43 protein-coding genes (1 of these 43 cut by a window edge) are annotated in these 57,671 nt (G+C 56.5%); 20 read left to right on the top strand and 23 right to left on the bottom strand.

Annotation, left to right across the window (positions count from 1 at the left end):
* Positions 1 to 1,364, bottom strand: the 5' portion of a protein-coding gene (locus FZF01_RS05295; RefSeq protein ID WP_150277084.1) for a NosR/NirI family protein. It extends 790 nt beyond the left edge of the window; the window shows 1,364 of its 2,154 coding nt (coding positions 1–1,364); its start codon is at positions 1,362 to 1,364; its stop codon lies off the left edge, out of view.
* A 215-nt stretch (positions 1,365 to 1,579) separates the two neighbouring features.
* Between FZF01_RS05295 and ercA the strand changes: the two genes are divergently transcribed.
* The 6 genes from ercA (at position 1,580) to FZF01_RS05265 (ending at position 12,495) form a co-directional block, all read left to right on the top strand.
* Positions 1,580 to 2,743: an alcohol dehydrogenase-like regulatory protein ErcA gene (gene ercA / locus FZF01_RS05290; RefSeq protein WP_150277083.1), complete on the top strand. Its 1,164-nt coding sequence runs from the start codon at positions 1,580 to 1,582 to the stop codon at positions 2,741 to 2,743.
* The gene (locus FZF01_RS05285) at positions 2,727 to 4,484 is read left to right on the top strand and encodes a PAS domain-containing hybrid sensor histidine kinase/response regulator (RefSeq protein WP_150277082.1); all 1,758 of its coding nucleotides are present in this window, start codon (positions 2,727 to 2,729) and stop codon (positions 4,482 to 4,484) included. Before ercA ends, FZF01_RS05285 begins: the two co-directional genes overlap by 17 nt.
* A gap of 109 nt (positions 4,485 to 4,593) precedes the next feature.
* Complete coding sequence (locus tag FZF01_RS05280; protein ID WP_188434416.1) at positions 4,594 to 7,287, top strand: insulinase family protein; 2,694 nt, start codon at positions 4,594 to 4,596, stop codon at positions 7,285 to 7,287.
* A gap of 117 nt (positions 7,288 to 7,404) precedes the next feature.
* Positions 7,405 to 8,571 carry a porin gene (locus FZF01_RS05275; RefSeq protein WP_150277080.1) on the top strand — a complete coding sequence of 389 codons (1,167 nt, stop codon included), beginning with the start codon at positions 7,405 to 7,407 and terminating at the stop codon, positions 8,569 to 8,571.
* 155 nt (positions 8,572 to 8,726) lie between these two features.
* Entirely contained in the window at positions 8,727 to 9,875 is a 1,149-nt protein-coding gene (nosP, locus tag FZF01_RS05270) for a nitric oxide-sensing protein NosP (protein ID WP_150277079.1), read from the top strand.
* Complete coding sequence (locus tag FZF01_RS05265; protein ID WP_373286443.1) at positions 9,859 to 12,495, top strand: hybrid sensor histidine kinase/response regulator; 2,637 nt, start codon at positions 9,859 to 9,861, stop codon at positions 12,493 to 12,495. The genes nosP and FZF01_RS05265 overlap by 17 nt, the downstream gene beginning before the upstream one ends.
* Here the strand turns inward: FZF01_RS05265 and FZF01_RS05260 are convergent.
* The 5 genes from FZF01_RS05260 to FZF01_RS05240 form a co-directional block, all read right to left on the bottom strand.
* On the bottom strand, positions 12,480 to 13,142 hold the full coding sequence (locus FZF01_RS05260; protein WP_150277078.1) for a response regulator: 663 nt from the start codon (positions 13,140 to 13,142) through the stop codon (positions 12,480 to 12,482). The genes FZF01_RS05265 and FZF01_RS05260 overlap by 16 nt on opposite strands.
* 174 nt (positions 13,143 to 13,316) lie before the next feature.
* Positions 13,317 to 14,123: an ABC transporter permease gene (locus tag FZF01_RS05255; protein ID WP_150277077.1), complete on the bottom strand. Its 807-nt coding sequence runs from the start codon at positions 14,121 to 14,123 to the stop codon at positions 13,317 to 13,319.
* On the bottom strand, positions 14,120 to 14,857 hold the full coding sequence (locus FZF01_RS05250) for an ABC transporter ATP-binding protein (protein WP_150277076.1): 738 nt from the start codon (positions 14,855 to 14,857) through the stop codon (positions 14,120 to 14,122). Before FZF01_RS05250 ends, FZF01_RS05255 begins: the two co-directional genes overlap by 4 nt.
* Positions 14,854 to 15,879, bottom strand: coding sequence for a YVTN family beta-propeller repeat protein (locus FZF01_RS05245; RefSeq protein ID WP_150277075.1), 1,026 nt, complete (start codon positions 15,877 to 15,879; stop codon positions 14,854 to 14,856). The genes FZF01_RS05250 and FZF01_RS05245 overlap by 4 nt, the downstream gene beginning before the upstream one ends.
* Positions 15,880 to 15,927: 48 nt before the next feature.
* A complete protein-coding gene (locus FZF01_RS05240; protein ID WP_150277074.1) occupies positions 15,928 to 17,109 on the bottom strand; it encodes an ABC transporter substrate-binding protein in 1,182 nt (393 codons plus the stop codon).
* 156 nt (positions 17,110 to 17,265) lie between these two features.
* Between FZF01_RS05240 and FZF01_RS05235 the strand changes: the two genes are divergently transcribed.
* Both FZF01_RS05235 and FZF01_RS05230 read left to right on the top strand, forming a co-directional pair.
* A complete protein-coding gene (locus FZF01_RS05235) occupies positions 17,266 to 18,555 on the top strand; it encodes a sensor histidine kinase (RefSeq protein ID WP_150277073.1) in 1,290 nt (429 codons plus the stop codon).
* On the top strand, positions 18,552 to 19,193 hold the full coding sequence (locus FZF01_RS05230; protein WP_150277072.1) for a response regulator: 642 nt from the start codon (positions 18,552 to 18,554) through the stop codon (positions 19,191 to 19,193). Before FZF01_RS05235 ends, FZF01_RS05230 begins: the two co-directional genes overlap by 4 nt.
* A gap of 15 nt (positions 19,194 to 19,208) precedes the next feature.
* On the opposite strand, the gene FZF01_RS05225 is transcribed toward FZF01_RS05230, so the two are convergent.
* On the bottom strand, positions 19,209 to 19,880 hold the full coding sequence (locus tag FZF01_RS05225) for a pentapeptide repeat-containing protein (RefSeq protein WP_150277071.1): 672 nt from the start codon (positions 19,878 to 19,880) through the stop codon (positions 19,209 to 19,211).
* A 67-nt stretch (positions 19,881 to 19,947) separates the two neighbouring features.
* Positions 19,948 to 21,819: a quinoprotein ethanol dehydrogenase gene (exaA, locus tag FZF01_RS05220; protein ID WP_150277070.1), complete on the bottom strand. Its 1,872-nt coding sequence runs from the start codon at positions 21,817 to 21,819 to the stop codon at positions 19,948 to 19,950.
* Between the two features lie 373 nt (positions 21,820 to 22,192).
* On the opposite strand from exaA, the gene pedF reads away from it, so the two are divergent.
* The 4 genes from pedF (at position 22,193) to FZF01_RS05200 (ending at position 26,788) form a co-directional block, all read left to right on the top strand.
* Entirely contained in the window at positions 22,193 to 22,624 is a 432-nt protein-coding gene (gene pedF / locus FZF01_RS05215; RefSeq protein ID WP_150277131.1) for a cytochrome c-550 PedF, read from the top strand.
* 45 nt (positions 22,625 to 22,669) lie between these two features.
* A complete protein-coding gene (locus FZF01_RS05210; RefSeq protein ID WP_308420813.1) occupies positions 22,670 to 23,524 on the top strand; it encodes a substrate-binding periplasmic protein in 855 nt (284 codons plus the stop codon).
* Between the two features lie 219 nt (positions 23,525 to 23,743).
* Positions 23,744 to 25,516 carry a PQQ-dependent methanol/ethanol family dehydrogenase gene (locus tag FZF01_RS05205; protein WP_150277068.1) on the top strand — a complete coding sequence of 591 codons (1,773 nt, stop codon included), beginning with the start codon at positions 23,744 to 23,746 and terminating at the stop codon, positions 25,514 to 25,516.
* A 282-nt stretch (positions 25,517 to 25,798) separates the two neighbouring features.
* Positions 25,799 to 26,788 carry an alpha/beta hydrolase gene (locus FZF01_RS05200; RefSeq protein WP_150277067.1) on the top strand — a complete coding sequence of 330 codons (990 nt, stop codon included), beginning with the start codon at positions 25,799 to 25,801 and terminating at the stop codon, positions 26,786 to 26,788.
* 80 nt (positions 26,789 to 26,868) lie between these two features.
* On the opposite strand, the gene FZF01_RS05195 is transcribed toward FZF01_RS05200, so the two are convergent.
* The 5 genes from FZF01_RS05195 to FZF01_RS19535 all read right to left on the bottom strand — a co-directional run bounded on the left by FZF01_RS05195 (position 26,869) and on the right by FZF01_RS19535 (position 35,296).
* Positions 26,869 to 28,947 carry a tetratricopeptide repeat protein gene (locus FZF01_RS05195; protein ID WP_223825404.1) on the bottom strand — a complete coding sequence of 693 codons (2,079 nt, stop codon included), beginning with the start codon at positions 28,945 to 28,947 and terminating at the stop codon, positions 26,869 to 26,871.
* A gap of 254 nt (positions 28,948 to 29,201) precedes the next feature.
* Complete coding sequence (locus FZF01_RS05190; protein ID WP_150277065.1) at positions 29,202 to 31,376, bottom strand: sulfatase-like hydrolase/transferase; 2,175 nt, start codon at positions 31,374 to 31,376, stop codon at positions 29,202 to 29,204.
* 79 nt (positions 31,377 to 31,455) lie between these two features.
* On the bottom strand, positions 31,456 to 33,606 hold the full coding sequence (locus tag FZF01_RS05185; RefSeq protein WP_223825403.1) for a sulfatase-like hydrolase/transferase: 2,151 nt from the start codon (positions 33,604 to 33,606) through the stop codon (positions 31,456 to 31,458).
* A 161-nt stretch (positions 33,607 to 33,767) separates the two neighbouring features.
* Positions 33,768 to 35,111 (bottom strand): metal-dependent hydrolase family protein, encoded by a 1,344-nt coding sequence (locus FZF01_RS05180; RefSeq protein ID WP_223825402.1) that lies wholly within the window; start codon positions 35,109 to 35,111, stop codon positions 33,768 to 33,770.
* 23 nt (positions 35,112 to 35,134) lie between these two features.
* Entirely contained in the window at positions 35,135 to 35,296 is a 162-nt protein-coding gene (locus FZF01_RS19535) for a hypothetical protein (RefSeq protein WP_223825401.1), read from the bottom strand.
* 152 nt (positions 35,297 to 35,448) lie between these two features.
* Between FZF01_RS19535 and FZF01_RS05170 the strand changes: the two genes are divergently transcribed.
* The 4 genes from FZF01_RS05170 (at position 35,449) to FZF01_RS05155 (ending at position 38,263) form a co-directional block, all read left to right on the top strand.
* Positions 35,449 to 35,859 carry a PH domain-containing protein gene (locus FZF01_RS05170; protein WP_150277064.1) on the top strand — a complete coding sequence of 137 codons (411 nt, stop codon included), beginning with the start codon at positions 35,449 to 35,451 and terminating at the stop codon, positions 35,857 to 35,859.
* Entirely contained in the window at positions 35,856 to 36,347 is a 492-nt protein-coding gene (locus FZF01_RS05165) for a M48 metallopeptidase family protein (protein WP_150277063.1), read from the top strand. The genes FZF01_RS05170 and FZF01_RS05165 overlap by 4 nt, the downstream gene beginning before the upstream one ends.
* An 84-nt stretch (positions 36,348 to 36,431) precedes the next feature.
* Entirely contained in the window at positions 36,432 to 37,325 is an 894-nt protein-coding gene (locus FZF01_RS05160) for a cation transporter (protein ID WP_373286444.1), read from the top strand.
* Positions 37,322 to 38,263, top strand: a complete 942-nt coding sequence (locus FZF01_RS05155; protein ID WP_150277062.1) for a cation diffusion facilitator family transporter — start codon at positions 37,322 to 37,324, stop codon at positions 38,261 to 38,263. Before FZF01_RS05160 ends, FZF01_RS05155 begins: the two co-directional genes overlap by 4 nt.
* Positions 38,264 to 38,431: 168 nt before the next feature.
* On the opposite strand, the gene FZF01_RS05150 is transcribed toward FZF01_RS05155, so the two are convergent.
* Complete coding sequence (locus FZF01_RS05150) at positions 38,432 to 39,124, bottom strand: DUF433 domain-containing protein (RefSeq protein WP_150277127.1); 693 nt, start codon at positions 39,122 to 39,124, stop codon at positions 38,432 to 38,434.
* 349 nt (positions 39,125 to 39,473) lie between these two features.
* Between FZF01_RS05150 and hsdR the strand changes: the two genes are divergently transcribed.
* The 4 genes from hsdR to FZF01_RS19390 all read left to right on the top strand — a co-directional run bounded on the left by hsdR (position 39,474) and on the right by FZF01_RS19390 (position 47,196).
* Positions 39,474 to 42,992, top strand: coding sequence for a type I restriction-modification system endonuclease (gene hsdR / locus FZF01_RS05145; RefSeq protein WP_150277061.1), 3,519 nt, complete (start codon positions 39,474 to 39,476; stop codon positions 42,990 to 42,992).
* Positions 42,993 to 43,149: 157 nt separating this feature from the next.
* Positions 43,150 to 44,247: a Fic family protein gene (locus tag FZF01_RS05140; protein ID WP_150277060.1), complete on the top strand. Its 1,098-nt coding sequence runs from the start codon at positions 43,150 to 43,152 to the stop codon at positions 44,245 to 44,247.
* Positions 44,248 to 44,254: 7 nt separating this feature from the next.
* Positions 44,255 to 45,865: a class I SAM-dependent DNA methyltransferase gene (locus tag FZF01_RS05135; RefSeq protein ID WP_150277059.1), complete on the top strand. Its 1,611-nt coding sequence runs from the start codon at positions 44,255 to 44,257 to the stop codon at positions 45,863 to 45,865.
* Positions 45,862 to 47,196 (top strand): restriction endonuclease subunit S, encoded by a 1,335-nt coding sequence (locus tag FZF01_RS19390; protein ID WP_150279362.1) that lies wholly within the window; start codon positions 45,862 to 45,864, stop codon positions 47,194 to 47,196. The genes FZF01_RS05135 and FZF01_RS19390 overlap by 4 nt, the downstream gene beginning before the upstream one ends.
* A 737-nt stretch (positions 47,197 to 47,933) precedes the next feature.
* Here the strand turns inward: FZF01_RS19390 and FZF01_RS05120 are convergent.
* The 9 genes from FZF01_RS05120 to FZF01_RS19530 all read right to left on the bottom strand — a co-directional run.
* Positions 47,934 to 48,893: a viperin family antiviral radical SAM protein gene (locus FZF01_RS05120; protein ID WP_150277058.1), complete on the bottom strand. Its 960-nt coding sequence runs from the start codon at positions 48,891 to 48,893 to the stop codon at positions 47,934 to 47,936.
* Positions 48,894 to 49,013: 120 nt separating this feature from the next.
* A complete protein-coding gene (locus FZF01_RS05115) occupies positions 49,014 to 51,176 on the bottom strand; it encodes a hypothetical protein (RefSeq protein ID WP_150277057.1) in 2,163 nt (720 codons plus the stop codon).
* 537 nt (positions 51,177 to 51,713) lie between these two features.
* Complete coding sequence (locus FZF01_RS05110; protein WP_150277056.1) at positions 51,714 to 53,144, bottom strand: IS1182 family transposase; 1,431 nt, start codon at positions 53,142 to 53,144, stop codon at positions 51,714 to 51,716.
* Positions 53,145 to 53,284: 140 nt separating this feature from the next.
* The gene (locus FZF01_RS05105; RefSeq protein WP_150277055.1) at positions 53,285 to 54,127 is read right to left on the bottom strand and encodes a DUF3883 domain-containing protein; all 843 of its coding nucleotides are present in this window, start codon (positions 54,125 to 54,127) and stop codon (positions 53,285 to 53,287) included.
* A 113-nt stretch (positions 54,128 to 54,240) separates the two neighbouring features.
* Complete coding sequence (locus FZF01_RS05100; RefSeq protein WP_150277054.1) at positions 54,241 to 54,510, bottom strand: hypothetical protein; 270 nt, start codon at positions 54,508 to 54,510, stop codon at positions 54,241 to 54,243.
* Between the two features lie 16 nt (positions 54,511 to 54,526).
* The gene (locus FZF01_RS05095) at positions 54,527 to 55,945 is read right to left on the bottom strand and encodes a class I SAM-dependent methyltransferase (protein ID WP_150277053.1); all 1,419 of its coding nucleotides are present in this window, start codon (positions 55,943 to 55,945) and stop codon (positions 54,527 to 54,529) included.
* Positions 55,946 to 56,216: 271 nt separating this feature from the next.
* The gene (locus tag FZF01_RS05090; RefSeq protein ID WP_150277052.1) at positions 56,217 to 56,552 is read right to left on the bottom strand and encodes a hypothetical protein; all 336 of its coding nucleotides are present in this window, start codon (positions 56,550 to 56,552) and stop codon (positions 56,217 to 56,219) included.
* Between the two features lie 189 nt (positions 56,553 to 56,741).
* On the bottom strand, positions 56,742 to 57,302 hold the full coding sequence (locus FZF01_RS05085; RefSeq protein ID WP_150277051.1) for a hypothetical protein: 561 nt from the start codon (positions 57,300 to 57,302) through the stop codon (positions 56,742 to 56,744).
* Between the two features lie 16 nt (positions 57,303 to 57,318).
* Positions 57,319 to 57,671: galactose oxidase early set domain-containing protein (locus FZF01_RS19530; RefSeq protein WP_223825400.1), on the bottom strand; the 353-nt coding region annotated here is incomplete at its 5' end.

The raw sequence follows: 57,671 nt of genomic DNA, 5'->3' as shown, positions 1-57,671 counted from the left end.
CCCAGAAATAACAGGGTAAAGAGCAAGAAACCTGCGCGGAATACATGAAAGGCCTGGCCGTGGCGGCTGATACGATGCTGGAACATGAAGACCATACTCAACAGGACCAAAGCCAGCAGCGTTAACCCGACCTGCCAGCCGCGTTCCTGCCACATGCGCAACCAGACAGGCACTGGTTTGTGTACGGCAGGCGCAGCCTGGATATCGAATAGCGTGGAATCCAGCGTTAGGGGATGGGTGAAGGGTGCGCTGCTCTCAACCAGCGGATTGCGCCTTAGACTGACATTCAACTGCAGGCTGGCCGGTTCTGCCGGGTTGAAACCGGCATGGGGTTTGATCCGGAAAATATGGGCTACACCTTCGCTGATGGGCGTATTCAGCGATCCCAGGATGTCGCCGTTGTTGTAGTTCATATCGTGCAGTTCGATCGCCTTGTCATTTTGCGTCAGCACCAGGCGGCTCGGCGCGCTGGCGGGAATGAAGTCGTCGGGGACATGGGGGTATAGCCCACTGGAAATCACCAGCAATGCCTGTTCGTTTGCTTTCAGTTCGCTGGTAAGGCGTGCGAAACCAGCTTCACCAAGCAGGTTGCGGCCGGTGTTGGGGGTGTTCAGGTAGGCGAAGTACAACTCGCTGAAAGGTTGCTCGGGGCTTTCAATATCCAGGTCGGGAAAATAGGCGATGTGCTGATTGAGGGACTGTTCCACCTCAGCCTGTGAAATTTCCCAGTGCTGCAGGTAACTCCGATCCAGTAGCTGTTGCCAATCCAGGGGTTCGAAAAGATCAGATCGTGGGGTGGCCAGCGGGCTGCCGGCAAAGTCGTCGAGCAATTGGCGAGCGACGCTTAACGCTGAGACCAGTACTGTCTCGTTCAGAATCACCACCGATACAGTGGCCTTGCTTACTCCGTCGAATTGAGTGATGGAGGTACCATCCACTGTTGTGGCCTGGCGGCCGCCAACCACGATCGGCGTACGGATGTCCTGCTGGCGGTATTGCTCGACGAAGTCAAAGAGTGCCTGCTCCCCGAGGCCATGCAGAAATACCGGCTCATGATGCTCGAGCACTTTTACGCCAACCAGAATGCCCTGTGGCTCCAGCCCGATAAGCAGACGAATCGGCTTGCCTGAAAAGCCCTGGAGACTTGAATAGTCCTGGGACTCGAAAGCGTAGCCAAGCAAGTCATCCAGTTGATAGACACTGTAGACAGGAGGGTTGTCCTGTTTTGGTTCGATACGCGTGGCTTTGGGAAACAGTGCCTGAATCTCGCTGTTATCAACTGATGCGTAGAGTGTCTGGCTGAAAAAGAGCCAAAGCAGACACGCTGCCCGCAGAGCAACTGACAGAACTGAATGCGCTTGCATGGCTGATCCCGGATTTATGGTTTTTTTCAATGTTGCGGGGCAGGGCGTTTGACGACCATGCGACTTGCAGGTAACCCGGCAGATACTTAGGTCTTAGTACGCCTGCCAAGCGGCTTCCAGATGGGTAGGAAGAGGCCGATTCAAGGGCAATATGCTTATGGTGCGGCGGTTAATCAGGTACTCTTGCCCCACAATAACAAGCCAGTCGAATCGCCATGTCCTACGATATAAGTCAGTTACGCAAGTTCGTTACGCCGGAGATTATCTTTGGTGCCGGCGCGCGCAAGACCGTCGCCAACTACGCCTCCACCTTTGGCGCTAAAAAGGTCTTGCTGGTCTCCGATCCTGGCGTACAGGCTGCCGGGTGGCTCGCGGATGTCGAGCAGAGCCTGCAGGAGCAGAGTATTGATTACGTGCTCTTCACCCAGGTATCCGCCAATCCACGTGTCGAAGAGATCATGCTCGGCGCCGAGGTGTATCGAGCCGCCGGTTGCAACGTGATTGTTGCCGTAGGCGGCGGCAGCCCCATGGATTGTGCCAAGGCAATCGGCATCGTGGTGGCGCATGATCGGCACATTCTCACCTTCGAGGGCGTCGACACCATACGCGCGCCCATCCCGCCGCTGATCATGGTGCCGACCACGGCCGGAACCTCGGCCGACGTGTCGCAGTTCGTGATCATTTCCAACCAGCAGGAGAAGGTAAAGTTTTCCATCATCAGTAAGGCCGTGGTCCCGGATGTGTCGCTGATCGATCCGGAAACCACCTCGACCATGGACCCGTTTCTGTCCGCCTGTACCGGAGTCGATGCACTGGTTCATGCGATTGAGGCATTCGTATCAACCGGCAGTGGTCCGATGACGGACGCCCACGCCCTGGAAGCCATGCGTCTGATCAATGGCAATCTGGTGGCGATGATCCAGAGCCCCCAGGATATTGCCCTGCGCGAAAAGATCATGCTTGGCAGCTTGCAGGCCGGACTGGCATTTTCCAACGCGATCCTTGGCGCAGTGCATGCAATGTCGCACAGTCTCGGGGGGTTTCTCGATTTGCCCCACGGACTGTGTAATGCCATCCTGGTCGAGCACGTGGTCGCATTCAACTATGCCTCGGCACCCGACCGATTCAAGGTCGTGGCTCAAACCCTGGGTATCGATACTCGCGGCCTCACAACGCCACAGATCCGGCAACGGCTGGTACAACACCTGATCGATCTGAAGAAGGCTGTGGGCTTCGAGCAGAGCCTGGCCATGCATGGCGTCAGCATGTCGGATCTTCCCATGTTATCAATGCACGCAATGCATGACCCCTGCATCCTGACCAATCCCCGTGAGTCCAGCCTCAAGGACGTCGAGGTTGTGTATGCAGAAGCCCTCTGACCCACGCCGGGAAGTACTGACGGGGTTGCTGGGGCTGGGCTCCCAGTCGTCGCGCAAGAGTTATTATCCCGAATTGCTGGCGCGACTGGAGGACCTGGAAGCCGAGCGCAATCGCTACAAATGGCTGTTCGAGAATGCGCTTCACGGTATCTTTCAGGCGGGGCTCGACCAGGGATTTCTGTCGGTCAACCGGGCCCTGGCCCGCATGCTCGGCTATCCCGATGCACAAGCCGTGATTGCTGGCCACGACAAGGGTTGGGCAGCTGTTTTTGTTGATGGCGACCAGGAGCTCCAGGCCATCACCCGCGCGTTGTTGAGCCAGGGTGAGCTGGCCGGATACGAAACGCGCCTGGTTCGCGCCGATGGACGGCACCTGGATGTACGCATCAATATGCTGCTTCGCCCCGATGCGCAGGGGCCTGTGGTCGAGGGGTTTGTCGCCGACATCACCGAGCGCAAGAACGCCCAGGCAAGCATGCAGCGGCTGAACGAGGATCTGGAGCGGCGAGTGCAGGCGCGCACTCAGGAACTGGAAGCGTTGAATACGGATTTACGCCACCAGATTATCGAGCGTGAGAGGGTTCAACGGGCGCTGCGCGAAGCCAGGGATGCCGCTGAGCAGGCCAATACGAGCAAGGATCGTTACCTCGCTGCGGCCAGTCACGACCTGCTCCAACCGATGAATGCAGCGCGTTTGTTGATGTCGACCCTGCGTGAGCGGACATTGCCGGCAGACGAGGCGCAACTGGTCGAGCGTTCCCATTGCGCGCTGGAAAGCGCCGAGGACATGCTCACCGACCTGCTCGATATCGCCCGTCTGGATCAGAGCAACGTCAAGCCGGAGCTCGGCAACTATAGTCTTGCGGAGTTGATCGAGCCGCTGGTTGCCGAGTTTCAGGGGTTGGCCGACCTCAATGGCATCCGCTTGCGCATGCATCCCTCGGACTGCGCGGTGCATACCGATTACCGGCTGTTCAGCCGGATTTTGCGTAACCTCCTGAGTAATGCCATCCGTTATACGGATCGGGGAGGGGTGCTGATCGGGGCTCGCAGGCAGGGCGGTCGGTTGGAAATACAGGTCTGGGATACCGGGCGCGGCATACCTGTCGAGCAGTTTCGCGCGATTTTCAAGGAGTTCAATCAGCTCTCCCAGTCGGCAAATCTTCCGCAGTCAGACCTGCAGGGAAAGCGCAAAGGCGTGGGGTTGGGGCTAGCGATTGTCGAACGTATCGCCACGCTTCTGGAGGCCGGCGTGACGGTGCGCTCCAGAGTTGGCCGGGGTTCGGTATTTTCGGTCAGTGTCCCGTTGGCTACCATGGCGCCAGCCGCGCCGCTGCCCTCCGCCAGGGTTCTGGAGCAGCTTGTTGCACCGCTGCAGGGACGGCTTTTGCTGGTAATAGATAATGAACAGATCATTCTCGATAGCATGCGCGACCTGCTGGAACAGTGGGGCGCCAATGTGCGGGTGGCGGTTCACCATGAAGCCGCGCTGGAACAACTTGGCGGATCCGTCCCGGATGCGGTTCTGGTCGACTATCACCTGGATGAGGGCCGCAACGGCTGCGACGCGGTAAGTAGCTTGCGCGAGCATTGGCAGCAGGTGGTACCGGCGATCATGATCACAGCCGATCGCAGTGAGCACTGTCAGCAGACCCTCCGTGAGCTGGGTATTCCGGTGCTTGGCAAGCCATTGAAGGCAGCCAAGCTACGCGCGATGCTCGGGCAGATGCTCAAGGAGTAACCGCACCTAGTGCTTTAGTGTCACTCATTACTACTTTGGTGGCATTTGGGAATAAAAGCCCGGCTTGCGGGGTTACTCTGGGCTGCCAAGATCCGCCCAGGAGCGCTCAGTGCATTGTATTCCTCTGGCTGCCACTCCCCGCGATGGTCGTGATTATCGGCTTTATCAGCATGCCAATGGTTTGCGCTGCCTGCTGATCAGCGACCCTGAGGCCAGTCTTGCAACCTGTGTAGCCCAGGTAGACGTGGGCAGTGAAGACGAGCTAGGCGGCCATTCCGGCTTGGCCCATCTGCTGGAACACATGTTGTTCATGGGCTCCGAGGGTTATCCGCATCCCGGCTCTTTCCCCGCACTTGTGAATCGCTATGCGGGCCGTTTCAATGCCAGCACCGCGGCACAAATTACCCGCTTCTTTTTCAGCGTTGGCCCCGATGGGCTATCACCCTGTATTGAGCAGCTGGGCGACATGCTCTGCGCACCGTTGTTTGAACCCTCCCTGGTGGGTACCGAGCGTCAGGTCATAGACGCGGAATTTCATACGCGTTTGGCAGATGATGCCTTGCATCAGCAGGCAGCCATGGCTGCAGCTCTTGATCCGGCACACCCGATGAGCCGTTTCAGCGCCGGAAACGCAGTAAGCCTCACCGGCACTGACGCTGATCTGGTGCAGCACTTGCGGGGCTTTCATCAGCAGTATTATCGCGCGGCAGACATGCTTCTGGTGCTTCATGCCAAGCAAACGCCCGCAGCGTTACTCAGTTTGGCCATTGCATTTGCAGACCGGCAAATACCGGGCGGGCGACCGAAACGTTGTCGACCGCCGTTATTTGACCCCAAAAGATTGCCCTGCCGCCTTCAGCGTGAGACAGCACAGGGGTCGCCCAGATGGCAATTGGTCTATCCGCTGACCGGACTCGACTGGCTGGAGCACGACAGCAGTGGCGCGTGGTTGTGTGAGTGGATCGCCAGTCCTGGTCCCGCGGGTGCCCTGGGTTGGCTGCGTGAGTGTGGCCTGATTGCCGAACTGCATGTCCGGATTGAGGTGATGGCGGACAACCAGGCGTTGCTCTACGTCGAACTTGAACCACTACTCAAGCTGGAGAATTACCAGCAATTGCTGGATGCATGGCAGAGCTGGCTGAACTGGCTGCTGGAGGTGGACCCGCAATGCTGGCCGTTTGCAGCCAGAACCTGCCTGCTGGATCAGGCCTTTGCCCGGGGGCGCCAGGGTGACCCGGTCGAGTGGCTCAAGGATCTTGCACACCGGTTGATGCGCTTACCGGTTGACCATCTGCTTGAACCAACGGCAAACCGGCAACCCGTCAATGCCCAGCGTTGGCGGCGCCTGCTGGACCAGCTGCAGCCGACCAGACTGCTGCTTGTACAGCCGCGCCGCAATGCCACATGGACTGAGAGAACACCATGGACCGGCACCGGTTATACGCTTAGTGAACTGACATGGCGTGCGCCGGTTCTGAAAGCGCCATTACAATCTGACCAGGGGCCCGATTTCGACTGTGCGATGGGCAGCAACAACCCGATAGTCTGTATTACGCAATTGCCGGGGTTTCGGCAGCACGACTTGCCTGCTCGAGACGGCCACACCGAACACTCAGGGCAGCAGGTACAAACACGTCTGGCCTGGTGTTGGCCTATGGGGCAGAGCACCCGGGCGCAGCGGTATTTGCTGCAATCGTGCTGGGCTTTGCAGATCGAGCCCATTGCGCGCCGCGCAGAACTGTCAGGCGTCAGGATCGCCTGGCAGCAGGACGCTGGCGTGCTCAGCCTGACGCTATCAGGCCTGGCAGATGGGACGGATAGCTCTGTGCCAGGCATTCTGCGTAGCGTAATCGGTGCTATCACACAGCCCCCTGCGCCCGGCTTGCTGGACCTTGCCTGTCATCGACTTTACTGCTGGCAGGCGGAGCAGGCTGCGCAACTGCCGGCCTATCGCTGCCTGTCGGAGCTGGATGCATGGCTGCTTGCCGACGCTGCAGAGTGTGGCTTCAGTCTGGATGATCAGATGACTGCGACAACGGCATTGAATGTGTGGCGCCATCTAAGCGAGCAGGCACAACTGCTCTGGCTGAAACCCTCTGGCCTGCATGCGAGCACGCTCGACGGCTACCTCATGGCATCAGGGTTTCCGGGCCTGAAGCGGAGCTTTGGCTGGGCTGAACCTCGTCCCAGAGTATTGCAAGCAGGTATCGAGTCACTCTCTATTCCCGTGCTGGCCCCGGATAGATGCCAGTTGCTGTACTGTCAGGCGCCCAGTGGTGGTGTGCTTGAGCGCGCTGGCTGGCGGCTTCTGCAGCAACTGCTGGCCAGCCCCTTCTTTGACGATCTGCGAACCAGACAGCAACTGGGTTACTGGGTTGTAGCTCGCTATCATCCGATTTCGGGAGTACCTGGGTTATTGTTTCTGGTCCAATCTCCCAGTCATGACCACAAGCAGATAACCCGCGCAGTGGACGAGTTTCTCCTCGAGCAGCAAGAGCTGGTAGCGGCTATGCCTTTTGCCCTCATAAAGGCCCAGGCTGAGCGCCTGGCACAGGCCCTCCAGGCTCAGCAAAGCGCCGCTGACCGCATGTTTGAAGAGTGCTGGAGCACACTGCTCGGGCGTGAAGGCCAGAGTCTTGAGGCGGAGTGTGAAGTATTGCGAGGTATGCGAGCGGAGCAATGGCAGGTCGTTCAGTCGCAACTCTGGGAGAGAGCGTTGCGCCTGCGTCTGGCCAGCGAAACCAATACCAAGGTAGCGCACCAGGTACACCTGCAAAAGCACAGTAGTACCGGCGCTTTATAGGCACAACCAAAGCGCACCGGTTTTGCTCCCCAGGCACAATAGGGCCTGGCCCGCAGCTTTCCGATAATCGGCTGGACGTTCTAATCCGTCAGCCATGGATCACATCGGAGAGTAAAAATGAAAAACAAAAAATCGGTCTACCCAGTACTGACTGCCCTCGCAGCAACCATCCTGAGCGCCCCGGCCAGTGCAGCAATCACTCTGTATGACGAAGACGGCACCACCTTTTCCGCAGACGGCTACGTCAACGCCTTCTACGTTCAGACCGACACAGACAATATCAATGACACCCTGGACCGGGACCAATCCCGGGTGAAGATGGGTTTCCTGCCCAACTATATCGGTTTCAACATGGGCAAGAAGATGGACAACCTGACGATGGGTGCACGTTCGTCGTTCTGGGTCACCATCAATGATGGCGAAACCAATGGCACCAGCACCGCAATCGACGTACGGCAATTCTACGGCACCGTCGCGGGTGAATGGGGCGAGGTGTTGGTCGGCAAGGATTTCGGCTTGTTTTCCCGCTCGAACATTTTTGTTGATGAATTTCTTTCCGGTTACGGTCAGGTGAGCGACACCCTGGGCCTGGTCGATGGCGGCGGTGTGTCCTTCGGTAATATCGGTACCGGCTACCCCTATCCGTTTCCCACGGCACAGATCACTTACCGCTCTCCGATCATGAGTGGTTTCCGGGTTGCGGTCGGCATCATGGATCCTGTGGACACAACCGATGATTCCGTTGTGGGCAAGAACTACCAGGACACGCCGCGCTTTGAATCAGAGATTACCTACCAGACGCAACTGGGTGGCGTTGATTTGTTCAGCTGGGTAAACGGTATGCATCAGAAATCCGAAAATACCGACTCCACCGTTGATTCAGTCACTTCCCAGGGTCTGGGTTACGGTCTGCAGGCGAAGATGGGGAACATGTCATTGACAGCTTCGGGTTTTGACGCCGAAGGGGTCAACCCGTTTTTCACCAACAACGCTGGGGAGCCGGTTCTGCGTGAGATCGACAGCACCGGATACCTGCTGCAGGGATCCTACAAATTTGCGGACAAGACACGCGTGGCCCTGTCGTTTGGCAAGACCGAGGATGATGGCAACGGACTGGGTTTCAAGGCGGATTATGAGACTCGTGGTCTGGGTGTATTCCACAGCATCAATGACAACCTGACACTGGTTGCCGAATACAATCAGTTCGAGATAGAAAACACCACCACCAAGCAAACCATTGAGGAGACAGACACCATTGCCCTGGGTGTTGTGCTCAGCTGGTAGGTAATTTGGCAGTTCCATACACAACCGAAGCCTGGCTTCGGTTGTTTTGTTTGCGTCTTAAGGCGTGCTGAGACAGTACTCAAGTAGCATGTTGATCGACTTTACGCCTGACTAGAATCGATGTTATGGCGGATGAACCAGCCACGGAGCCTTTCATGCATCGCACAGTGACGCAGTGTTTTCTCACAGCCAGGACCTGCGTACAGGATCCTGAGCTGGCCGCTGCCGAATTGGCGGATCAGTTACGGCATCCGGGGCTTGGTTGCGTCCTGTTTTTCTGTTCTGCGGAATACTCGCTGGCGCCACTGGCCGAGGCGCTGGAGCGTGTTTTTTCCGGGGTGATGGTCATCGGCTGCACCAGCGCTGGTGAGATAACGTCCGATGGGTATGGGCGAGGTTGTATCAGTGCTGTTGGCTTTGACTCGTCCGCCTTTGCTGTGGATTGCACCCTGATTCAGGCATTGGACAATTTTACGCTGGTCGACGCGCAGTCAGCTGTTGACCAGATGCTCAGCCATTGCCGGGGTATCGGCCTTGCGCCCATCAAGGACCAGACATTTGCCCTGACCTTGCTCGACGGGCTTTCAAGCCGGGAGGAGGTGGTGCTGTCGACCCTGAGTACTGCCCTGGGCAGCATTCCCAATTTTGGTGGCTCTGCGGGTGATGATAATCACCTGAGTCATACCCATGTGTATTACCAGGGCGTCTTCCATACCGGGGCTGCAGTGGTAATCATGTTCAATACCTGGCTGGATTTCGAGGTATTCACCACGCACCACATGCAGCCGATGGAAAACAAGCTGGTTGTTACCGCGGCAGACAGCGATACGCGCACTGTTCTGGAGCTCAATGCAGAGCCTGCGGCCGAGGAATACGCACGTCTGGTCGGGGTGGCAGTAGAGGATCTGAACCTTTCCACCTTTGCTCTCAACGCTCTGGCTGTACGTATTCGTGACCAGTTCTATGTGCGCTCGATTCAAAGGGTCAATGCCGACCTGAGCTTGACCTTTTATTGCGCGGTAGACACCGGAATAGTGTTGACCGCGATGCGTCCTGGACCTCTATTGCCGGGTTTACAGGTTCAATTTGAGATATTACGTCAGCGCCTGGGCGAGCCGGTGCTGATTCTCGGCTGCGATTGCTTTCTGCGCCGCAAGGAAGCCGAGTTGCGCGGCGAAGACCAGGCGCTTTCTGCCTTTCTGGCAAGCAGCAAGGTAGTGGGATTCAATACCTACGGCGAACAATACAACGGTATGCACATCAACCAGACGTTTACCGGGGTGGCCTTTGCCCTACCTGACTGAACCGCTTGCATCCTCTCAGGAGTCTTCTGATAACGCGGAAGTGCGCAGACTGCGGGCCGAGAACAATAAGCTGCGGCGCATCAATGCGGCACTGATCGAGCGCGTGGAATCCAGTTCCAGTCAACGTACCGAAAGCTATGCGGCGTTCCAGCACTCGGTCGAACTGGCCGAGCAGGTACGGGAGCGAACCCATGCCTTGAACGAAACCATGGCTGAACTCCAGGCCAGCAATCGACTGCTGATCGATGCTCGGGCGCACGCTGAGCGCGCACACCATCACCTTTCAGATGCCATAGAAAGCGTTTCTGATGCATTAGTGTTGTTTGACAGGTACGAGCGTATCGTCCTTTTCAACAGCCGTTTTGCCGCGTTCTGGAAAGGCACGCGAGCGGAGGTCACGGCTGGAACGTCCTTGTCCGAGATCAAGCGTCTTGCGGTAAGCACTGGACTGGTAACCGAGGTCGACGCGGCAGCTGACGGTCATGTTCTGTATCAGCTGCGCGGCCAACGCTGGGTACAGGTCAGTGAGCGGCTGACCAGTGAAGGCGGCCTGGTAATAATGTACACGGATATCACCGATCTCAAGCAATCAGAAACTGCGCGACGAGAAAAGGCTCTGGCGCAGAAAACCCGGCTGCTCCAGCGCACAGTCGACAGTCTGTCCCAGGGCGTGGCAGTGATCAACGAGCAAGGCGGTATCGAGGTCTGGAATGGGCGTTTCCTTGAATTGGCCGGGCTGGCGCCAATTGAGCCCCACCGGCCTTTTGCCGAGGTGATGGATGAAAGCGAGCTGGAGTTGTTTGTTCCGGGCCGATACGGCATTTCGGGAAGCGAGCAACTGACCTGCGAGCAGCGTCTGGCCAACGGAAAGGTGCTGGAAGTGCGCACTCACCCGATGCCGACGGGCGGTTACGTCAATACCTATACTGACATTACCGAGCGTGATCTTTACGCCAAGGCCTTGCTGGAGAGCGAGCGCTGGGTCCGGCTGATTACTGATCATGTACCCGCACTGATTGCCTATGTGGGCGAGGATCTGACCTATCAGTTCACCAACAAGGTGTATGACGAGTGGTACGGTTGGCGGCGTGGCGAGAGCCAGAACAAGAGCTTGCGTCGGATTCATAGCCAGGAGCAGTTTGCGCGCTTGCAACCTTATATAGAGCGTGCATTTCAGGGCGAGAGCGTCACCTTTGAATTCGACGAATGCAACGCGGAGAATCTTGAGCGGTATCTGTTGCGATCCTATGTGCCCAACCGCGATGCGCAGGGCAAGGTGATCGGTATCTTTGTATTGATCCGCGATATCACTGAACGACGACATACCGCCGTAGCCCTGCGCGAAGCCTATCAGCACCTGGAGCAGCGTGTCCTCGAACGCACGCAGGAACTGACCGAGCTCAATACCCAACTGCGACAGGAAATCAGTGAAAGGGCCCAGGTTGAGTCACGTCTGCGGGAGGCCAAGCGTGAGGCCGAGCAGGCAAATATGTCGAAAACCAAGTTCCTGGCGGCAGTCAGTCACGACTTGCTGCAACCTCTCAATGCAGCACGTCTGTTTACCGGTGCGCTACTTGAGCATGAGGTGCCTGAGGTAAGTGCCCCGCTGATCAGGCAGGTCAGTCACTCCCTGGAGGATGTGGAAAATCTCCTGGAGACACTGGTGGATATTTCCAAGCTGGACGCCGGCGTTATCAAGCCCGATATCGCCCCTTTCAAGCTCTCTGAGCTGCTTGATAATCTGGCCAACGAGTATCGCCAGATAGCAGGCGTGGAGGGCCTTGAATTGCATTTTGTCGGCAGCGATGCGGTCGTGCGTAGTGATGCACAGTTGCTGGCGCGCATTCTCCGAAACTTTCTCACCAATGCGATTCGCTATACTCAATCCGGAAAATTGCTGCTGGGGTGTCGTCGCCAGGCCCACGGTCTGCGCATTGAAGTATGGGACACCGGTATGGGCATCCCAGAAGATAAGTTGCTCGAGATCTTCCAGGAATTCAAACGGGTAAATCCCAGCGCAAACACCCGAGACCGCGGCTTGGGCCTGGGGCTGGCAATTGTGGACAAGATTGCGCGAATGCTGGGTCACCGCATCCGTGTGCGCTCCTGGGAAGGGCGGGGTTCGGTATTTTCGGTCGATCTACCCTACGGTCAGCTGCAGACAAGGCTCGATCAACCTTCCGCAGCGCCGATGATGCAGGGGCAAAGATTGCAGGATGCCCGCGTCTGGGTGCTGGATAATGATGCATCGATCTGTGCAGCAATGCGTACGCTCCTGGAAGGGTGGGGCTGTCATGTAGTAACGGCACTGTCTGAAGAAGACCTCGCCAGCCAGGTTGACAACTTCCATGCCCACGCTGACCTGCTGATAGCCGACTACCATCTGGATAACGAGGTCAATGGAGTGGATGTGGTCGCCACTATCAACGGTAGACGGGGGCATCCACTGCCAGTGCTACTGATAACGGCAAACTACAGTAACGACCTCAAGCTTCAGGTGCGCGAGTTGGGGCATGTGCTGATGCACAAGCCCGTGAAGCCGCTGAAACTGAAGACCGCAATGGGGCACTTGCTGGCCACTCAGGCGGGCCAGCCAAGGGACGTTCAGCGTCTCAGATAGGAGCTGAAATCGACATCGCTCGCGGACAGGATTGCCTGCACGCGATTGTGTACATTGAGCTTGCGCAAGATCGCCGAGACATGAGCCTTGACGGTGGTTTCCGCAATCTCCAGGTGATAGGCAATCTGTTTGTTGGATTCGCCCTTGGCCATGCGTTCCAGAACCAGCAGTTGCTTGCGCGTCAGGGCATACAGCAGCTCAGGGGATACAGGGTGCTCCTCCGGGTGCCGGCGAGTAATCACACGATTGGAGCGGATGATGTCTGAGGGCAGGTATACATTCCCGGCCATTATCTGCTCGATGGCCCTGGTCATTTCCGCCCGTGGTGAGGACTTGGTAATAAAACCCACGGCGCCATAAGTGATCGCCTGCAACACCACCTGCTTGTCTTCCTCGGCAGAGACAATCACCACCGGAATGGAAGGCGACTCGTTACGCAGCGTGATCAAGCCGTTCAGGCCATGCATGCCAGGCATGTTCAGGTCCAACAGGATCAGATCCAGGTCGTCCTGCTCCTGGGCGATGACCAGTGCACTGTCCAGATCGTTGGTTTCAATAAGCTCCGAACCAGCGAATCCCGTCGTGATGACATTGCAGATGGCTTCACGGAATAATGGATGATCGTCGGCTATCAGTATCTTGTACATGGCCAGTTTCAACCTGTTTGTTGTTGTTTTTTTATGTTTTCGGCTCGCAGTAGAAAGCCTTCTAGTGATTTGGCATTGCTACTTGAGCATTACAACCCGTGCCGACTGTATTGCAAATGATACATTGGCACACTAAAGCAGTACTAAAGTAGTAAATTTCGTTGTCATCCTGCGCTAGTCACCCTGAGGTCGACGCCGCACCGCGGCATGTTGCGGGTTGAAAGTCATGATTGCGGCGCTGGTAATCACCATCAGTAGGACCAGACATACGACCAGCGCCTGACCATTGAGCTGCAGGTACAAGGCAAAGCGCACCAGCTCGACCGCGTGAGTGAAGGGGTTGAGGCTGCATAACCAATAGAGCCATTCACTGGACTCGCGCATTTTCCACAGCGGGTAGAGTGCCGATGAGAGAAAAAACATCGGGAAAATGACAAAGTTCATCACGCCAGCAAAGTTCTCCAGCTGACGTATGCCATTGGACAGCAACAAGCCCAGGGCACTTAGCAGCAGCGCCGCTAGCAGGAGTGCCGGGGCAGCCGCCAGCAAACCCCAGAGCGGTGGCTGAATATCAAACATCCAGGCAATCGCAAGAAACGCATAAACCTGAATCAGAGAGATCAATGCACTGGCAGCCAGTTTGCTGATCAGCAGAAAAGGTCTGGGCAGGGGGCTCATCAGGAGCACCCGCATGCTGCCTATCTCACGGTCGTAAACCATTGAGAGCGAGGCCTGCATGCCATTGAACAGAACGATCATGCAACATAGCCCAGGCAGTATGTAGGTTTCGTAAGTGATGTAGGTGGCGTAAGGCGCCATGATCGAGACACCCAGCGCTGCGCGAAAACCGGCGGCAAAGACCAGTAACCAGAGCAGTGGGCGTACCAGGGCGCTGAGAAAACGCGACCGTTGCTGATAGAAGCGCAACCACTCACGCTTGAGTACGCCGTTAAGGCAAGCCAGATAAGCTGCCGGGCTCATGCTGATGCCCCGGCGGTCTGGGTCATGTACCGGAAAGCGTCATTCAGGTTGGTGTGGCCGGTCTTGGCAATAATGCCTTCAGCGCTGCTCGCCGCCAGGACCCGCCCGCCATGCAGGACTACAACAGGGTCATTCAACGCAATTTCGTCCATAAGGTGGGTCGTCCAGACAACGGTAATCCGCTGCTCGGCGCATAGAGTACGAATATGCTGATTCAGTGCCAGACGGCTCGCAGGATCCAGGCCGGCACTGGCCTCATCAAGAAGCAGAATGCTCGGCTGATGCAACAGTGCTCGGGCAATCTCCACTCGCCTGCGGTGCCCCCCATTAAGCTCGCGTACGCGCTGGTGCTGGTGCGCCAACAATGATTGACGCATTAGCTCCTGCTCTATGAGCGGTGCTGCCGCACGGGCACTCAGGCCATGCAGGGCGGCATGGTAAGCGAGGTTCTGATGTACGCTGAGATCCAGATCCAGCGTGCTCTGCTGGAACACCACCCCGAGCTGCCGCAGTGCCTGGCGGGGCTGCCGCCGAAGTGACACCCCGCCAACCCGGATATCGCCCTGTTGCAGCCGGTATAACCGGCTGAACAAGGCTATCAGGGTACTTTTACCTGCGCCGTTGGGGCCCAGCAGGGCATTCAGCCGGCCCGTCTCGATGCCGAAGCTGACCTGGTCCAGTGCGACCTTGTCGCCAAAACTGAAGCTGACCTGATCAACTTGCAAGGCGTTCAAGGAGTGACCACCACGCCCCATGGATAGCGGCCGACCTTGATGGTATTGACTGCCTTCAACGAATCCACATCGATGACCGAGACATCTCCGCTTACACCGTTGGTGGTCAAGAGTTTGCTTTGGTCGGTATTGAACGACATGTGCCAGACGCGGCGGCCTACCAGAATGTACTCAAGCACCTCATAGGTCTTGGCGTCCACTACAGCCACATGATTGGCAGGGCCCAGAGCAACAAAGGCGTATCGGCCATCGTCACTCAGCTTGACCCCGACCGGCTGGACGCGATCCGGATGAATTCCCTTGATCGCGAACTCAATGGTATGGGTGACCTCCTTGCTGGCTACGTCGACTATCTTGACCGTACCGCCGATCTCGGCCGACGCCCAAAGCAAGCTACTGTCCTTGGTAAACTCCACATGTCGAGGGCGCTGATCTACCAGAGTATTGGCTACCAGTGTATTGGTGCTGGTATCGATCCAGTGCAGCATGTTGCTGGTTTCACTGGTATTGACGGCCCACTTGCCATCAGGACTGACGCCCATGCCCTCGGGCTCGACACCTACATCGATCTGTGCAAGCACTTCGCTGGTTTCAACGTCAACTACCGTCACCAGTGCATCATCTTCATTGGAGATATACAGCCAGCGATCGTTATGATGCAGAGCGAATTGTTCGGGGTCAGCGCCTGAAGGCAGTTCCTTGATTATCTTGCGGGTGGCCAGGTCGATGATCTGTACCCGATCCGAATCGCTGGCGCAGATATACAGCAGTTTGTTATCGCTCGAGAGCAAGACCCCGCGCGGACGCAGTCCCACATCGATGGTTTCCACTACCTGCATGCTGTCCAGGTCGATAACAGAAACGGTATTGTCTTTCTCGTTTGTAACGTAAGCCGTCTCGGCCAGGGCAGTCAGACTGAACGTGCTGGTCAACAAAGCGCCTGCAAGCAGTGACAGACTGAACTTCCTGATCGGCAGACTATGCGCGAGTACAGCAGAGGTGTGACGGCTTTTCTTGTACATGGGTACTCCAGGTTCTTGTTTTTGGGATTTTGGGTGACCGGGCCAGATTCACAGCAGCCGGCATTTGCTCTCGGGTTGGTCAAACCCCAGAGTGTCAAGATCGGTCTCGGGATGCAGAAAGCCTTCCTGTGGTGAGTTGCTTACCAGTGCGCGGGGTTGCACCAAGGGGATGGGCTGACGAAGTTGTCCGCTCCAGTCGCGATAACTCAGCTTTCTGCCTTTGAATCCGTCCAGCGGAAGATCGTCGGACAGACTCAGCGCTTTGATCGCCGCTGGATCGGTGCTATTGAGTGTGGTGACAGCTGCACCAAAGGTACGAATACCCAGCCAGGCGGCGAAGTCCAGGCTATTCATCCAGCGGCCAGCCTGGAGTTCAAAACGTTTTTGCAACTGGGCAGCGCCGAAGGTTTCGACCACTTTATGCCAGCCCAGTGGGGTGAGGCCCTGTGTGCCAGCTACTGGTCTTGGATACCAGGTGTTGTAAGGGATGTATTCACCAAAATCACCGCGCTCGTCAGCCACTACCACAACGTCATACTCGGAGGTCTGGGTAAACAGGGGGACCTCCGCCTGTGCGGTGCGGCGCAGATCGGTATCAAAACTCCAGACTTTTTCAGCCACGACTTTATGGCCGAACCGTTTGGCGGAGCGTTTCAAAGCGGCGGCATAGGCCAGGTCGTCATCCGTGGGGCCACTGATCAGCAGCCAGCGCGTGAGTTTGCGTACGGTCAGAAACTGCGCCAGCGCGTCGGTCAGCATGGCGCGGCTGGGGAGTGTATGCAGTACGTTCGGCAGGCACTGCTCAGTGCGCAGCTTGTCATCGTGACTGCCGGCGTTGATCAGCAAGCTATCAGCGGAAAACTCGTTTGCCAGCTCGGACAGCGCCTGGCTGGGCAAATTGATGACGAACAGCCTTACGCCCTGAGCATGCAGCGCTCTTGCGGCATCCAGAGTAGCCTGCAACTCCGCTTCAGCGGCGACCAGCAACTGATAGTCATGTTTCAGAAAGCGCCCAGTACTGTTGTTGTCTGCCAATGCCAACTGCGCACCCTGCAGGCCCGCATCGGGCGGTTCAGGAATGACGTTAGACATGATCGGGCCTGGGTCTGGAGTCCAGCTGACATAAGCCATATTGACCGTCAGCGTCTGGACCTGACTGCTCGTGGCCACTGCACTGGCGCTGATGACTGTCATAAAACAGAACAGGGAATACAAAACCGTTGAGCGCATGTGGACTCCTTTTATCTTGAGTCCAGCATGGAAGCTGGCAGGTGCCTGGTAAATCCGAAGAAAGTACCAATCGGCCAGTACCAAGGTACTATTCCGAGGTTTTGTTCAAACCGTACGATAGGGCGGACTGTATTAGATTCGTCCAGGAATTAGCCAATGCGCTCTATTTCGACTGCAACTCGCCTGACGGCCTGGGTTTGTGTGGCCTTCAGCATAGTGTTATTGGTCACCATGGGTGTGTTGCTCAGGCAGGCTGAAAAGGATGTCGTGCGTGAGCTGCAGAGCGGCCGGGCAATGGCACTGAGCTTGCTCGAAAACATGGCTCAGCGGCGGGTCTCTCCCGCGGTTGAGGTTCTCGATGATCTCCGCCATGTGCGCATCGCGAAGACTGGCAGTGTCGGCCATGATATTGCTCAACAAACTTCTGGTGCAGTGCCAGGGTGGTTGCTGCGCTGGATGCAGCCGGTGATAGATAAGTCATTTGCACCTGTATCTCTGGACTTTGCCGATGGCCAGCGATGGCTGGTCAGTCCTGATCCAGTCGACGAGCTTGAGGAGGTGTGGGAGTCGTTGCTCCTGCTGCTCGGCGTTTTTGCTGTTGCTCTTGTATTGTCATTGGTAGTCATCCATCTCTCGTTGCGTCGTGGGCTAAGAGCATACCGGCATCTGCTTGAAGCTTTGGAGCTTATCGGGGTTGGTGAATTGCAGGCACGCCTGTCACCTAGCAGCCAGACTGAGTTGAATCAATTGGCCAACCGCTTCAATCTCATGGCCACGGCCCTGGAGCGGGCAGAAGCAAGCAACCAGCAACTGACCCGTGCATTGATGACCCTGCAGGAGAAGGAGCGGATGCACCTGGCTCACGCCCTGCACGATGATCTGGGGCAATACCTGACCGGCATCCGGGCCCAGGCCTATATGCTTGGCGAATCATCTGGTCAGCCCGATCTGATTCGGCAGCACGCGCAACATCTTTTAGAGGCATGCAATGGTTTACAGCGTGGCTTCAGGGCGTTGGTCAAGGATCTGCATCCAGTCGTGCTGGACCGGTTAGGGCTGGAACAGGCTCTACGTCAGTTGACAGGGCAGTGGCAGCAACAACAGGGCATCCAGTGTGTGCTGGAGCTGGATAACCCTTTGCCTGATATGGCAACAGAGCAGCGCACGCATTTATATCGTCTATTGCAGGAAGCTTTGACCAATGTCGCTCGGCATGCCAAAGCCAGCTCGGTATGGGTGCGGCTGGTACTTCAGGGCAACGTGCTGCAAGTCAGTGTGCGGGATAACGGCGACGGTCTGAAAGACCAAAACGAATCCTGCGGAGTGGGCATGCGATCAATGCGCGAACGCGCTCGCTGTCTGCAAAGCGCATTGCAAGTCACCTCAAGCCCAGGCGTGGGTGTATTGGTGTCGCTCACTATTCCACTGAAGGGGCTCGCCGCATGAATATTCTTCTGGTCGATGACCACGCGATTGTGCGTCAAGGCTATACCAGCCTGCTGGGTATGACTTTCACCCAGGCTGACATCCGTGAGGCCGCCAGTGGAGAAGAGGCCATCAGCGCCGCGCAACAAAAGGTGCCTGATCTGGTGGTGCTGGATATCGGATTGCCGGGCATCAGCGGCATCGAAACTGCCCGGCGTCTGCTGCTGCGGTGGCCCTCACTGCGCATTCTGTTTTTCAGTATGCATGATGAGTTACCGCTGGTGCGCCAGGCATTGGCTGCTGGCGCACTGGGGTACATCACCAAAGGCGCAGCACCGGATGTGTTGCTTGAGGCGGTGAGGCGTTGCCTGGGTGGGCAACGCTATATAGAACAGGAACTGGCTACGCAGCTGGCCTGTGCTGGTCCCGACAACACCCTGGACCCGCGGCTGAAATGCATGACTCAGCGGGAGTTCGAGATTTTTGTCATGCTCGCCAAGGGCACGCCACCCAGGCGCATCGCCAGTCATCTGTGCATCAGCAGCAAAACGGTTTCGAATAATCTGACCGTGCTCAAGCAGAAACTGAATGTCAGTTCTCTCACCGAACTGGTCCACCTGGCTATCGATACAGGAGTAATTCGAGTGCAGGTGGCCTGAGCACGTCAGTATATGTCACTTTTCCCAGTCAAAAGGGCAGGCAGTGCAGTTGCTCATGTGCATGTTGAGAAAGGTGCCGTAATGCAGTCGGGCACCGGTCATATCGGCAGATTCCAGATTCGCGTGATTCATCTTTGACTCCTGCAGATTGGCATCGCGCAGATCTGCACCCTTCAGATCCGCCTTGGGCAACCAGGCCATCTCCAGGTTCACAGCACGCAGAGTGGCATCGTGCATGCTGGCACCACTGAAGCGGGCAAACTCAAGGTTGGCTCCGGTAAAGTCAGCATCCTTGAAATGCCCTCCCTGGGCTGTCAGGTTCCAGGCCTGAGCGCCAACAAAGCTTGTACCCACGGCGCTTACACCACGCATTGCGGTTTGTTGCAGGCTCGCCCGGTTGAGATTGGCCCCGTCCAGCCGGGCATTGTCCAGCTTCGCCTGATCCAGTCGGGCATGTCGCAGGTCTGCTCCGCGCAGGTCTGCACCAACAAGGTCGGCCTTGCGCAGGTCCACATGGCGCAGGTCAAGATTACGCAGGTCAACGCCAGGACAGCGTGTGCCTGGCATCAAAGCACAACCGTTGACAGTAACCACATCCTCCTCCGCAAAGTCGGCATCTTGCGCGGCAAGAGGTTGGGCAGCAATGATCCCTAGAACGATAAAGCTTGTGGCAAATAGTGATTTCATTGTCGCAGCTCCTATGGCAACGCCCGGTCTTGCCGGGCGTGCCTCAAGGGTTAAAGGAGTTAGAGGTTCAACGCTTGGCGCTGCTGGTATCCCAGCCAGGCAACTTGAATACCCAGAACGAGCCGCCCTGCGCAACGGGCTTGGTCAACTCAGCCATCTCGCCACCCCAGAGTGGTACCGCGCCGCCGTAGCCGGTGGTAACACCGATGTACTGTTCGCCATCCAATTCCCAGGTAACCGGCGGTGAGATGATTCCGGTGCCGGTCTGGAACTTCCAGACCTCTTCACCAGTTTTGGCGTCGAAGGCCTTGAAATAGCCGTCACCCGTGCCGGTAAAGACCAGATTGCCTGCTGTCGCCAGCACACCAGCCCAGAGGGGCAAGGGTTCTTTGTGTTCCCACTCGACCTTGCCTGTAGTGGGGTTCATTGCACGCAGAATGCCGACGTGATCCTCATACATGCGCTTGATCCGGAAACCCATGCCGAGGTAGGCAGAGCCTTTGTTGTAGCTGACTTCTTCGGTCCAGTAGTCCTCCTTCCAATGGTTCGCTGGCACGTAGAACAGTCCGGTATTCTGGCTGTAGGCCATGGGGTTCCAGTTCTTGCCGCCGAGGAAAGGGGGTGATACCTCTACCGCTTCGCTGCGCTCCTGGCCAGGCTTGAGCCGGGCAGGGCGTTGCCCTTCATTTTCTACCGGTCGGCCGGTCTTCAGATCGATGTGGCTTGCCCAGGTGATGTTGTCCACAAAGGGAAATGCGTTGGCCAACTTGCCGTTATTGCGGTCCACGACATAAAAGAAGCCGTTACGATCAGCATGTGCGGTGGCCTTGAGCGTTTTGCCGTCCTTGTCCTTGTAATCAAACAGCACCAGCTCGTTGTTGCCGGAGAAGTCCCAGGCGTCGTTGGGTGTATGCTGATAGAACCATTTGACCTCGCCGGTGGTGGCGTCAACGCCGACCTGACCTGAGGTGTAGAGACTATCGTAATCGGACGGTTTGCCGTCTTTTGAGGTGCGCGCCCATCCATTCCAGGGCGCGGGATTGCCAGCCCCGATAATAATGGTATTGGTGTCCGGGTCGAAGCTGGCGCTCTGCCAAGGGGCACCTCCACCCTGGCTCCAGGCCTCAACTTTGCCGGTGGGCGAGTTTGTATCATCAGGCCAGGACGGCGCCTTTACGTCGCCAGTAGGGGTGCTCTCTTCGCCATTAAGACGGCCCATGTGGCCCTCAACGAACGGCCGCATCCACAGTTCTTCACCCGTTTCAGGGTCGCGCGCAAAGAGTTTCCCCACTACGCCGAACTCATCACCGGAGGATCCATGAATCAGCATGACCTTGCCGGACTTCTGGTCCTTGATGATGGTTGGGGCGCCAGTCATGGTGTAACCAGCCTTATGGTCCCCGAATTTTTTACGCCAGACCACTTTGCCCGTGTCCTTGTTCAGAGCCACTACCCCAGCGTCGAGGGTACCGAAGAAGACCTTGTCCCCATAGATTGCCGCGCCGCGATTTACCACGTCGCAGCAGGGGCGAATGTCGTCGGGCAACCGATGCGAGTAGCTCCACAAACGGGCACCGCTCTTTGCGTCGAGTGCAAAAATACGTGAATAGGAGCCCGTTACGTAAATAATGCCTTCATGAATAATTGCCTGGGATTCCTGTCCGCGCTGTTTTTCGTCGCCGAAGGAAAAAGACCAAGCCGGCGTCAGTTTGAAAACGTTGTCCCGGTTGACCTGTTTCAGCGGGCTCCAACGCTGGGCGTTGGTCCCCATGCCATATTGCAGCACGTTATGAGTTGAGGTGTGATCGTTGGCAATATCGTCCCAGGTGACAGGTTTGGCGATGGCATAGGGCGCAGCCAGGCTGATACTGGCAGCCATTGTCAGACATTTGATGGCCTGGGCGAGAGGGCTTGGAGCAGTTAACTTTCTTGTTTTCATGGCAGTGTTTCCTTGTTGTTGGATTAGGGCAGCAATGCTGGTCCACGTCCCCATCTTGGTCAGTCGTCTTTTTCGGTGATACGGAAAATGACCCGGGGTTTGCGGGAAAAAACCCCGGGTAGCTGGCGCTTGGGATGCCCTCAATTGGAGCGCTACTTTGGACGGAGCAAATCAATGCTTTTGGCTGTTCTAGCTGTTAAAAGCGGCTTTGCCTGGCTTGAGAATCCGGTGCGGTGGCTGAAGTGTTTAATACCAACGGACTAATTTGCGGCCACCAAAGCAGCATTGGGGTCAGGTCGGTCCGTTCCTACCATGGCCCTCGGATACTCAAATAATGATCCGTGCCTGACACGGCCGAGAGGTGAGCCTAATGATGCATTTCAAACAAGCCCTGAAGATAAGCGCCCTGGGATTACTATTGGCTTCTGGCCAGTCCCTGGCGCACGGCAACGTCACGCCACAGTCAGTGGATACCAAAAACCTGGAGAAACTCGGCGAGGAGTGGCTTGAAACCAACCCCTATCGAGATCATCCGCAACATGACCTAGCAGTAAAAATAGGTGCTTCTGCCTATAACCAGAACTGTGCGTCCTGCCATGGACTGGAAGCCATCTCTGGGGGTATGACGCCCGATTTACGAGAGCTTGAGACCGGTGATTACGGTGATGAGTGGTTCAAGGAGCGGGTCGTCAATGGCGCTGTACGCGACGGCCGGGTGTATATGCCGCGTATGGGCGACGTGCTCAGCCAGGAAGCTCTGTGGGCAATTCGTACCTGGTTGGAAACTGTTGCGGTAGAGCAATAAAGCATGCTTTCCCTGAGGATTGTGGGCTTATGGTGTTGCTTGTTGATGGCCATGCCGGCGCTGGCGTTCAACATCACGCATATCCGCGACCATGATGAAATTATCGATTCCGGTTATCTCAAGGTGGCCGTCTATGAAGACTACCCACCCTATAGCTTTATGCACGATGGTCAGCCTCGAGGCGTTGACGTCGAGCTGGCCAAGGTGCTGGCTGCAGAGCTTGACCTGGAGTTGCGGCTGCAATGGATGAAGCCGGACGAAACCTTTGACGGTGACCTGCGCAATCACCTCTGGAAAGGTCATTACCTGCGCCCTGGTCAGATCGCCGATGTGATGTTGCGGGCACCCAACGACAAAGCGTACAGCACAATGCGTGATGACCTTGGCTTGCCTGCTCACGAGCTGGTTCACATGTTCGGCCCGTATCAACAGGAGCGTTGGCAAGCTGCCTATAACCCGAAGAAGATAGACGCGGTGCCCAGCATTGCGATCTTTCAATATCACCCTGTTGGCGTTGAAGAGGATTCGATTCCCTCGTTCTACCTGGCCAGTGTCATGAATGGTCAATTAAGCAAAATGACCCGCCATTATCGCAACCTGGCTCTCGCCTTCGAGGCTATGAAGACTGGGGAGGTACACGCGGTGATGGGCACGCAGGCCGAGATTGACTGGCTACTTGCCAGAAATGCCGAGGCCGGCATGCAGTTGACCGAAAATGCCTATCCGAATATGGGCAAACAGGTCTGGGATCTGGGGATGGCAGTCCATGACTCCAACCGCCAGCTGGCTTATGCCCTGGGTGATATCACTGAAGCCATGGTGCTGGATGGACGCATGGCAGCGCTCTATGCCGAGTATGGTTTGCGTTACATGTTACCGAGTTATTACGCCGATATCTGAACCGGTTCATGCTTGCCGGCTGGCATGGCAGTCTTGCCATGCCAGCCGGCTTTTTTGTGCCCGCGATCAGGGTATTGCTACCAAGTGATGAGGTAAATCACCCCTGGGTTGCATTGTTGAGAAGATCCTCGCAGCGAACAATCAGGGCCTGAGGCGGGAAAATTTCCCGGTTCTTCGCTGACTCGACCATCACAACAATACATCTTTGAGGTAGCAGCAATGACACACCGCTCATCCTTCGCCTTGACCGCCCTGGTAACCGCCATGAGTTTTTCCGGCTTGGCTGTCGCTGGCGTCACCTATGACGATATCACCAACGACGCGACCACAACCGACTCCATTGTCTCCTACGGCATGGGTACCCAGGGCCAGCGCTACAGCCCACTAACCATGGTAAACGACACCAACGTAAGCCAGCTGCAGCCTGCATGGGCCTTTTCGCTTGGTGGTGAGAAACAGCGCGGCCAGCAAGCACAGCCGATGATCAAGGACGGCGTGATGTATATCACCGGCTCCTATTCTCGTGTGTTTGCAGTCGATGCCCGCACCGGCAAGAAACTCTGGCAATACGACGCCCGCCTGCCAGATGGCATCATGCCCTGTTGTGACGTGATCAACCGCGGGGTTGCCTTGATCGATGATCTGGTGATCTTCGGTACGCTTGACGCCAAACTGGTTGCACTGAACAAGGACACCGGCAAGGTTGTATGGCGCAAGACCGTAGCCGACTACAAGGCAGGCTATGCCATTACCGCAGCGCCGCTGATAGTTAACGGCCGCTTGATTACCGGCGTGTCGGGTGGTGAATTTGGGGTTGTTGGCAAGATTGAAGCCTACGACCCGACCAACGGAGAGCTGCTCTGGACTCGTCCGACCATCGAAGGTCACATGGGTTATACCTACAAGGACGGTAAAGCCATCGAGGCAGGTATTTCCGGTGGCGAAGCCAACAGAACCTGGCCCGGCGATCTTTGGAAGACCGGTGGTGGTGCGCCTTGGCTGGGCGGTTTCTATGACCCTGAAACCAATCTGCTGTTATTCGGTACCGGTAACCCCGCGCCCTGGAACTCGCATATGCGCAAGGGCGACAACCTTTACAGCTCCTCACGACTGGCGCTCAACCCCGACGACGGCACCATCACATGGCATTTTCAGACCACGCCGAATGATGGCTGGGACTACGACGGAGTAAACGAGCTCGTGTCCTTCAACTACAAGGAGGGCGACAAGGAAATCAAGGCTGCCGCGACAGCTGATCGTAATGGTTTCTTCTATGTGCTGGACCGCACTAATGGCAAGTTTATCCGAGGTTTTCCTTTTGTTGACACCATCACCTGGGCCAAAGGGCTAGACAAGAACGGTCGGCCAATCTACAGCGAGGATCACCGTCCAGGTGCGCCCACAGAATCGGGTGATCAGGGGAAAACCGTTTACGCGGCTCCTGCGTTCCTTGGGGGCAAGAACTGGCAGCCCATGGCCTACAGTCAGGATACCGGCCTGTTCTATGTTCCATCCAACGAATGGGGCATGGATATCTGGAACGAAAGCACCGCATACAAAAAGGGTGCCGCCTACCTGGGCGCTGGCTTCACCATCAAACCTATCCACGATGACTACATTGGTGTTCTAAGGGCAATGGACCCCAGAACCGGCAAGGAAGTCTGGCGCGTGAAGAACCCGGCGCCACTCTGGGGTGGGGTACTGAGCACCAAAGGTAACCTGGTCTTTACCGGCAACCCGGAAGGCTACCTGATGGCTTTCAACGCCAAAAATGGAGAAAAGCTGTGGGAGTTCAACACCGGCTCTGGCGTAATCGGCAACCCGGTCACCTGGGACATGGATGGCGAACAATACGTATCCGTGCTCTCAGGTTGGGGCGGCGCGGTGCCGTTGTGGGGCGGCCAGGTAGCCGAGATCGTCAAGGACTTCAACCAGGGCGGCATGCTGTGGACCTTCAAAATTCCGTCATCATCTACGGTGGCCAAGCGTTGAGTACATGGTTTAACCAGCAACAGGTGTGTAGGTAGGAGGTAAGGGCTGGGAGTTCGAATCAATCAGCTCCTGCCAATAGCCAACAAAAGGCCAATCATAAATGATTGGCCTTTTGTTTGGGATCAACTGCAGCGCCGGTGCGGATACCTCGCACTGAGCGGGATAAAAAATAACTATGTATCAGTATATGACTAAATCCTGAATTGCTAACTTGTCTCCAGCCTGTGATAGAGTTCACATCTTGAGCACGGACTAGCTGTTTTTCACATAAAGGAATAAGTCATGAAAAAGCCTCTGCTCGCCACGCTGGCGGTCGTTGTAGTGTCTTTTGTTGGTGCATTGGTATTGTCGGTCGTTTTCGGCGGTCCCTCCGCGCCGTCGGTTATGGCGTCGGCAAACAACCCATTTGATTCAGTGGATTATTCCGGCTTACCCGAGCTAAGCAACTACGCCGCTCGGGACGGCCAGAATCTGGGGTTTCGCCGATATGACGTCGCGAATCCGCAGGGCAGTGCGGTGCTGCTCCACGGCTCATCCGCTGACAGTCGTAGCATGCATCTGATGGCACAGGCTTTGGTAGACGCAGGTTTTGCCGTGCATGCTCTGGATGTGCGCGGGCATGGCGCTTCGGGGGCCAAGGGGCACGTCGCTTATGTGGGCCAGCTCGAGGACGACCTCCAGGACTTCATGGAGCAAGTACAGCCGGCTGCGCCGGTCACTCTGGTGGGCTTTTCTTCCGGTGGCGGCTTCGCCTTACGTGTAGCGGGCGGTGAGCATGCCGCGATTTTTGATCACTATCTGCTTCTCGCTCCGTTCGTCAGTCATGAGGCTCCCACTTATCGCTCGGGCAGCGGCGGCTGGGTGAACGTGGGTCTGCCTCGCTATGTGGCGCTAGCCATTCTGAACCAGATGGGTATTAAGCAATTCAATCACCTGCCTGTAGTGAGTTACGCCCTGAGTGAGCAAGCACGTCAATCGCTGACGCCGGAATACTCTTTCAACCTTGCAGAGAACTATCGACCACAGGCCGATTACGTCGAGGTGATAAAGGGGATTCAGCAGCCTACACAGGTGCTAGTTGGAGCTCAGGACGAGATGTTTTATCCGGCGGAGTTTGTCGATGTGTTTGGTGCAGCTGAAAGGAGAGTGCCGGTTACGCTTGTTGAAGGTGCAAATCACGTGGGGCTGACGCTTATGCAGCCAGCGCTCAACGCCCTGATTGCAGCAATGAGTGAGCTGCGTGATCTGGATAATCTGCGCAGCAAAAGGTGACAGGTTTATTCATGTGCTCAAAAAGGCGAGCTAGAGCGCTTTGTCTGCAGTGGATGCAGAATCTATATTTACGGCCATAGCTACCGCAACTTTTGAACTGCCGGATCATCAGGATTCTGCGCTCGAAGCTCTTCCATCAGTGCCTTCGATTTTGCCGGCGCCTGCACACTCAGGTAGCTGACCAATGCCAGCCGCACCTGGCGGTTGGCAGGATCGGCAGCCAGGTTCTCTTCCAGTAGCCGCAGCGCTTTGTCCCGCTCGCCACTGTCATGCAGAGCGACTGCCAGCACGTATGCGTAGTCGGCGTTATCAGAGCCCAGTTGCTGGGCCAGGGCCAGGGCAAGCGCTGGCAGGGCCTCGGCGAGGTTGCCCTGGCGTACCAGAGCGAGCCCCAGCGCGTGGTGCAGGCTGGGTTCGTCTGGATGCCGTGCGATGGCCTGTTGCAGCAGCGTCAGGCCCCGTTTCGGGAGGCGAAAGTACTGCTCCTGCCATTGCGCCTGCATGATTATGGCGGGGAAAAAACCTGCATCGCGTTCAAGTGCATCGCGCAGGGCAGCCTCAACCTTATCTTCACGGCTGCTGAGTTGATACAGCATGGCCAGATTGAAGTGCGCGTCAGCGCGCTCCAGCAGATTGTTCTGCACCTGCTCGTATTCAGCGCGCAGTGCCGGCCAGGCAGTCAGCCCGGATCGTGTCTGCGCGGGCAACTGGGCCAGTTGCCAGGCAGCTGCCAGACGCACGGCACGAACGGGATCGGCTGCCAGCGGCGCGAGCAGGTCTCGCAGTTGGGTTTCGCTGGCAAGCGCGGGCAAGCTGTTGATGGCCGCCACCCTCACGCTGGGATCAGGATGTCGCACTGCGCGGGCCAGTTGCTGTAGTCCAGCGAGGGAAGGGTAGCGGGGCAGTTCGCTGACCAGCGTGGCCACTCTGATAGCCGGTTGATCGTCACGGGCGAGCTGCCTGAATAGGGCGGCTGCAGCGCCAGGCTTGCCGCCACGTGCAGCGGCCATATCCTGAGCATATCCGCCATCGCGTGGCAGCGCCTCGGGATACTGCGCCAGAAACTGCGCGACTAGCTCTCCAGGCTCGACCTGCTGATGGCAGCCCAGGCAGGCATCGCTATGGCTCAGCTCCAGTGCCTGCGCCGGGTTGGGCGAGGTGAAGCTGTGGTCATGGCGCAAGTCGTTGGTCATGTAAAGCTTGCCGGGCATATGGCAATTGATGCACTGCGCGCCTGGCGAGCCGTTTGGGTGCTTGTGGTGGTCTGGTGAATCATAGTTCTTTGCTTGCAGGCCGCCGCCCTGAATTGCGGCCCGGGTCGGCTGCGCATTGCTGTTGTGGCATTGGGTGCATACGCCATTGCCCGATGCGCGTAGCTCACCGCTGTGCGGGTTGTGACAATCGGAGCAGACCACTCCGGCGGCGTGCATCCTGCTCTGTTTGAAGGAGCCGTATTCAAACACCTCGGCCTTGATCTTGCCGTCTACCTCGTAGAGGTCCGCACTGAGAATGCTCGGCAGAAAGTCGTCCATCAATGCATTGCCATGTTGGTAACCGTCATCCAGCGGCGAGCGACGGCTATGGCAGCGGGCACAGACTTCCACTTCTTCAGTGGATGCAATGCTCGGGCTGGTGGCGAACCCCATGGAGTTATTTTGCTGATCGGGCTCGGTTGCTGGAGTGTCTGCGGCCCATTCGAGGTGCCCCGACGCAGGACCGTGGCAGCTCTGGCAGCCCACGCCCGGGGCTTGCCAGCGGCTGGCGAAAGTGTCGGTGGCGGCATCGTAGTTGCGTTTGAAGTCAGTGGCGTGGCACTCGATACACATGAAGTTGGCGTTCTGTACGCTACCAGTCCAGTGCAGGCGATCCTGGTGGTCCACACCCTGGTCCTGATACAGATGAAACCAGGCCTGCTGCTGCGTATCCCAGGCCATGCCATGGGCCTGCAAACGGCCGCCGGGCATTTCCAGAAGATACTGCTGCAGTGGCTCAATACCGAAGGTGTAGGCCACCTTGGCGTCTACGGGCTGGCCGTCAGCCCCCGGGGTCTGAATAACAAAGGCTCCGTTGTCGCGTAGAAACCGGCTGCTCTCTGTATCGCTGTCGATCTGCTGCCCGCTGAAGTCGCCGAGGACCGAATGCTCGGCGGCCGGCTGCATCGCCAGTTGGTGGTGCGAGCCTTGCCAGTCTGCAAAAGCCGCGGCATGGCAGCTCTGGCATTGGGCTTCATTAACCCACTCGGGCGGGGTTATGGCGGTGCTGTGCTCGGCTACAGACTCAGACTCAGACTCAGACTCAGACTCAGACTCAGACTCAGACTCAGGTATTGGTGCAGTGGGCGAGGGCACTGCCCACCACGCCGTCGCTGCTGCACCTAACAGCAGGAGGACCAGCGGCCAGGTCCAACGCCTACTCATGGTTGCGGGCAAGGACCAAGATTGGCATTGATGATGTCGCGGTCCAGGTCATTGGTAAAACCATCGATATTGAAATCATAGGTACTGGACCCACCCCAGCGCGCCTGCACGACGGCCAGGGCGCTCAGATCCAGATCATCCACCACGCCGTCGCCATTACCGTCTCCGGGACAACTTGGCTGTGAAGCCAGAACGGTGTTGAGCTCCGTTTGCAAGAGCGCAAGATTGCTCTGCTCCTGTGGGTTCAGATTTTGCGTATCGAGTTCAAGGCCGGCCCTGTCAAGTTGTGGCAGGATCGGATTCTGATCGATGGCATAGAACTCTTCCGAGACCACTTCAACCCCAGTGTCGGTAGTGACGTCGTAATCCAGCGCCTGATTACGCACCAGCTTGAACGCGTCATTGCGCACCGCCTGGGTGCCAGTCGGGCTCATGACAATGCGGTTGGTGTCGTAATTGGCAGGATCGTTATCGTAGATGGCCTGATTGACTTCCCAGCATTGGGTGAGAGCACCCTTGAGAACCGTTGGGTCGTCGGCACCAAGACCCCACCAGACGCCAGCGTTGTCCTCACACACACTTTTGCTGATGGGGGTGTGTGAGCAGGAGCTGCCGAAGAATACGCAGGGCCCGTTGCGCCCGCCGTTAACCTGGATATTCAGGCCCCCCTGGGTAAAGTTGTACTCGCGCAGGCTTTCCTGCGCGGGGTCTGCAAGGTAGGGCTGCATGCTTACCGAGTCCACGCCACGCGGTACCGCGGCAGATACGTCTATACCGGCCGTCTCGCCGAACAGCTGAAACACATCAACTGCGTTGATCATATGCTCCACGGCCCGGCCAGGTGCTTCCACCATGGGGCCGGCGACAATCAACGGTACCCAGACACCCGTCTGATAAGTGCTGCCTTTTGCGCGGTTGGGGTCCAGGGGCGCCTTGACTACAGGGCCGAAGCTGCCGTTATCGCCAATCACAACCACCATGGTGTTGCTCGCGGCCGAATCATAGATAAGGGAGCCATCAGGCCGTACCTGAGCGATGCCGGTTTCGACCAGCAAACGGCCCAGTTCGGTATCCATGGCTTCGATCATTGCATCGGACAGGCGGCGCTGATTCAGCGAGTCGCTGCAGTCACTGGTCAATTCTGCGTTGATGCCGGATGGTAGTAGCTCGGCAGGCGGTTGCTGCAGCGGCGTGTGAGCCGAGCTAAAGCTCAGGGTGGTCATCCAAGGGTCGGCTTGACTGTTGCGGGCGTTGATCCATTCAATCGCCGCATTCACCTCAATGGTCGAACGGTAGCCGCGCCCGCGCGTATCGCTCAAGGGCGCCTCGAGCACATTGCCCCCTGCGTTCACCACCAGAGGCGAAACATAATGTGCATTGGCCTGCTGGAAATTCACCTCGGCGGGTGCGTCAGCCTGGCAGGTCGCCTGGGGTACCAGCACGCCGCCGCGTGACACGCACTGCAGGCCGGCGGAATCTCCCAGTGCGCTGGCACCGACGATTTCCGTGCACTGGCTACCGCTATCGGTAGGCACATAGCATGCCCCATAGCTAGCGCCGTTGGGTTGGGTTTCATCCGGTATGTATCCGCAGTTGTACGTCCCGGGCGCGGCAACACCGCCAGCCGTGGTATCGATCGAGTCGGGCACCCCGTCGACCCAGCCGTAAAACGTCCCCCAGCCACTCTGGGCTGGCGCGCCGTTACCGGCCTCGTTGAACCCTGCCTGAGCCAGGTGATACTTGCCAAACATCGCACTGGTATAACCGGCCGGCTCCAATAGCTTGGCAACGGTGATCTCTTCTGGATCGGTCTGCGAATTGGCCAGGTCGTTAGGGCCTATGGCCAGTTTGATATTGGTCCGCAAGGGATAGCGCCCGGTCATCAGAGCGGAGCGCCCCGGGGAACACTCGGGCATCGACCAGGTATTGCGGAAACGCACCCCGGCATCAGCGATAGCACCGATGGTCGGCATGCTCGGCGCTTCCGCGCCACCGTAGCCGAAAGTGCTGAGCTGATCGACACCCACGTCATCCATGATTACGAACAGAATGTTCGGGGTCTCGGCGCCACTGACAGGAGGGGAGTTGTCACCCCCTGAGTCCGATCGGCAGGAAGCAAGGGCAAATAATCCAGCCAACAGCAGCACTTTGACGCCTAGTGTTGATTTCATGAGAATCTCTTCTAATTATTCGAGCTTTTCCAAGCGTAAGTGCTAGTTGAGCTGCAGGTATTGATTATTGCATGGCCGGTCACAGACACTCCAGACCGAGGTTGTCCTCGATGATCTGCCGGTCCGCGGCATCAGTCAGGCCATCCAGGTTGAAGTCGTACCAGCTGGAGCGTCCCTGGTTAAGTTGAGCGAACACCGCCCAGTCGCGCAGGTCTTTCTGGTTGACGACCCGATCCAGATTGCCATCGCCAGGGCAGGGCGGTTCGCTAGTGACTATGCTGTCCAGCTCCGCCAGCAAGGTTTCGTAATTCTGCTGCTGGTCCGAGGTCAGCGCTGGGCGGGTCAGCAGATCCTGGGTGGCAAAGTTGTCCAGACCCTGAAGGGAGCCGCTTTCGTTTATTTCATATAACTGGTTGCGCAGCGTGAGGCTGCCATCACCCGCTGCACAGTTGGGTTCTTCCAGCTGCAGCACCTTGAAGCGATCATTGCGCACCGTTCGCTGGGTTTCGGCAAGAATATCGAAAGGCGCTTCGCCGCCGTTTTCCCGGTAGGTGTTTACCGCGCAGCAGGAGCTAAAGGACTGGCCGGGCACCACACCGTCATCGCCATACCAGGTGCCACCCTCGGACAGACACAGGCCTTTCTGCGGGAACAGCTGCAGGCAGATATTGACGTCGGTGAGCACGCAGGGCTGCGGAATACTGTCAGCCAGGTTGCGTCCCGACATGGAGAAATTGGTGTCGCGCACGGGCGGCGCATCCGGGTTGGCAAGGTAGCTGTCCATTGGCTGGGCATCCAGTCGGTCAGCAACGGCCGGAGCGCTCAGGTCAGCACCGCCTAGTGTGGCAAACAGGTGATAGAGGTCGGTGGAGTTGACCATAGCGCCCACCGAGCGGCCGGGTTGTTCGACGGTGGCGCCAGTGACGATCAACGGCACCCAGATACCACCCTGGTAAACCGTACCCTTGCTGCGGGCAGGCAGGAATGGCTCCTTGACTACCGGGCCGTAGGTACCGTTGTCACCCACAAAGGCCACCACGGTATTGCTCGCTGGGTTGTATTCCAACTCGCCATCATCGTTTTCGATAAAGACCCCTGCCGCCAGCAGCACACGGCGTAGCTCGGTATCCAGCGCTTCCATGGTCTGATTCATCAACTGGCGGGTGTCTGCGTCGTTGTCACAGTCAATGCCGGTATCTAGCGCACCGGCTACGGGTGCCAGGCTGGCGGGTGCTGGTTGCAGCGGTGCGTGTGAGGCCGAGTAGCCAAGCGAAAGCATCCAGGGTTGGTCGTCCGCCTGCGCCTGCATCCAGTCGATGGCAAGGTTGGACTCCAGTTGCGTGCGATAAAGTCTTGAGGCGGGGTCATCCACGTCCAGGCGCCGTGAACTGTTCTCGTCGCTGATCACGACTTCGGCGGTGTAATAGGCATTCTGACGGGTGAAGTCGAGATAAGTGGGTATTTGCGCAGCGCATTGCTGGCCGGGATCAAACAGGCCGCCGCGCTCCAGGCACACCTTGCCGGGTACGGATGCATTGCCAGTCGTCAGCAATTCACAACTGCCGCTTGGCTGATAGCAGGCCCCGGTATCGGCGCCCTGGGGATGATCAGAGGCCAGGGGTACGAAGCCACAACTGAAGGGGGCGGCGCTGCTATCGAGGTTGTCCAACCCTGCCGTCACATCGATCGGGCGCGGGCCACCGTCAAAATAACCGGCGAAATAATCAAACCCCAGGGCCCTGATCGCTTCATCACCAAAAGGGTGGTTGGCCGGATTCACATCCGAACCTGTAATGTGAATCTTGCCAATATAGGCGCTGACATAACCCTCGGCTGCCAGAACGTGAGGCAGGGTTTTTTCAAAGGGTGAGGTCTGCGAGTTGACCAAATCGGTAGAAACGATCGCCGTGTTCACATTGGTCCGCGGCGGATAGCGGCCGCTGAACAGGGCTGCACGCGTGGTCGAACAGGTAGGCATGGACCATGTATTGGAAAAGCTCACACCAGTGGCAGCGAGGTTGCCAATGGTAGGCGTGGCTGGCGGCTGCGTACCGCCAAAGCCAAAACTGCTCAACTGATCGACGCCCACATCGTCAGCAATTATCAGAATCAGATTGGGTTTGTTTCCGCTGTCCGGCGCCGGGCTCTTTAATAATGCACTGCTACCACCGCTGTCGAGACAGGCAGTCAGCAACAGGGGCGAAAGCATCAAAGCCAGTATGCGTACCAAGTGAAGATTCTTGTGTTCTTCTAAGGCGCCTGGATGGTCGGCCAAGTGAGAATTGCTCTGCTGGTGGGTGTGTGTCCAATACTAGCCCGGTGCCATGAACATGTATGCACTTGATTCGCTTCAGAGGCCCCTGATCGCGTTTCAGGAGCCATGCTCTTGCCCTAAAGTGTATTTTTATAGATCACTCCCTGCTTGATGATCATCCGAAAATTCTGCTCGGGGTCAGCGATCAGCGCGAGATCTGCGGTCGGGTCACCCTCTACCAGCAAAAGGTCGGCAATAGCGCCGACCTTGACGACGCCCAGCGGCGCGGGCAGCGGATAACGTGGACCGGCCAGGCTCATTAGCGCGCCATTGTTACCGGTGGCAATTTGCAGAACCTCGCCAGGGGTATACCAGCGTTGCATGGACACCAAAAGCGCGTTCTGGCTTTCACCCAGATTGCCGGTGCCCAGCATATCGGTGCCAAAGGCGACCTTGATCTTGTGCTTGCGCGCCAATTCAAAGGCGCGATCGGTGCCCTGTTGCACCATTTGTTGCTTGAGGCGCGCCGCACCTGTTTTCGGGTTGGACAGCTCGTTGTCGATGAAGGGTTGCAGACTCCACCAGGCATCTTTTTTTGCCATCAGCCGCACGGTGTCCTCGTCTACCAGTTGCCCATGCTCAATACTGCGCGCGCCCGCTTCCAGCGCCATGGTGACTGCACGGGAGGTATAGGCGTGCACGGCGACATAGGTGCCCCAGTTTTCTGCAGCATCGACCGCTGCCTTCAATTCATCCGCAGTGTATTGGGTCACATCCAGCGGGTCGTACATTGAAGAAACGCCGCCACCGGCCATCAGCTTGATCTGCGTGGCGCCCAGCATCAATTGTTCTCTCACCCGCTTCAGTACCGCATCGGACCCGTCGGCAATCGCCGTAACGCCAACGCGATCGGCGTAATTCAAGGGAGCGTTTTGCGCCTGGGGTACTTCGTGGGGTAGCCGGAAGTCACCATGGCCGCCGGTCTGGGAAACCATGGCCCCAGAGGGGAAAATGCGCGGTCCCGTTACCAGCCCTTCTTCAATGGCGCGGCGCAAGCCAAAGGACGGCCCACCCATGTCCCTTACGCTGGTAAATCCACGCATCAGAGTGGCATCTGCCACCCGACCGGCGAGGAGATGGATGTAGGCGATATCCGCAGTCATTGCGCCGATCGAGGATGGGCTGACCAGGGCTGAATGCCAGTGGGCATCAATCAGGCCCGGCATGAGCGTACGGCCCCCGCCATCAAAGACCACGAGGCCATCATTCGCTGCGGATTCGATGGGGGTACTGCTGATATTGTCGATTCTACCGTTGCGCACCAGTACATGCATCGGCGCGCTGCTGCGTTCGGCGGATGTGCCATCAAACACATAGACGTTCCGCAGCAGCATGTCTCGGGCTACGGGCGGGGCTGCCTGGCTACTTACAGGGCCCAGCAGGGCAACAAAAAATACAAGCACAACGGGTAGGCGCATCATGGCAAGACTCCGGTGGGGGCTGGTTATTTATCAATGAATTCATCACTGAGCGCAATGCCCGCATTCAGAAAAACGCAGTCCAGTCGCTCGGATTTATCCAGCGCCGTGGCGATCATTCGTTGGTTATCAATACGCTTGCGCCCTGGGCTTGGGCCAGGCGCGCGGTAGCTTCTAAATGTACCCATGATCCGACTCCCTATGTGTGATAACCCTGTTTACTTCTAGTCACATTTATTCGATCAATGCGTGTGAAGACGTAGTCCGGGAGTGGGGCGCGACGAATCTGGTGTAAACTCGCCCCCTGACCCAGAATCAATGCGCCTACGGAGCCCTTTACATGACCTATATCGAAGAATCCCTGTCAGCGGGAGAGAAAGTCGAAGCACTTTTCCCTTTGCATTGGTTCGCCCGTTTGCCAATGATCCTCTGGATCGTACTGGCCATACCGACTCTGGGTATCACCTTGCTGTTAGCGCTCTATGAGTACCTCAAACTCAAGCACATGGAGCAGGGCGTGACCAACAAGCGCGTCATTCTCAAGCGCGGCATCATCAGTCGCAAAACCGATGAAATGAAGCTGCAGTCAATCGAAACGGTCGAGATCGACCAGGGTATTGGCGGACGCATGTTTGGTTACGGCACCGTCAAAATCACCGGTCGCGGTATCAGCGATGTGATCTTCAAAGCGATTGATGATCCGATGACGGTCAAGCGCCAGATTGAAAGCGTGAGCAATCCAGTAGGGTGACAGCGCTCAAGTACCTCAACGGGTACAGTCCGGATGTCAGGCAGCAGGTGCAGCGGCTGATCGACAATAATCAGCTGGGCACCTGGCTTGAGCAGCGTTACCCGCCGGAAAGTGGGCACAGCGTTCAGACCGATGCTGCTCTCTATGACTATACCCAGCGCCTCAAACAGCAACATATGCGTAGCAGCGGACCGGTCAGCAAGGTCTTCTTCGATACGCGCATGCACGTCATCGACAACGCCCTGGGTCAACATCAGTTTGTCAGTCGGGTGCAGGGCAGCAAGCTCAAGCGCAAGAACGAGATCAAGGTCTCGGCACTCCTCAAATCCCTCCCGGAACCGCTGCTGCGCATGGTCGTGGTGCATGAGTTGGCGCATTTGCGCGAAAAGGATCACAACAAGGCCTTTTACCAACTCTGCCAGCACATGGAGCCCGACTACCATCAGTTGGAACTCGACTTGCGGCTGTATCTGACCCTGCGCGGTTGAACAGCCCGATATGCACCGCTTGACCCTCCAGTAGCTATATGGTTTTTAATGGCGCAATCGAATCCGGGAAAAGGACGCAAGTGAGTGAAGGACGACAGTGTTGCCAGCCCCTGCTGCTGTTCGAGTGAGTCTGTTGCCCAGGTAAATACCGTGCACGCAGGTTCTGCCCAGTGGGCAAGCTTGTTCAAGATCCCCAAAATGGATTGCCCATCAGAGGAGCGCCTTATTCGGCTGGCACTTAACGGCTCCGATACGGTTCAGGCGTTGTTGTTTGATCTGGCCGATCGCCAACTGACCGTACTGCATGATGGTCCGGTAGATCCGATCTCCGCCAAACTGGCGACCCTGAACCTCGGGGCTCAGCTCCTGCAGACTCAGCCTGCCAACGCCGATCAGGTGCAGCAAGCGGAAGGCTCTGCACTCACCGAGGTTGCAGAGTCACGTACCTTGCGCTGGTTGCTGGGCATCAACGCTGTCATGTTCGTTGTTGAAATGACTGCAGGGCTCATCGCCCAGTCTGCCGGTCTGATTGCCGACTCCCTGGATATGTTTGCCGACGCCGCGGTTTATGGTCTCGCGCTTTATGCGGTAGGGCGTGCTGCCAGGTATCAGATGAATGCGGCGCGCTTTGCCGGTGTATTGCAGTTGGTCCTGGCCCTGGGCGTGTTGCTTGACGTAGGGCGTCGATTCCTGTTTGGCAGCGACCCGCAATCCAGCGCGATGATCGCCGTTGCCTTTGTCGCCCTGATCGCCAACAGCATCTGCCTGCTGTTGATTCACAAGCATCGCCACGGCGGTGTGCATATGAAAGCCAGCTGGATATTCTCGGCCAACGACGTCTTGATCAACCTGGGCGTGATCACCGCCGGAGTGCTGGTGCTCTGGAGCGGCTCCAATCTGCCTGACCTGGTGATCGGTACAGTCGTAGGCCTTATTGTACTCAACGGAGCGCGCCGTATATTGGCGCTGAAATCATGAGCGAACACAGCCACGATCACGGTCATGCCCATCACAACCATAACCACGGCACCGGCAAAACGTTGCTTTTTGCCCTGGTGTTTACTACAGCTTTCGCCATCGTCGAGGTTTTTGCAGGGCTGATGGCCAACTCGCTGGCATTGTTGTCTGATGCCGGGCACATGCTCACTGACTCGCTTTCACTTGCCGTTGGTGCCTTTTCCGCCTGGCTCGCCAACAAGCCCGCCTCACGCAGGCATTCGTTCGGGCTGCAACGTGCGGAGGTGCTGGGCGCGCTGTTCAACGTGATTTTCATGTTTCTGGTGATCGTGTATATCGCCTACGAAGCTATCCTCAGGATGCTCGATACCCCGGAGGTAGACGGGGGCACGGTATTGCTGATCGGCGGGCTGGGGTTGTTGGTCAATATCATCGTCGCCTGGGTACTGATGCGCGGTGAGCAAACCATGAACGTACGTGGCGCGCTGCTCCACGTGATGGGCGATCTGCTCGGCTCAGTGGCTGCGGTAGCTGCAGGGGCGATCATCTACTTTGGCGGCCCAGCCATCATGGACCCGATTCTGTCGGTGTTCGTGTGTGTGCTTATCCTGGTGTCTGCTGTCAGGCTGCTGGGCGCAGTCACCCGGGTGCTGATGGAAGGCGTACCACAGGGGATAGAGCCAGGCGACGTCAGCCAGGCTCTGTCAGAGATAGAAGGGGTGCGCGCCGTTCACGATCTGCACATCTGGAGCCTGTCCTCCACCAGCCATGCCATGGCCGCCCATGTGGACCTGGATGCCATGACCCAGTGGCACAGGGTATTACCGCAAATGCAGACTGTGCTGCGGGAGCGCTTCGGCATTGAGCACAGCACCTTGCAGCCGGAGGATGCGGAGATTCGGTTGGGGTGTGTGGTTGGTGTTGGGTGCGGCTCGGACGGTGCGCATGTTCACCGTTAGACCAGCAAGAAGTAATGACGGTTTTGATGTATTGCCTTTTAAGCTACAACTGTAGCCATTAAAGCTACATCAAGGTAAATCGATGCGAGATAGTTAACTCTTCTCCTAGTAGCGCCGCTTCCAATGCTCTGGCCAGAGGTGGTGGCAGGTTGTTATCGAGAAGAAATTTCACGCGGCATCCTTGCGCTCAAACCTGATGGCTGCCTCCACTTCGGCAGGGGTTAGATCGTAAATCAGGGCGACCCTGCGGATATTCTGGTCTTCGGCCTGGTACGCGGCGGCGATGGTTTCTGTATCCACACCGGACTTGGCAAGAATGGGTTTGCCGAAGTGTCTCGCTGGGTCAAGCACCACGGCCTTGCTCCGTGTGAGAGGATACCAGCGCAGGGCCTCGCCATCGCTGTCATAGTCGATGCCAGCGTAAAGCGAGGCGCTGATAACCTGCCTGAAGGCATATTGGCGCTTTACGAGATCGATAAGAGTTTCGTCACCGGTCTCTTCCATGACCGTGGCAAAAATACTCTGACCGTCGGTTTGGAAGCGCCTGCAGGTAAAGGGGTAGGGCTGGTCAAACCACTCTCGTGCATGACCGGCAGCCGCTCGGATGGACTGCAGACTGACGCCATATTGACGGAAAGCATGCACAAAACGGATTTCAAGCAGGTCATGAAAGCTCAGGGTTTTCTCTTCGAGCTCTCCTAGTGCAGGTTGCCATAGGCTAGCGTGGCTTTTTCCGCCCGCACGGTAACCGAAGACCCAGCGGTTGATCTGATCCGCCGGAATACCGGTGTAACTGGAAGCTTCGGGCAGGCTGTAGAGACCAACGCCGAGCAAAGGGCTTAGAGGTTCTGGGGTTTTCATGATTAAGGTACTGATCATTGCCATCCTTGGCTCCGTGTTGATGCGTAATGATATGAAGTATGGACCAATAGCCATAATTCGGAAACAGGCAGCTAGGATGAGTGCCTAAATCGAAATGCTTTTACGGCGAGGTCTGTTAGTCACTAGATCGCGCTCGATCCGCGCCCGGATCAAGCCGCTTATGTTTGTCCCTAGAGACAACGGACCTCAGATAATGCAAAGTGGATCACATAACAAACCGGCTACCTGAGTGTTGTTCGGTAACGTATTCGTGCTGACAAGGATTTTGGAGAGAACGTGTCCGAACTGGAACGGCCGAGCTTTCAGGTTGAAAGGGAGTTTCTTACTGATGACATCGCCTGAACCCACCAGCAATTTTGGTTTTCTGGCAGAACACGATCCGCTTTTTGTCGAAATTGCCCAGTCCGCCGAGCGGGCCTTTGCTGGCGACCCCAACACCACTCTGATCAAATTGCGTCAGCTGGGTGAGGCATTGGCCCAGCACCTTGCTGCCCGGGCCGGTATCGAGTTCGACGATCAAACCAGCCAGGCCGATCTGCTGTTCAAGATCAACCGTGAGCTCAAGCTGGAACCGGTGGTGCGCGAGCTGTTTCATACCCTGCGTATCGAGGGCAACAAAGCCACGCACCAATTCAAGACGCTGCACAAGGAAGCCATCAGCGGTCTGGTAGTCGCCCGCAAACTGGCCATCTGGTTTCATCAAACCTTTGGCAAAACCGGTGTGCACTTCAAGCCCGGCCCCTTTATCCCGCCTGCTGATCCCAGCGAACAGTTGCGCAACCTGCAGACTGAAATTAGCAAGCTGAAATACGAGCTGCAGCAAGCCAATATGGGCCTTGATTCGAGCCAGCAGCTCAATGAGCTGATCGCCAAAGAGAAGGACGAATACGAAGCCCTGGCCCATGCTATGGATGAAGAGTCGCGAGCCCTGGCCCAGCAAGCTGCCACCCATGAGCAGGCGCTCAATCAGCAACAGCAGGCTTATGAAGCCCGTATCAAAGCCCTTCAAGCTGAACTGACGTCACAGGATGACAAGACACAAACCGCTCAACGCCAGACACTCAGCCGCAACACGCAAGCCGCCACCCAGCATATTGTTCTGGATGAAGCCCTCACCCGCATTTTGATTGATCAGCAGCTGATTGAAGCGGGATGGCAAGCTGATAGTGAAGCCCTCACCTACAAGAGCGGAGCCCGCCCGGAGAAGGGCAAGAACCTCGCCATAGCCGAATGGCCAACCCAGTACAAAGGCGAGAACGGCCGCGCCGATTATTTGCTGTTTGCTGGCCTGACACCGATCGCCGTGGTGGAAGCCAAAAAGGAAAACACCAATGTTGCCGGAAAGATTGGCCAGGCCGAGCGTTACAGCAAGGGCTTGAGCGTCACCGCGCCGCTTATTGGCGCCTGGGAGCAGGCAGGGCAGACCGTTGCTTGGCCCGATGACGAAGACGGCCATTACAAAGTGCCTTTCGTATACTCCTGCAACGGGCGCCCCTTTGTTAAGCAGCTGGCAGAACAGTCAGGTACCTGGTTTCGGGACGTGCGGCACCCGGCCAATACCAGAAGAGCGCTGCCCAGCTTCCACAGCCCAGAGGGCCTGCGCGATTTGCTAACGCGTAGTAAAGAGGCCGCGCAAGCCCAATTGCAGGCCGAGCCTTTCGGTTACCTGAAACTGCGCGCCTATCAACAAAAGGCCATTGTGGCGGTAGAAAACACACTGGCTAAAGAAATTCGTGTGGCGCTGCTGGCCATGGCCACCGGTACTGGTAAAACCCACACCATCATCGGGCTGATGTACCGCTTTCTGAAAACCGAGCGTTTCAAACGCATCCTGTTTCTGGTAGATCGTACTGCTCTGGGCCAACAGGCTATCGACGCCTTCAACGAAGCATCGCTAGAACAGAATCAGACGCTGTCGCAGATCTACAACGTCGCGGAGCTGGGTGACATGGCCGCCGAGGCCGCAACCCGCATCCAGGTCGCCACCGTGCAGGCCATGGTCAAGCGCATATTCATGAACGACAACCCGCCGCCGGTGGACCAGTTTGATTGCATTATCATCGACGAAGCCCACCGCGGTTACACCCTGGATCAGGAAATGACCGAGGGCGAACTGGCCACCCGTGATGCCAGCCAATACCTCTCCAGTTACCGCCGCGTACTGGACTACTTTGACGCGGTGAAAATCGGCCTGACCGCCACGCCGGCCAAACACACCAGCGAGATTTTCGGCAAGCCGGTTTACATCTACACCTACCGTGAAGCCGTCGCCGAGGACTGGCTGATCGATCACGAGCCGCCCATTCGCTATGAAACCCTGCTGACGCAAAACGGTATTACCTTCGCCAAGGGCGAAAAGGTCAGCGCTATCAATACCCAGACCGGCGAAGTGCAAAGCGCCGAACTGGATGACGAGTTGAATTTCGAGGTCGATGCCTTCAACCGTCGCGTCATCAACGAGAACTTCAATCGAGTGATCTGTCAGCAGCTGGTACAGGAGTTGGATCCGTTCGCTGATGAGAAGACCCTGATTTTCTGCGCCACCGACCTGCACGCCGATATGGTCAAACGACTGCTGGATGAGGCCTTCAAGGAGCTTTATAACGGCGAATACAACCAGGCCGCAGTAGCCAAGATCACCGGCCAGAGCGACAAGGTCGAGCAGCTGATCCGCCAGTACAAGAACGAGCGTTACCCGAATATCGCCATCACCGTAGACCTGCTGACCACCGGCATCGACGTACCGAAGATCTGCCATCTGGTATTCATGCGCCGGGTCAAGTCGCGCATTCTGTATGAACAGATGATTGGCCGTGCCACCCGCCGCTGTGACGAGATCGGCAAAACCGTATTCCGCATCTACGACCCAGTGGATATCTACGCCGCCCTTAGCGACGTCAATACCATGAAGCCGCTGGTCAAGGATCCGAATATCAGCCTGGAACAGCTGCTGGAGGAGATCACCAACCCCGAGCAACTGGAACGCGCCCTCAGCGCACCAGGGGACAGCGCTGGTGAAAGCCATGCCGACGTGGTGCTCAGCCAGCTAAGCCAGAAAGTCATGCGCGTGCTGCGCAAAGCCGAGAAAAAGGCCGAAACCAAACCGGCGGTCAAACACAAGCTTGATGAACTGCAGGATCTATGGGGCGTAGAGCCGAAAACGCTTCACACTCATTTGCGCAAGCTAGGTCCCAAGCAGGCCGCCCAGTTCATCACCCAGCACAATGGCTTGCTGCATCAGTTGAACGAGGTCAACAACCTACTTGGCAGCGACCGCCAGCCGGTTATTTCCGAACACCCCGACGAGATCCGCGAGCGCACGCAAAGCTATGGCGTGCATCAGAAGCCGGAGGACTATCTGGACAGCTTCAATCGGTTTATCCGCGAACAACTCAACCAGAATGCAGCCCTGGCAGTGGTGGTCAACAAGCCGCGCGACCTGACACGGGAGCAGCTCAAAGAGATCAAACTACTACTCGATGGCGCCGGGTACAGCGAGGCCAAGCTGCAAACCGCCGTCCGCAACCAGACCAACCAGGATATCGCCGCCAGCATCGTCGGCCATATTCGTCGCGCCGCCCTGGGCGAGGCCCTGGTGCCCTTTGAGCAGCGGGTAGCCCAGGCCATGCAGCGTATTTACCAGAGCCATAAATGGCTGCCCGCGCAGCGCAAATGGCTGGAACGCCTGGCCAAACAGCTGGTGCACGAAGTGATCATTGATCGCGACTTTGTGAACAGCCGATTCTCGGAGCACGGGGGTGCCAAACAGCTGGACAAGATTCTGAATAGTCAGTTGGACAGCCTGCTGGTGGAGCTAAACAAAGCCATATGGCCAGAAGTGGGCTGAAAAGCCGGGCAATCGGCAAAGGGTGGCGTCATTTTCTATACATGAGCCTATTGATATGTATAGAAAATAACGATTTCTATGCATGTTCTCCGCGACATGTATAAAATCCAACAAAATCTATATCTGAAAAACCAGTCCATGGATCAAGGCCTGTTACATGAGCGGATACAGCATTCCAGAACTCCCGATCAGCAATCTGAGTAGCCTTGAGACCCGTGCGGTGTTGAAAAAAACCGCCGAGGCTCATCGCTATCTGGCTGAACTCAAGGGCGTTGCCGCCACCATTCCAAACGAAGCCATATTGATCAACACACTGGCCCTGCAGGAGGCAAAAGACAGCTCCGAGATCGAGAACATCGTTACCACGCACGATGAGCTGTATAAAGCTAACCTGAACGTTGAGGCTGTTACCCCCATTGCCGCCAAGGAAGTGCAAGACTATGCCTACGCACTTAGGCAGGGATTTCTTGGCGTCAGGCAGACCGGGTTACTTCGACTAAACGATATTATTGACGTTCAGCAGCTGCTCGAACGCAACAAGGCAGGCTTGCGTCGGCTGCCAGGTACCGAGCTGAAAAATGCCGCGACCGGCGCAGTTATCTACACTCCGCCGCAGCACGCAGAAATCATAGAAAAATTGATGGCGAATCTAGTCACCTACATCAACGATGACAGTCTATGTGATGCAGATCCATTGGTAAAAATGGCCATCATTCACCACCAGTTCGAAAGCATTCATCCGTTCTACGATGGCAACGGCCGCACCGGGCGCATCCTCAATCTGCTATATCTGGTCGCCAAAGACCTTCTCAACCTGCCGGTGCTATACCTGAGTCGTCACTTTATTCGTAACAAGGCCGCTTATTATCAGCAATTGCAGCAGGTGCGTGAAAGCGGAGAATGGGAGCCCTGGCTGCTATACATGCTCGACGCGCTGATCGAAACATCGCAGCACACCATCGAGCTGATACAGGCAATGAAAGTCCTGATGACGGAATATAAGCAAAGGATGCGCGCCGAGCTGCCCAAAATTTACCGGCAGGAGCTGCTCAATAACTTGTTCAACCACCCGTACACCAAAATCGAATTTGTCATGGAAGACCTGCAAGTCTCCCGCATTACTGCAACCAAATACCTTGATCAACTGGTGGAGCACGGCCTTCTGGTCAAAGAAAAGGTAGGCCGCAGCAACTACTACATCAATCAGCCCTTGGTCCGCTTGCTTAGCGAAGCCCCCCAGTTTCCAACCAATTGAGAAAACCATGAACAACAACGACATCGTCCAGAAGCTCTGGAACCTCTGCGACGTGCTGCGCGACGACGGCATCAACTACAGCGACTACGTCACCGAGCTGGTGCTGCTGCTGTTTATCAAAATGGTGCACGAGAACACCGAAGCCGGCACCCTGAAAAAGCACCCGCTGCCCGAAGGCTGTCGCTGGACCGATATCAACGGCAAGTCTGGTATCAACCTGCTGAACGACTACAAGCGGATCCTGCTAAGCCTGTCCACCGGCAAAGATGCGGACAATAATCTGGTACACGAAGACCCACTGATCAGCGCCATCTACGCCGACGCGCAAACTCGCCTGCGCGAACCGCGCCACCTGGAACAGATGATCAAGACCCTGGACCAGATCGACTGGTTCACCGCCGCCAAAGACGGCCTGGGTGATCTGTACGAAGGCCTGCTGGAAAAGAACGCCAACGAAACCAAATCCGGGGCAGGGCAGTACTTTACCCCGCGCGCCCTGATCAACAGCATGGTGCGCTGCCTCAAACCGCAGATTGGTGAGGTAATACAGGACCCGGCCGCGGGGACCGCGGGCTTTCTGGTTGCTGCTGACCAATATATGCGCGAGCAGACCGACGATTACCTGGCGCTGAGCGCCAAGGATGCGGCCTTCCAGAAGCATAAGGCCTTTGTAGGCATAGAACTGGTCCCCAACACGCGCCGCCTGTCCCTGATGAACTGCTTGCTGCATGGCATGGAAGGCGACGACGAAGGTGTAGTGCACCTGGGCAACGCCCTCGGCGATGCCGGCAAGGCCCTGCCCAAGGCCGATATTATCCTCGCCAATCCGCCCTTTGGTACCAGCAAAGGCGGGGAGGCCAGCAACACCCGGGATGACCTGACCTATAAAACCAGCAACAAGCAGCTGGCCTTTATGCAGCACATCTACCGCAACCTCAAACCCGGTGGCCGCGCCGCCGTGGTATTGCCGGATAACGTCCTGTTCGAGGCCGGCGTGGGCACCGAGGTACGCCGCGACCTGATGAACAAGTGCAACCTGCACACCATCCTGCGCCTGCCCACCGGCATCTTCTACGCCCAGGGCGTCAAGACCAACGTACTGTTCTTCCAGAAGGGCAGCCCGGGTGATCCGCGTCAGGAACAGGGCTGCACCCAACGCGTATGGATCTATGACCTGCGCAGCAATATGCCCAGCTTCGGCAAGCGTACGCCCTTTGGTGATGCGCACCTTAAACCCTTTGAAGACGCCTATGGCGATGACCCGAACGGCAACAGCCCGCGGGCCGAGAATGTCGAGGGTATTGGTGAACTCAGCCGTTTCCGCTGCTTTACCCGCGAGCAGATTACCGAGCGCGGCGACTCGCTGGATATCAGCTGGCTCAAGGATGCCTCCAGTGAAAATGCCGCCGACCTGCCCGCGCCAGAAGTGCTGGCCGGTGAGGCCATGGCGGAGTTGACTGAGGCCTTGCATGAGTTGGAGGAGTTGATGAAGGCCTTGGGGGCCGAGGACGAGGTGGTGGCGCAGAAGCGGTTGATGGCGGAGGTGATGGGGCTGGAGGCGCCGGAGGCGGAGCTGCAAGCTTCAAGCGATAGGCTACAAGCGGGGGAGCGGGGATGAGTGGGTTGCCGACGGGATGGGCTGCCTGCCAATTGTCAGATATTGGCCAGATCGTTACGGGAAAAACGCCGAGTACTAAAGAGTCACGCTTTTATGGCGGGGATATACCCTTCATCAAGCCAGGCGACCTCGATTTTGCCAGCCCGATCTTCAGGACTGAAACCTATCTAACTGCTGACGGCGCCGCCGAGATTCCAAGCCTACCGTCACAAAGCATCGTAGTGACCTGCATTGGAAATCTAGGGAAAGTCGGCTTAACCACGACAACCTCAGCTACCAATCAGCAGATTAATGCAATAATTCCGCATGAACGAATAGATCCAAAGTTCCTGTTTCATTACTGCAAAACACTTAAGCCATGGCTCGAAGCCAAATCCTCTGCAACAACGATTTCCATCGTGAACAAGGGCATTTTTTCTACAGCACCAACCTCATTGCCGCCACTCGCCGAACAAACCCGCATCGCCGCAAAACTCGACGAACTGCTGGCCCAGGTCGATACCCTGAAAGCCCGCGTCGACGGCATCCCCGCACTGCTCAAACGCTTCCGCCAATCCGTCCTCGCCGCTGCTGTTTCCGGGCGGTTGACGGAGGAGTGGCGCAAGGATGACTCTAGCAAATATAAGGATCTGGACTTCGCCTACCCGGTTAATAGGCTAGGTTTGCTTGCACGTTTCATCGACTATCGAGGGAAAACCCCAGAAAAGGTCGGGACTGGAATTCCACTCATTACCGCAAAAAACATCAGGTCGGGGTATATATCGAGAGAACCTCGAGAGTTCATACGTCCTGAAGCTTATGAGGGGTGGATGACACGAGGGATTCCGCTGGTTGGTGATGTTCTGATAACAACTGAAGCACCGCTAGGCAATATTGCGGTAATCGACATAACTGAGAAGTTTGCATTGGCACAGCGTGCAATATGCCTCCAGTTTCATGAAGGCTTTTTGTCTAATTTTGGAGCTATAGCTTTGCAATCGCCACTGTTGCAAGAAGAGTTATTGCGCCGTGCAACTGGAACAACAGTTAAGGGTATCAAGGCATCAGTTTTGAAGGACATCGAGGTTCCAGTTCCTACATTAGCAGAACAAACCGAAATCGTTAGCCGCGTAGAACAACTATTCGCCTTCGCCGACCAGCTGGAGACCCGGGTCAAAATCGCGCAAACACGGATTGATCGGCTGACCCAAAGCATTCTAGCCAAGGCCTTTCGCGGTGAGCTGGTGCCGCAGGACCCGAATGATGAGCCGGCCAGTGTGTTGCTGGAACGTATCAAGGCGCAACGGGCTGCGGCGCCCAAGACCAAGCGGGGTCGCAAGGCGTCGGCTTGAACGCATGGGTGAATGAAGTGGGCCTGATTGGTTCAACCGTCGGGGCAGGATGTGAGTACAGGGAGTAGTGCAATAGCAATTCCGCGAATCAATGGGGTCAGAGCGTTTGATCTTTAAGAAAACAATGACACTGACCCCATTGATTGCACGCTGGTACCGGAGTCGACGGATAGTTCGTTTCAGCCGATTGTGTTGGGGCTGAGGAGAAAGATGAGGTGAGAGTGTTGGCGGAGCTCGTTGTGGTTTTGGTTTGAATGACTGGCTGCTATCGGCCAGAAGCAGCCGATGACGACAGATAAAAATTGCACAGAAACGGCCCTCAAGGGTGTCTACGAATCTAGAGAGATTCAGCCTCTACCGCATGGTTTACAAGAAGAGCCTATCGGCAACATCTTGGAAGTATGCAGCCACAAGCTGCCCTGCTCGGCCGGTGCTGATGGCTGAGTCGTGACAAAACTCTGGAACGCTGCCGGGCGGACGCTGGTAAGAAGCCTGCGCCCGCCCGGTGACATGTTACATCTGGCTTTTAGTTACTCCAGTACAGTTGTGGGTAGACAGAACAGTTTGCTTGAATCGCTGCAAACTACGGCGGCCACTGGGTGAAATAGAAACCGTAATGGGCCGCCTGAGAGAGGGGTGAGTCAACTTGCCGTGTTTGCCGCCACGTTGATAACCCCATCCGTGTCGCACTAGGCACCGTATGACGAGGTCGAAGTCTTTGTCTGAGCAGTACTTCCTCATGATGCCTCCCCCGGTGCTGTTGTGTAACGGGAGCGAAAGCCGGCCGGGTTGAAGCGCATTTCGGAAAATGCTGCGGCGGCACCGGAAGGTAAAATCGGTTGGCTGTAGAGGTAGCCTCCTTTCCCAGCTGCTTGGTTTTGGAAGAAACGGCCATAAGGGTCGACCATAAGGTACGACTCACACATGTCGCTGTTGTCCTCGACGCACTGGATTGATCGGAAAGCGCCATGTCTTTCCACAAAGGCTGCAAAGGCCTCGTCGCTAACGGCAAGAGTGGCATCAACTATTGGTAGCATCCGCAGCACCTTCCAGCGCTCTGGGCGAACTCGTGTGATTAGTCCGCTCAAGTCTTCATCGGCATTTAAGGCGTTGACGACGGTAGTAATCTTGATCTTGAGTGCGGGGTTAACTTGACGAGCAAAGTCCAGGTTCGCGGTCAGCTCATTTAGACTCAGCCCTTGCCCGCTTCTTTCTACCCGTCCTATTGCAAGATTGGTCCCAGAGTCCGTGGAGTCTAGGCTGACACCTAGATAGGTCAGTTGCGGTGCAAGCTGCTTTATAACGTCAGATGTCAACCTTGAAGCATTGCTGATAAGTGAAACCTCAAACCCTACTTGTTTGGCCACGCGGGTGATGTCTAGCAGGCGCTCTCCGAGTATCGATGGCTCTCCGCCAGCCAGGTTCAGGCGCAGAGTGCGCCATGAGAGGGCATCACGCAGAGGATTACTGGTGTTTGTCGGCTGAAAATACTGGAACAACTCCACCAGCAAGTGCTGGCTGCGGTCGCGATCGTGAAATAGCTCGCGGGGACAGGGGTGGTCCGTCCATTTCGCGTAGCAGTATTGGCAGCGGTAATTGCAGGCCTCCGTCACGTGCCAGTTGATAGTCAGAGCGTCAACGTGGACGGGAGCTGCTTTTACAGGGCTGATGGGAAAAATCAAATTATCTTTGGACATACGTCAACTCCTTGGCGACCGCAGTGGTGCGGTCGGTAAAAGGTTCTGCATGGCGGACGCGAGGCGTCAGAGTAGGAGCATCAGGCTCCGGTACACCGTGACTTTTCTTGTTGCGGGTGGTTACGGATTACGCATCATATTGCGCCGTGTCTTGAGGGCTCCCTCTGGGTCTATGGGAAGACCGAGTGCGCGTCGCTGACTCATTAGCAGCCACCATTCAGCGGCGATCAGCCCACGCTTGTAGTCCTGAACGCTTTTTTTACTTTTGGTTTCCCGGCGCACGGCTCGATAAGCCTCTTTCGCGACATCGCGGACGCTTTCATCAGGGTCGAACTGCCGGGTAAAAAAAACGGTTTTGTGCGCCTTACCGTTAGGGTCAAGGCCGATTTCCAGCAGCGCCTTCAAATATCCTTGACGCCAGATAGCCGATTGCTCGGTCACCTGGCTATCGGCGTACCGTTCATCTTCGGGCTTCTTTTCGCCTTTGCGCAGGCGCAGGCGGCTAAGGCAAAACTCGATCAGATCAAGGGCGAATGACTGGTAGCTCTCCAGCTCAGCTTTTTCGCATTCCTGTCGGTCAACATAAGGCGTCCCGCTGAGTTTTTTTGCGTGAAAGTTCCTAGCTTGCTCACTCAGTGGGCTGTACCAACTGACAGCCTTGTCGCTGTGATGTGAGCTGAAGCGTGATAGTGACTCGTCGGCGAACGGCACGTACGACGAGCGCATGAGCATCAGGCGATGTCGAAGTGCTTTCCGCGGGTCTAGGTGCGATAGCATGCTCAACAGTGCATCGAGTTGGTTGTTCAGATCAGGCTCTGCCGCATTCGACAGTCGGCTGCGCAGCAGTCCGAGGCTCTTGTCGATGTAAGGCAGCACGACCTCGTCACTCAATCTACCAATAGCATGGACAGTCCATTGCGGGGTTAGAGCCAGTGGAAACTCGGGGTCGTGAATCAACTTTTCGAGCAGGCTATCCCACCAAGGGTGAAGTTCTCGAGATACTGCTTCACTGGGAAGCCGGAAAAGCCTGCAGGATAGAACGGCCAATGCATCTTTGACGCCCAAGGCATGGATCTCGGCTTCTAACTTGGCTTTCCATATGGCCGAATAGTCCGATGCCCACCACTTTCTGCTTCTCTGATCAGATAGTGTTGGGAACGAGTCCAGTCTGCTTTGTAGTGTTGCTTTTACATCGCTGTGGACAGATTGCTGAACCCAAGCCTCGGCTTTGTCGGAAGTGAGCAGGGAGAGTAGCCTGCGAAGGTGCTGCTGCTCGGCTACATCCCACTCACCGCTTGGCAGCTCAATGATTCGCCCCGAGACACAGTTATCAAGCTGTAAAGCCCAGTCAGCAAGCTGTCCTTCATCTGCATCGGCGAGCTCCATGTGGATCGCTAGGGTTTCCTTTAGCTGCAGTTCCAAGTTTATGAGCCAATCTGTGGCAGAGTTGTACAGGTCCTTTTCATCGCTGTCGCCTGAACGTAGCGCCTCTAGGTCAGACCGTAGTGATTCCCTCTCGGTATATAGCTTTTGAAAAACGCCTTCGTGCGGGTTACGGAGTCTGCCGGCAGCAGCATCGGATTTAACCCAAGCCTCTAGAAACCTGACCCGCTGAAGCCATTGGTGTGCTGCAGGTGTTGGCGGGCCAGCATGCCGCTGTGTTGACGCAACTGAAATCAGAGCTTTGGCATCAGGGCTGAAAATTGATGCCAACTCAGTCGGGATTTGCTGCTCGTCGTGTGACCACGCGGGCAAGCACGACCAGAGCACCCGCACCCTTTCCCACTCACCTTCTGCAATAAGCGCTGGGTCATCGAATACTGCGCTGTGGAGAAAGTACTCGTTTCCGTACAGCGCGGTTATGAACCAACCGTGCTGTGAGTCGGGTTTGAGCTTTTTAAACAGCTTGTAAGGGGAGTGCGGAAAGACGGTTTGGGCTACGTCTTTGGCAAAATCGAGCGTTTCTAAGGTGCGTCCAGTGACATCTTTATGTATGAGGACGAATAGTAGCTGCATGCGCAGGCGCTCTGCCAGCGGGCCGGATGAGATTACGGCAGCGGCTTGGTCCTCCATCGTCGCTTGGCTTCGAGCAAGGTCTAACGCCTCTTCCAGTCTGTTAGCGGATGTGAATACGTGCTGCCAGGTGGTGGCGAAGTGGTTAGTTAGCAATGAGCGGAGTTGCCCGACGACTTCATATTCGTCAAGGGCTTGGGTAAAACGCTCGGAGGGGTCGGCTTTTTCGTCAAGGTCGTACTTGCCGAATTCGGCATCAATTCTGCACATGGTTTTTTCCCAATATCAGGATTAGGTTTCATGGGTTACGCACCAGATTGGATTCTGGCCTGCAGTTGAAACCTCCCGTGCAGCAGAGGGGAGCGGATGGGTGATTAGCCCGTGAGCATCAAGCTCTATAGCCGACTGCAGTAGCGCGCCAAATAAAAATAGATGGGTTCGTATCTTTAGTCAAGCATTGATCCAGAGGCCGCCAGCTCGCATCGCTGGCTACAGCCCTAGCTATTTTTCTCCTGACTGGCAGCCGGTAAGCCACGTAAAGGATATGCCGTCCATTGTTTTGAACATCGACTGACGGCTACGTATTAGCGCTATGTGAATAGCCTCGGCTTATGTAGACAGCTAATGACCGCTATTGGCCCAGAGTGTGTAAAAACGCCAGAACGGATTTCCGTCACGGTCTATAGCGAGCCTTTCTCGAGCTGAGAACCTGATCAAGCTTATGACCACTGCGAAGGGGGCATGAGACAATCCAGCAACGCCCTGGAGCCCTCTCAGAGGCAGCGTAGGCGAGTAAAGCCAGGGCTTTTACGCTGTCAGGGCCTCTAGCAAGCTGACGGTGCCTATGATTTTCATCACCCGTTTCAGGTTGTAAGCGAGCACATTCAGGCTCATCTCAGCACTCACCCCATTGAGCTTTCGCGTCAGGAAGTGCGACGCGCCCATCCATTGTTTGAGCGTCCCGAAGGGATGTTCAACGGTTCGTTTTCGAACCTTCATCATCTCGGGTGCTCTGCTGAGCCGGTGCTGCATTTCTTCCAGCACTGCTTCATGCTCCCAGCGCCGAATTCGCCGCTGCTTGCTCGGCGTGCACTGCGATTTCAATGCGCAGCTTTGGCAATTTGAGCTCCAGTACCGATGCAGTTTCATGCCGTTCTCAACGCTGGAGAAACGCCAAATCAAAGTCTCGCCAGCCGGACAAGTGTATGCGTTTGCCGCCGCGTCATAGATAAATGCGTCGTTGTTGAGTCGCCCATCGGCTTTGGCTGCGGAGGTCATTGGCTTGGGTACATAGGTGACGATACCTGCGTCGTGACAAGCCAGGATTTCCCCGCTTTTGAAGTACCCACGGTCAGCTACCACCGACAGCTTTTCTGTTCCCATCGCCTCGCGGGCTTGCTTGGCAATAGGGCTGAGCTGATCGCGGTCGGACCCGACGTTGGTCACCTCATGAGCGACGATTAAATGGTGCTTGGTATCGACCGCTGTCTGCACGTTGTAGCCAACGATTCCTGTGCCGCGAGTCATCATGGAGCGGGCATCTGGATCCGTCAGTGATACCTGCTTATCCGGTGATTCATTGAGCTGAGTTTCGATCAATTGAAGCTCTTTCATTTGCGCCTTCAGCTTGGCGATTCTTTCTTCCAGGTGCACGACATTGGCGTCAGAGGCTGGACGATCCTGTTGATCAGCAGCATCGAGCGCTGTCAGGTACCGATTAATACTTGCTTCGATTTCCTCCATCCGCCGCTTCAATTTGGCGCTGGTGAAATTGCGATCTCGGTTGTTGACCGCCTTGAATTTGCTGCCATCGATGGCAATCAGGCTTCCGGCGAATAACCCTAACTGCTGACAGAGCACAACGAACTGACGGCAGACGCCACGGATAGCCTTACCGTTGTCCTTTCGAAAATTAGCGATAGTCTTGAAATCAGGCATCAAGCGACCGGTCAGCCACATCAACTCGACGTTGCGTTGCGCTTCTCGTTCAAGGCGTCGGCTGGATTGAATGCGGTTGAGGTAACCGTAGATGTAGATCTTCAGCAGGATCGAGGGATGATAAGCAGGCCGACCAGTATCAGCGGGGATGGCGCTTTCAAAACCCAGCTTCACTAGGTCGAGTTCGTCGACAAAGACATCGACCACTCGCACCGGATTGGTATCGTTGACGTAGTCGTCGAGGCTCTCGGGCAGTAAGTTGCTTTGGCCTCGATGCTCACCTTGAATGAAGCGCTTCATGGACGATCCTTGCGATGAAATCCCGAGAAATCATAGCAAGGGTTTGAGACAGCGTTTTTACACACTCTGGGCCGTTAGCGGACTGTCGTTGCCCACGGAAATTTATTAGCCCTAGCGGATCCCTTGTGTGCCGAAGCCTGTCACGAACCCAACGACGCAAGATAGGTGACCGGATCAAGTCGGAGCCGCTGATGCATGTCTCCTGTCAGAGCGAACATTCTTGGTTTCGTCCTGAATTCAAAAAGCCGATAGAGGTGATAACGCTCGGACGTCACCTTGGAAAACTCAACCTCGTTGCGGCTGATGTAGAAGGGCGTTGCTTTTGCAAACGCAGTGGTCTTCACTTCGATAAACCTTTCCCTACCGTCGGTTTCAAACGAGAGGATGTCATAGCCGACACCATCTCCTCGCTTAATTGAAGTGTGTTCCACCTTGCCAGCAAGCGATCCGAAGCCACTGCGTTCTAAACGCTGTTGCTCGTAGCTAAGCACTAATTCTTCCCCAGCAAGACCAAGCGCGCGGTTTCGGGCTTCTCGCGCCACGTAGTCGCGCTTTGTGGCCAAAAATCTCGGTTGATAGGCGGATTCGTTGATTTCTATTGGCTGCGGCGTTTGCTCAATCCAGCAGTCAAAGTCCACTCCCATTGGGACGATTGCAGGTTGCTCGCTAGCATGGCGTGCGGCCTGGTCGAATATTGGGTCGTTTACTAGCGTCTCTACGACAGCTTCGACGAGCAGCGCTTGGTAATTACCAAGCGGTTTGTAACCGACGATCCACGGGCACTCGAGTTCATGCAAGACGGCGCTGATATTTTGATGCTTACGCTCAATGGAGCCTTCTGACCGATCTTGCAAAAGTACCTGCAAGGCTCGCCGGTGGTGGGTTTTACTGTATTTTTGCCCATTGAGCTCCTGTACAAGCATTCTCTTGTAATCAGCGACCGCTAAGCGGACTTCTTCCTGGGTCCAGGGTCCGTTCGCCATGTTTACTATTCCTTATAGCCCCGTACGGGCGTCAATGAGATTCCAGATTTTAGGTCAATTGCGCTCGTCGTCAGGCCAGCTCGCTATTACCTACTTTGATAGGCAACAGAAATTCAGGTAAGCGACCACTCCGCTAATTGCTGACTGGCCTTCAACTTCGCCCGCTGATGCTGCATTGCCGCAAATATCTCATCCAACCCGCTCTGTGGCGTAACCAGCGGCAGCGCAGCTTCAGCCTCAATCAAAAACCGCTCCGAGAATTTCGGCTCCGAAACATAGGCTTCGCCCCACCAATCGAGGATCAGCTCTTTTGAGTTCTCCAGGAGCAGGGCGGAGGGAAGCTTGTCGCCTTTTTTGCTGTTAATGGCTTCTGCTGCGGGCACAAGATTCCACAGGTCGTTATTGAACCAACGGGCCCAGGGGGAAACAGTGATCCACCGCGTAGCGGTCGGGACGGAGTTGTTTCTGGCTCCAGACGCACGAAATGTCGCGGCCACCTAGCTGCATTGCCGCAATACGGCTTCTGACTTCGGCGGTATCGCGTCTGTCTTCATTCCATTGCAAGGCGCGTTCGTACACGCTCGGATCGTACTGCATGCTCCACGAGCGCATCAGCCGGGTCCATTCACTCAGTATGGCGGGCTCCAGCCAGCAGGCGTGCTGGGAAAAGGTCTGCCATAGGTAGGTCGGCACTCTGAATGTGCCGAAGTCGCTCAGCGTTTGTTTGTTGCATTGCCAACTGCCTTTTGGAATCCGTCTGGAGACCCGGTTGCACTCGAATACCGGTTTGTCCTGGCCTGGATAGGTGATGTATTTGGCAGGCATAGCTTCGATGTTGGTGCAGATATTTTTCAGGGTCGCGATCAGGTTCAACGAGGTCTCTGGATCGAATGTGGCACCTACACGCAGATCGTAAGGGGAGAGGGTGTTCAGCTTGTAAAAATGACCACTGCTGGCCCAGCCGTAGCCTGTTTGGTTTTCATGGACGGCTGTCGGGGTCTGGATCAGGTTGTGCTTTAGCACCAGGGGCATGTACATCTTCAGCCAGTAGAGCGCAACCAGACCGAAGGGTATCTCCACCCAGGCTTCGTCCCGCCTGGTGACCATGCCGGGTGCGCCTTCGGCTATGCGGATCAGGGCGCGTAATAAGCCGAGTTTGTAGGAGGCGGATTTATTGTCATTGACGATGATATGTCTGAGCAGCGGCAGGCTGCCGCTGCCATCGTCGGGCAACACAAAGGCCATGCAGTCCCACTCGATGCTTGGGCGGGTGGCGTCGGGTTGCCGGGTTATCACCTTTGGGGCAAGGGCGCGACCCTGGGCAAGTATCTGGATTTGCTGGGCTGTGACTGGATGAAAGCGCTTTTCTTTGTCTTCGCCAATACGCAACGAGATCACCAGAATGCCGCCTGGGGCCAACAGGTCGCTGACGATGCGCATGGCGCGCTCGTGCTGGTCAGGCCGCAGGTGCATCCATACGGCGCTGATCAGGATCAGCTGGAAACGCTGGTCGAGCGAGCGCAAGCGTTTCAGGTCGGGGAGGGCGTCATCCAGCCAGGTTACCGAGCCGGGCCTGCAGTGTTGGGCTGTGGTGCTGGCCTGGCCCAGCTGTCGAAGTTTCTCGCTGGGCTCTACGGCGGTGACGGTCCAGCCCAGCTTGGCGAGCCAGCATGCGTCCCGTCCGGAACCCGCGCCGATATCACAGGCTATGCCAGGTTGGGCTGGCAACAGGTGCCGCCAGGCAGAATGAACGACCTCCGGGTCTACAGCCTGGTAGGCAGCAAAGAGCTCGTCCGCACGTTCGATGTAGTAATCCATGTAATGACATCTCCGTCTCAAGCGAGTGTATCGGTTGGGTAGGGGGTGTCAATCGAGTAGGGCAAGGACTGTCAGTCCGGGCTCACCTGTATCTAGTTCGTTTGTCATGTCGATTTTCTAGGAATATTTCGACATGACGAAGTGTTGTGTCGAAGACCTCGACATATCTGATTGGAGAATTTCAAGCGAATCCGCAGCCCGCACCTGGGGGGCAGGTGCGGATGGAGCGGTATTTTGAGGTCAGGGAACCTTTTAAGCATGTGCTCTGGCGTTACTGCGCTGGCACCCAGCCGTCTTTGGATTTGGCCATTAACACCTCCGAGCGTTGTACGGAGCGACCGGTAATAGGGGTTGTCGCATCCACGTCCACATCACAGAGGTAGACATTGGTGCGTTGTTCTTCGCAGCTATGAATGGTGACGGCGTGGATGTCGACTTTCAGCATGCTGGACATGTTCTCGCCGCCGATCTCACCCAGCATCCCGGACATCTGGTTCATCTGGGCTTCCAAAAGGGTCTTGACGTCGTCTTCCGATGGCCCGCTTGAGCAGGCGCTGAGCAGGAGGCTTGAGCCCAGCAGGAACGCTCCGTAAATGGCTTTTTTCATTCTGATTCCCGGCGGTGTTTTTGTTGTGAGCGAGGTTATGCCAGATAGCAGGGCGGGGCAATACAAGGCCTTACGCTGATTGCTCCACCGGAGCCCGATACTCTGAGGTTTTGTTATAAAGGTAAAAACAGGGCCTGTGGAAAGCCCCTGTAATGCAGGGGCTTCTGTTCAACTACTGCGGCTTGTCACCTATTTATACGCCGTAAACATCAAGGTACCCCGGATCTGGTCGAGTTCGCCGTCGGCTCCGCGCAGGGTAATCGACCATTCTTTCTGGGTGTCTGCTTCATGATGTACGTCAGCCAGGGTATTGAGCCTTGGATCAAGCCAACTGAAGCTGCCTGAGTCAGACAAAGTGACCCAGGTTGGGTCTGCGCTGGTGTCACTCGCTGTTCCATCCGAGGCCAAGGCGGCTGGCTTGTCGTTTGATGCCCCCCAGCTCGGGCTGGCGGTATTAACCGATACACCGGTGCGTGTGAACTGCAAGAAGGCTTCGCCCTCTACACCCAGCACGGTCAAGGGTTGCTCTCCGTTATAGCGAAGCATTATTCCCGGCCTGGGCGCGCTTAGAATCAAGCTGCTCAGGCCCTGGATATCAGGTCGGGCCGTAATGCTGGCCTTGACGAACCCCTCTGGCACATCGTCCAGTTCGAGGGCGCCGTGCGCACCTGCCAGCCCGGAGGCTGACAGGCACGCGAGGCCGAACAAAACGAGACCCGTACAGGCGGTTCTTGTTTGTTCGATGATCATTTGTTTCTCCTTGCGATTACAGGATGTCGAGGGTTGACTCGATAATGCCGTCAGCCGTAACAACGTCGGTTGAGGCCATCACCGGCGCCATGCAAGCCAGACTGCTATTGACCACCGTAATCGGTGCTGCCTCCGAAGGTACGCGACCTTCTGCGGTGTTTTTGCTGACAAACAACATGTACTCACCAGCAGGCACCACATTGTGATTGTTTGGCATTGTCAGCGTCAGTTTGTTGCCAGGGCCCTTGACGATATTCAGCTCGATCGCGCGCTGATCGCCGTCAATCAGGTGGGTCATTACCGTTCTTCTGATCAGCAGTGCCTTGTCGACCTGGTCAGCCTGATCCACTTTGATGTTGAAGCGATTTC

The sequence above is a fragment of the Halopseudomonas salina genome, assembly GCF_008641105.1.
Note: the sequence above shows the minus strand (reverse complement) of the source record. Positions and strands in the feature narration are given on the sequence as shown.

Excerpts from the sequence above, each read along its gene's own strand:
- ercA (WP_150277083.1), top strand. The coding sequence starts at position 1,580 with ATGTCCTACGATATAAGTCAGTTACGCAAGTTCGTTACGCCGGAGATT.
- FZF01_RS05285 (WP_150277082.1), top strand. The coding sequence starts at position 2,727 with ATGCAGAAGCCCTCTGACCCACGCCGGGAAGTACTGACGGGGTTGCTG.
- FZF01_RS05275 (WP_150277080.1), top strand. The coding sequence starts at position 7,405 with ATGAAAAACAAAAAATCGGTCTACCCAGTACTGACTGCCCTCGCAGCA.
- nosP (WP_150277079.1), top strand. The coding sequence starts at position 8,727 with ATGCATCGCACAGTGACGCAGTGTTTTCTCACAGCCAGGACCTGCGTA.
- FZF01_RS05260 (WP_150277078.1), bottom strand. The coding sequence starts at position 13,142 with ATGTACAAGATACTGATAGCCGACGATCATCCATTATTCCGTGAAGCC.
- FZF01_RS05255 (WP_150277077.1), bottom strand. The coding sequence starts at position 14,123 with ATGAGCCCGGCAGCTTATCTGGCTTGCCTTAACGGCGTACTCAAGCGT.
- FZF01_RS05245 (WP_150277075.1), bottom strand. The coding sequence starts at position 15,879 with ATGTACAAGAAAAGCCGTCACACCTCTGCTGTACTCGCGCATAGTCTG.
- FZF01_RS05240 (WP_150277074.1), bottom strand. The coding sequence starts at position 17,109 with ATGCGCTCAACGGTTTTGTATTCCCTGTTCTGTTTTATGACAGTCATC.
- FZF01_RS05235 (WP_150277073.1), top strand. The coding sequence starts at position 17,266 with ATGCGCTCTATTTCGACTGCAACTCGCCTGACGGCCTGGGTTTGTGTG.
- FZF01_RS05230 (WP_150277072.1), top strand. The coding sequence starts at position 18,552 with ATGAATATTCTTCTGGTCGATGACCACGCGATTGTGCGTCAAGGCTAT.
- FZF01_RS05225 (WP_150277071.1), bottom strand. The coding sequence starts at position 19,880 with ATGAAATCACTATTTGCCACAAGCTTTATCGTTCTAGGGATCATTGCT.
- exaA (WP_150277070.1), bottom strand. The coding sequence starts at position 21,819 with ATGAAAACAAGAAAGTTAACTGCTCCAAGCCCTCTCGCCCAGGCCATC.
- pedF (WP_150277131.1), top strand. The coding sequence starts at position 22,193 with ATGCATTTCAAACAAGCCCTGAAGATAAGCGCCCTGGGATTACTATTG.
- FZF01_RS05210 (WP_308420813.1), top strand. The coding sequence starts at position 22,670 with ATGGCCATGCCGGCGCTGGCGTTCAACATCACGCATATCCGCGACCAT.
- FZF01_RS05205 (WP_150277068.1), top strand. The coding sequence starts at position 23,744 with ATGACACACCGCTCATCCTTCGCCTTGACCGCCCTGGTAACCGCCATG.
- FZF01_RS05200 (WP_150277067.1), top strand. The coding sequence starts at position 25,799 with ATGAAAAAGCCTCTGCTCGCCACGCTGGCGGTCGTTGTAGTGTCTTTT.
- FZF01_RS05195 (WP_223825404.1), bottom strand. The coding sequence starts at position 28,947 with ATGCAGCCGGCCGCCGAGCATTCGGTCCTCGGCGACTTCAGCGGGCAG.
- FZF01_RS05190 (WP_150277065.1), bottom strand. The coding sequence starts at position 31,376 with ATGAAATCAACACTAGGCGTCAAAGTGCTGCTGTTGGCTGGATTATTT.
- FZF01_RS05180 (WP_223825402.1), bottom strand. The coding sequence starts at position 35,111 with ATGATGCGCCTACCCGTTGTGCTTGTATTTTTTGTTGCCCTGCTGGGC.
- FZF01_RS19535 (WP_223825401.1), bottom strand. The coding sequence starts at position 35,296 with ATGGGTACATTTAGAAGCTACCGCGCGCCTGGCCCAAGCCCAGGGCGC.
- FZF01_RS05170 (WP_150277064.1), top strand. The coding sequence starts at position 35,449 with ATGACCTATATCGAAGAATCCCTGTCAGCGGGAGAGAAAGTCGAAGCA.
- FZF01_RS05155 (WP_150277062.1), top strand. The coding sequence starts at position 37,322 with ATGAGCGAACACAGCCACGATCACGGTCATGCCCATCACAACCATAAC.
- FZF01_RS05150 (WP_150277127.1), bottom strand. The coding sequence starts at position 39,124 with ATGAAAACCCCAGAACCTCTAAGCCCTTTGCTCGGCGTTGGTCTCTAC.
- hsdR (WP_150277061.1), top strand. The coding sequence starts at position 39,474 with ATGACATCGCCTGAACCCACCAGCAATTTTGGTTTTCTGGCAGAACAC.
- FZF01_RS05140 (WP_150277060.1), top strand. The coding sequence starts at position 43,150 with ATGAGCGGATACAGCATTCCAGAACTCCCGATCAGCAATCTGAGTAGC.
- FZF01_RS05135 (WP_150277059.1), top strand. The coding sequence starts at position 44,255 with ATGAACAACAACGACATCGTCCAGAAGCTCTGGAACCTCTGCGACGTG.
- FZF01_RS19390 (WP_150279362.1), top strand. The coding sequence starts at position 45,862 with ATGAGTGGGTTGCCGACGGGATGGGCTGCCTGCCAATTGTCAGATATT.
- FZF01_RS05120 (WP_150277058.1), bottom strand. The coding sequence starts at position 48,893 with ATGTCCAAAGATAATTTGATTTTTCCCATCAGCCCTGTAAAAGCAGCT.
- FZF01_RS05115 (WP_150277057.1), bottom strand. The coding sequence starts at position 51,176 with ATGTGCAGAATTGATGCCGAATTCGGCAAGTACGACCTTGACGAAAAA.
- FZF01_RS05110 (WP_150277056.1), bottom strand. The coding sequence starts at position 53,144 with ATGAAGCGCTTCATTCAAGGTGAGCATCGAGGCCAAAGCAACTTACTG.
- FZF01_RS05105 (WP_150277055.1), bottom strand. The coding sequence starts at position 54,127 with ATGGCGAACGGACCCTGGACCCAGGAAGAAGTCCGCTTAGCGGTCGCT.
- FZF01_RS05095 (WP_150277053.1), bottom strand. The coding sequence starts at position 55,945 with ATGGATTACTACATCGAACGTGCGGACGAGCTCTTTGCTGCCTACCAG.
- FZF01_RS05090 (WP_150277052.1), bottom strand. The coding sequence starts at position 56,552 with ATGAAAAAAGCCATTTACGGAGCGTTCCTGCTGGGCTCAAGCCTCCTG.
- FZF01_RS05085 (WP_150277051.1), bottom strand. The coding sequence starts at position 57,302 with ATGATCATCGAACAAACAAGAACCGCCTGTACGGGTCTCGTTTTGTTC.